The organism is Flavobacterium tagetis (genome assembly GCF_016735615.1).
Lineage (GTDB): Bacteria > Bacteroidota > Bacteroidia > Flavobacteriales > Flavobacteriaceae > Flavobacterium > Flavobacterium tagetis.
In genome coordinates, this window is the sequence record NZ_JAERSF010000001.1 from 1,568,997 (window position 1) to 1,626,667 (window position 57,671).

At 33.4% G+C, this 57,671-nt stretch carries 53 protein-coding genes and 1 tRNA gene; 21 read left to right on the forward strand and 33 right to left on the reverse strand.

The window, feature by feature from the left end; genetic code table 11:
• Positions 1-61 precede the first annotated feature (61 nt).
• Positions 62-134: transfer RNA gene (locus tag JI750_RS06805), tRNA-Phe, on the reverse strand.
• A gap of 104 nt (positions 135-238) precedes the next feature.
• On the opposite strand from JI750_RS06805, the gene JI750_RS06810 reads away from it, so the two are divergent.
• From JI750_RS06810 to JI750_RS06825, 4 genes are all read left to right on the forward strand, one after another.
• Positions 239-1,003, forward strand: a complete 765-nt coding sequence (locus JI750_RS06810) for an enoyl-CoA hydratase/isomerase family protein (RefSeq protein WP_201999532.1) — start codon at positions 239-241, stop codon at positions 1,001-1,003.
• A gap of 90 nt (positions 1,004-1,093) precedes the next feature.
• Positions 1,094-1,270 carry a hypothetical protein gene (locus JI750_RS06815; RefSeq protein ID WP_167511651.1) on the forward strand — a complete coding sequence of 59 codons (177 nt, stop codon included), beginning with the start codon at positions 1,094-1,096 and terminating at the stop codon, positions 1,268-1,270.
• Between the two features lie 32 nt (positions 1,271-1,302).
• Positions 1,303-1,755, forward strand: coding sequence for a 6-pyruvoyl trahydropterin synthase family protein (locus tag JI750_RS06820; RefSeq protein WP_201999534.1), 453 nt, complete (start codon positions 1,303-1,305; stop codon positions 1,753-1,755).
• A 90-nt stretch (positions 1,756-1,845) separates the two neighbouring features.
• Entirely contained in the window at positions 1,846-2,589 is a 744-nt protein-coding gene (locus JI750_RS06825; protein ID WP_201999536.1) for a UDP-2,3-diacylglucosamine diphosphatase, read from the forward strand.
• Positions 2,590-2,690: 101 nt separating this feature from the next.
• Here JI750_RS06825 and JI750_RS06830 read toward each other — a convergent pair whose 3' ends face one another.
• The 9 genes from JI750_RS06830 to JI750_RS06870 all read right to left on the reverse strand — a co-directional run bounded on the left by JI750_RS06830 (position 2,691) and on the right by JI750_RS06870 (position 11,384).
• Entirely contained in the window at positions 2,691-3,902 is a 1,212-nt protein-coding gene (locus JI750_RS06830) for a cytochrome c3 family protein (protein WP_201999538.1), read from the reverse strand.
• Between the two features lie 83 nt (positions 3,903-3,985).
• Positions 3,986-4,342 carry a hypothetical protein gene (locus JI750_RS06835; RefSeq protein ID WP_111425144.1) on the reverse strand — a complete coding sequence of 119 codons (357 nt, stop codon included), beginning with the start codon at positions 4,340-4,342 and terminating at the stop codon, positions 3,986-3,988.
• A 96-nt stretch (positions 4,343-4,438) separates the two neighbouring features.
• Positions 4,439-4,795, reverse strand: coding sequence for a hypothetical protein (locus JI750_RS06840; protein WP_201999540.1), 357 nt, complete (start codon positions 4,793-4,795; stop codon positions 4,439-4,441).
• A 141-nt stretch (positions 4,796-4,936) separates the two neighbouring features.
• Positions 4,937-5,851 (reverse strand): alpha/beta hydrolase, encoded by a 915-nt coding sequence (locus JI750_RS06845; protein ID WP_201999542.1) that lies wholly within the window; start codon positions 5,849-5,851, stop codon positions 4,937-4,939.
• Positions 5,852-7,135 carry an MFS transporter gene (locus JI750_RS06850; RefSeq protein ID WP_201999543.1) on the reverse strand — a complete coding sequence of 428 codons (1,284 nt, stop codon included), beginning with the start codon at positions 7,133-7,135 and terminating at the stop codon, positions 5,852-5,854.
• Positions 7,122-8,825, reverse strand: coding sequence for a single-stranded-DNA-specific exonuclease RecJ (recJ, locus tag JI750_RS06855; RefSeq protein ID WP_201999545.1), 1,704 nt, complete (start codon positions 8,823-8,825; stop codon positions 7,122-7,124). Before recJ ends, JI750_RS06850 begins: the two co-directional genes overlap by 14 nt.
• Before the next feature lie 260 nt (positions 8,826-9,085).
• Positions 9,086-9,430 (reverse strand): HopJ type III effector protein, encoded by a 345-nt coding sequence (locus tag JI750_RS06860; RefSeq protein ID WP_201999547.1) that lies wholly within the window; start codon positions 9,428-9,430, stop codon positions 9,086-9,088.
• A 118-nt stretch (positions 9,431-9,548) separates the two neighbouring features.
• Positions 9,549-10,268, reverse strand: coding sequence for a 16S rRNA (cytidine(1402)-2'-O)-methyltransferase (gene rsmI / locus JI750_RS06865; RefSeq protein ID WP_201999549.1), 720 nt, complete (start codon positions 10,266-10,268; stop codon positions 9,549-9,551).
• Positions 10,269-10,313: 45 nt separating this feature from the next.
• Positions 10,314-11,384 carry a DUF8457 domain-containing protein gene (locus JI750_RS06870; protein ID WP_201999550.1) on the reverse strand — a complete coding sequence of 357 codons (1,071 nt, stop codon included), beginning with the start codon at positions 11,382-11,384 and terminating at the stop codon, positions 10,314-10,316.
• A 236-nt stretch (positions 11,385-11,620) separates the two neighbouring features.
• Here JI750_RS06870 and JI750_RS06875 point away from each other — a divergent pair, with 236 nt between their 5' ends.
• Both JI750_RS06875 and JI750_RS06880 read left to right on the forward strand, forming a co-directional pair.
• On the forward strand, positions 11,621-12,211 hold the full coding sequence (locus JI750_RS06875) for a thymidine kinase (protein WP_066033411.1): 591 nt from the start codon (positions 11,621-11,623) through the stop codon (positions 12,209-12,211).
• Between the two features lie 43 nt (positions 12,212-12,254).
• Positions 12,255-12,674 carry a DUF8479 domain-containing protein gene (locus JI750_RS06880; protein ID WP_201999552.1) on the forward strand — a complete coding sequence of 140 codons (420 nt, stop codon included), beginning with the start codon at positions 12,255-12,257 and terminating at the stop codon, positions 12,672-12,674.
• Between the two features lie 60 nt (positions 12,675-12,734).
• Here JI750_RS06880 and rpoN read toward each other — a convergent pair whose 3' ends face one another.
• The 4 genes from rpoN to JI750_RS06900 form a co-directional block, all read right to left on the reverse strand.
• A complete protein-coding gene (gene rpoN, locus JI750_RS06885) occupies positions 12,735-14,195 on the reverse strand; it encodes an RNA polymerase factor sigma-54 (protein WP_111377432.1) in 1,461 nt (486 codons plus the stop codon).
• Positions 14,196-14,354: 159 nt separating this feature from the next.
• Complete coding sequence (locus JI750_RS06890; RefSeq protein WP_201999554.1) at positions 14,355-14,750, reverse strand: GxxExxY protein; 396 nt, start codon at positions 14,748-14,750, stop codon at positions 14,355-14,357.
• A 197-nt stretch (positions 14,751-14,947) separates the two neighbouring features.
• Positions 14,948-16,393 (reverse strand): asparagine--tRNA ligase, encoded by a 1,446-nt coding sequence (gene asnS, locus JI750_RS06895; RefSeq protein WP_073410629.1) that lies wholly within the window; start codon positions 16,391-16,393, stop codon positions 14,948-14,950.
• Between the two features lie 591 nt (positions 16,394-16,984).
• A complete protein-coding gene (locus tag JI750_RS06900) occupies positions 16,985-19,351 on the reverse strand; it encodes an efflux RND transporter permease subunit (protein ID WP_201999556.1) in 2,367 nt (788 codons plus the stop codon).
• A gap of 288 nt (positions 19,352-19,639) precedes the next feature.
• Here JI750_RS06900 and JI750_RS06905 point away from each other — a divergent pair, with 288 nt between their 5' ends.
• From JI750_RS06905 to JI750_RS06915, 3 genes are all read left to right on the forward strand, one after another.
• Positions 19,640-20,401, forward strand: coding sequence for a sensor histidine kinase (locus JI750_RS06905; protein WP_201999558.1), 762 nt, complete (start codon positions 19,640-19,642; stop codon positions 20,399-20,401).
• Positions 20,364-21,083: a LytR/AlgR family response regulator transcription factor gene (locus JI750_RS06910; RefSeq protein ID WP_201999560.1), complete on the forward strand. Its 720-nt coding sequence runs from the start codon at positions 20,364-20,366 to the stop codon at positions 21,081-21,083. Before JI750_RS06905 ends, JI750_RS06910 begins: the two co-directional genes overlap by 38 nt.
• A gap of 113 nt (positions 21,084-21,196) precedes the next feature.
• Positions 21,197-23,467 (forward strand): cation:proton antiporter, encoded by a 2,271-nt coding sequence (locus JI750_RS06915; protein ID WP_201999562.1) that lies wholly within the window; start codon positions 21,197-21,199, stop codon positions 23,465-23,467.
• A 237-nt stretch (positions 23,468-23,704) separates the two neighbouring features.
• On the opposite strand, the gene JI750_RS06920 is transcribed toward JI750_RS06915, so the two are convergent.
• From JI750_RS06920 to pyrH, 3 genes are all read right to left on the reverse strand, one after another.
• Entirely contained in the window at positions 23,705-26,200 is a 2,496-nt protein-coding gene (locus tag JI750_RS06920) for a DUF5686 family protein (protein WP_201999564.1), read from the reverse strand.
• Positions 26,201-26,319: 119 nt separating this feature from the next.
• Positions 26,320-26,883: a ribosome recycling factor gene (gene frr / locus JI750_RS06925; RefSeq protein ID WP_111425131.1), complete on the reverse strand. Its 564-nt coding sequence runs from the start codon at positions 26,881-26,883 to the stop codon at positions 26,320-26,322.
• A 160-nt stretch (positions 26,884-27,043) separates the two neighbouring features.
• A complete protein-coding gene (gene pyrH, locus JI750_RS06930) occupies positions 27,044-27,751 on the reverse strand; it encodes a UMP kinase (protein WP_111425130.1) in 708 nt (235 codons plus the stop codon).
• A gap of 192 nt (positions 27,752-27,943) precedes the next feature.
• On the opposite strand from pyrH, the gene JI750_RS06935 reads away from it, so the two are divergent.
• Complete coding sequence (locus JI750_RS06935; protein ID WP_201999566.1) at positions 27,944-28,561, forward strand: thioredoxin family protein; 618 nt, start codon at positions 27,944-27,946, stop codon at positions 28,559-28,561.
• A gap of 340 nt (positions 28,562-28,901) precedes the next feature.
• On the opposite strand, the gene JI750_RS06940 is transcribed toward JI750_RS06935, so the two are convergent.
• From JI750_RS06940 to JI750_RS06980, 9 genes are all read right to left on the reverse strand, one after another.
• Positions 28,902-29,468, reverse strand: coding sequence for a hypothetical protein (locus JI750_RS06940; protein ID WP_201999569.1), 567 nt, complete (start codon positions 29,466-29,468; stop codon positions 28,902-28,904).
• Positions 29,469-29,476: 8 nt separating this feature from the next.
• Positions 29,477-30,172 (reverse strand): tRNA pseudouridine(55) synthase TruB, encoded by a 696-nt coding sequence (gene truB / locus JI750_RS06945; RefSeq protein ID WP_201999571.1) that lies wholly within the window; start codon positions 30,170-30,172, stop codon positions 29,477-29,479.
• On the reverse strand, positions 30,172-30,969 hold the full coding sequence (locus JI750_RS06950; RefSeq protein WP_201999573.1) for an undecaprenyl-diphosphate phosphatase: 798 nt from the start codon (positions 30,967-30,969) through the stop codon (positions 30,172-30,174). Before JI750_RS06950 ends, truB begins: the two co-directional genes overlap by 1 nt.
• Positions 30,970-31,072: 103 nt before the next feature.
• A complete protein-coding gene (locus JI750_RS06955; RefSeq protein WP_095928298.1) occupies positions 31,073-31,330 on the reverse strand; it encodes a DUF3098 domain-containing protein in 258 nt (85 codons plus the stop codon).
• Between the two features lie 107 nt (positions 31,331-31,437).
• The gene (locus JI750_RS06960; RefSeq protein ID WP_201999575.1) at positions 31,438-32,313 is read right to left on the reverse strand and encodes a cell division protein FtsX; all 876 of its coding nucleotides are present in this window, start codon (positions 32,311-32,313) and stop codon (positions 31,438-31,440) included.
• Between the two features lie 577 nt (positions 32,314-32,890).
• Positions 32,891-33,487 (reverse strand): molybdopterin-dependent oxidoreductase, encoded by a 597-nt coding sequence (locus tag JI750_RS06965; RefSeq protein ID WP_201999577.1) that lies wholly within the window; start codon positions 33,485-33,487, stop codon positions 32,891-32,893.
• Positions 33,488-33,506: 19 nt separating this feature from the next.
• Positions 33,507-35,510 carry a TonB-dependent receptor plug domain-containing protein gene (locus JI750_RS06970; protein WP_201999579.1) on the reverse strand — a complete coding sequence of 668 codons (2,004 nt, stop codon included), beginning with the start codon at positions 35,508-35,510 and terminating at the stop codon, positions 33,507-33,509.
• A gap of 73 nt (positions 35,511-35,583) precedes the next feature.
• On the reverse strand, positions 35,584-38,139 hold the full coding sequence (locus tag JI750_RS06975) for a TonB-dependent receptor (RefSeq protein ID WP_201999581.1): 2,556 nt from the start codon (positions 38,137-38,139) through the stop codon (positions 35,584-35,586).
• 244 nt (positions 38,140-38,383) lie between these two features.
• Entirely contained in the window at positions 38,384-38,731 is a 348-nt protein-coding gene (locus tag JI750_RS06980) for a winged helix-turn-helix domain-containing protein (RefSeq protein WP_201999583.1), read from the reverse strand.
• A 276-nt stretch (positions 38,732-39,007) separates the two neighbouring features.
• Between JI750_RS06980 and leuS the strand changes: the two genes are divergently transcribed.
• From leuS to JI750_RS07000, 4 genes are all read left to right on the forward strand, one after another.
• Positions 39,008-41,872, forward strand: coding sequence for a leucine--tRNA ligase (leuS, locus tag JI750_RS06985; protein ID WP_201999585.1), 2,865 nt, complete (start codon positions 39,008-39,010; stop codon positions 41,870-41,872).
• 511 nt (positions 41,873-42,383) lie between these two features.
• On the forward strand, positions 42,384-43,232 hold the full coding sequence (locus JI750_RS06990) for an alpha/beta fold hydrolase (protein WP_201999586.1): 849 nt from the start codon (positions 42,384-42,386) through the stop codon (positions 43,230-43,232).
• Between the two features lies 1 nt (position 43,233).
• Entirely contained in the window at positions 43,234-43,707 is a 474-nt protein-coding gene (locus JI750_RS06995; RefSeq protein ID WP_201999588.1) for an RNA polymerase sigma factor, read from the forward strand.
• Positions 43,694-44,290 carry a hypothetical protein gene (locus tag JI750_RS07000; RefSeq protein WP_201999590.1) on the forward strand — a complete coding sequence of 199 codons (597 nt, stop codon included), beginning with the start codon at positions 43,694-43,696 and terminating at the stop codon, positions 44,288-44,290. The genes JI750_RS06995 and JI750_RS07000 overlap by 14 nt, the downstream gene beginning before the upstream one ends.
• A gap of 73 nt (positions 44,291-44,363) precedes the next feature.
• Here JI750_RS07000 and JI750_RS07005 read toward each other — a convergent pair whose 3' ends face one another.
• Positions 44,364-44,759 carry an MmpS family transport accessory protein gene (locus JI750_RS07005; RefSeq protein ID WP_111425114.1) on the reverse strand — a complete coding sequence of 132 codons (396 nt, stop codon included), beginning with the start codon at positions 44,757-44,759 and terminating at the stop codon, positions 44,364-44,366.
• Between the two features lie 168 nt (positions 44,760-44,927).
• Here JI750_RS07005 and JI750_RS07010 point away from each other — a divergent pair, with 168 nt between their 5' ends.
• From JI750_RS07010 to JI750_RS07020, 3 genes are all read left to right on the forward strand, one after another.
• Entirely contained in the window at positions 44,928-46,940 is a 2,013-nt protein-coding gene (locus tag JI750_RS07010) for a tetratricopeptide repeat-containing sensor histidine kinase (protein WP_201999592.1), read from the forward strand.
• Positions 46,930-47,559, forward strand: a complete 630-nt coding sequence (locus tag JI750_RS07015; protein ID WP_236672984.1) for a response regulator — start codon at positions 46,930-46,932, stop codon at positions 47,557-47,559. The genes JI750_RS07010 and JI750_RS07015 overlap by 11 nt, the downstream gene beginning before the upstream one ends.
• A gap of 102 nt (positions 47,560-47,661) precedes the next feature.
• Entirely contained in the window at positions 47,662-48,348 is a 687-nt protein-coding gene (locus JI750_RS07020; protein ID WP_095928287.1) for a zinc metallopeptidase, read from the forward strand.
• Positions 48,349-48,486: 138 nt separating this feature from the next.
• On the opposite strand, the gene JI750_RS07025 is transcribed toward JI750_RS07020, so the two are convergent.
• From JI750_RS07025 to JI750_RS07035, 3 genes are all read right to left on the reverse strand, one after another.
• Positions 48,487-48,957: an Lrp/AsnC family transcriptional regulator gene (locus JI750_RS07025; protein WP_111365821.1), complete on the reverse strand. Its 471-nt coding sequence runs from the start codon at positions 48,955-48,957 to the stop codon at positions 48,487-48,489.
• 246 nt (positions 48,958-49,203) lie between these two features.
• Complete coding sequence (locus JI750_RS07030) at positions 49,204-49,953, reverse strand: uroporphyrinogen-III synthase (RefSeq protein WP_110347507.1); 750 nt, start codon at positions 49,951-49,953, stop codon at positions 49,204-49,206.
• Between the two features lie 14 nt (positions 49,954-49,967).
• Positions 49,968-50,636: a DUF4271 domain-containing protein gene (locus tag JI750_RS07035; RefSeq protein ID WP_201999596.1), complete on the reverse strand. Its 669-nt coding sequence runs from the start codon at positions 50,634-50,636 to the stop codon at positions 49,968-49,970.
• A gap of 107 nt (positions 50,637-50,743) precedes the next feature.
• Between JI750_RS07035 and JI750_RS07040 the strand changes: the two genes are divergently transcribed.
• Genes JI750_RS07040 through JI750_RS07050 form a run of 3 tightly spaced genes read left to right on the forward strand, consistent with a single transcriptional unit; the run spans position 50,744 to position 53,318 of the window.
• Positions 50,744-51,469 (forward strand): polyprenol monophosphomannose synthase, encoded by a 726-nt coding sequence (locus tag JI750_RS07040; RefSeq protein WP_201999598.1) that lies wholly within the window; start codon positions 50,744-50,746, stop codon positions 51,467-51,469.
• A 10-nt stretch (positions 51,470-51,479) separates the two neighbouring features.
• Positions 51,480-52,820, forward strand: coding sequence for a dihydroorotase (locus JI750_RS07045; RefSeq protein ID WP_201999600.1), 1,341 nt, complete (start codon positions 51,480-51,482; stop codon positions 52,818-52,820).
• 9 nt (positions 52,821-52,829) lie between these two features.
• Positions 52,830-53,318: a DUF4296 domain-containing protein gene (locus JI750_RS07050; protein WP_201999602.1), complete on the forward strand. Its 489-nt coding sequence runs from the start codon at positions 52,830-52,832 to the stop codon at positions 53,316-53,318.
• Here JI750_RS07050 and JI750_RS07055 read toward each other — a convergent pair.
• Entirely contained in the window at positions 53,313-54,314 is a 1,002-nt protein-coding gene (locus JI750_RS07055) for an NAD-dependent epimerase/dehydratase family protein (protein ID WP_201999604.1), read from the reverse strand. The two genes, JI750_RS07050 and JI750_RS07055, sit on opposite strands and share 6 nt — an antisense overlap.
• A 230-nt stretch (positions 54,315-54,544) precedes the next feature.
• Between JI750_RS07055 and tyrS the strand changes: the two genes are divergently transcribed.
• Complete coding sequence (gene tyrS, locus JI750_RS07060; RefSeq protein WP_201999606.1) at positions 54,545-55,840, forward strand: tyrosine--tRNA ligase; 1,296 nt, start codon at positions 54,545-54,547, stop codon at positions 55,838-55,840.
• Between the two features lie 234 nt (positions 55,841-56,074).
• On the opposite strand, the gene JI750_RS07065 is transcribed toward tyrS, so the two are convergent.
• Positions 56,075-57,055: a LuxE/PaaK family acyltransferase gene (locus JI750_RS07065; RefSeq protein WP_201999799.1), complete on the reverse strand. Its 981-nt coding sequence runs from the start codon at positions 57,053-57,055 to the stop codon at positions 56,075-56,077.
• Positions 57,056-57,198: 143 nt separating this feature from the next.
• Positions 57,199-57,537 (reverse strand): T9SS type A sorting domain-containing protein, encoded by a 339-nt coding sequence (locus JI750_RS07070; RefSeq protein ID WP_095928275.1) that lies wholly within the window; start codon positions 57,535-57,537, stop codon positions 57,199-57,201.
• Between the last annotated feature and the right edge of the window lie 134 nt (positions 57,538-57,671).

Consider the following 57,671-nt stretch of genomic DNA (forward strand, 5'->3'; position numbering starts at 1 on the left):
TGTCACCTTCCCGATTTTTCATCGGGACGCTCTAGCCAAAATGAGCTAATCCCCCGTTTGTTGAGAAATAGAATTCGAACTGTCACCTTCCCGATTTTTCATCGGGACGCTCTAGCCAAATGAGCTAATCCCCCAAAGTGTTAACAAATAAAGTCAATTAATTCTCAAAAAACAAATTTCGAGAAGTTTCGGATGAATTATTTTCAAAAGCGTAACTTTACCTTTAAATGTAATTTTTATGAGCCTAGAAAATACAAACGGAAGCTTAGAAACTTCTTTTCAAAATACTGTTGCAATTGTGCAATTTGGTCATCCTGCAAGTAATTCTTTTCCGCGTGAATTGTTAAATAACCTTACTGCTGAAATTAATTCTTTAAGTAGAAATGAAAATGTTTCGGTTATTATCTTAAAAAGCGAAGGAGAAAAAACGTTTTGTTCAGGAGCTTCTTTTGATGAACTTTTGAAAGTCGAAAATGAAGAACAAGGTATAGAATTCTTTTCAGGGTTTGCACATTTGCTGAATGCGATGCGTAATTGCAATAAAATTATAATCGGACGTGTACAAGGAAAAGCTGTTGGTGGCGGTGTCGGAATTATTTCGGCTTGCGATTATGTTTTTGCAACTTCCAAAAGTGATATAAAATTATCTGAATTAGCTATCGGAATTGGACCATTTGTAATTGAACCAGCGGTTTCTCGAAAAATAGGAAAAACAGCAATGACTGAAATGACTTTAGCGGCTCATGAATGGAAATCGGCAGATTGGGCTTTTGAAAAAGGTCTTTTTTCTGTTTTATGCGAAGCTGAAAATTTGGATGCTGAGGTCGAAAGTTTTGCAAAAAAGCTAAGTTCATATAATCCTGAAGCGCTTTACGAAATGAAAAAGATTATTTGGGAAGGAACTGAACAATGGGAATCTCTTTTGTTTGAACGTGCTGCTATTACAGGCAAATTGGTTTTGTCTGATTTCACGAAAAATGCTTTGTTGCAGTTTAAAAAATAGGTATGATATAAGTCATTGATTTTGGAAAAATAGGAGCATAGCTTTGAAAAATGTTTTAAAATCAAATTTTCACTACATAAATTATTGAACATGACTATTATTTCGTTAATGCAAAAAGTTGACATTGCAGAGAAAATTAAAGATGCTCCAGACAGCGGTTATCAAATTGGCGTTGTCATTGGATCTTTTATTCCGTTTCTAGTTTTGGGCGGAATTGCTTTGTGGATGTATCTTAGAGCTAAAAAAAGAGCTAAAAACGGCAATTAATTTGTAAATTTGCAAGCTTAAAATAAAAATCGATGAGTAATATCAGAATTACAAAACAATTTAGTTTCGAAACCGGTCACGCTTTGTACGGTTACGACGGAAAATGCAAGAACGTTCACGGACACAGTTATAAATTATCGGTAACAGTTATTGGTTCGCCAATTACAGACCGATCGAATGTAAAGTTCGGAATGGTGATTGACTTTTCTGATCTAAAGAAAATTGTAAAAGAAGAAATCGTCGATCAATTTGATCATGCAACTGTTTTCAATCAGACAACTCCTCATATCGAATTGGCAAATGAATTGAAAAATCGTGGACATCACGTAATCTTAGTAGATTATCAGCCAACTAGCGAAAATATGGTGGTAGATTTTGCTGAAAGAATTAAAAATCGTCTACCTGCTGGAATTTCTCTTTTCTCACTAAAACTTCAGGAAACAGAATCTTCTTTTGCAGAATGGTACGCAAGCGACAATATTTAAAAATGTAAATTCCAAATTCCAAACTCTTCGACTTCGCTCAGAGAGACAAAAGTCTAAAATTCTAAGAAGTCTAGTAATCTAAAACTCTAAATGAAAAAAATATATTTTGCCTCAGATCAGCATTTTGGTGCGCCAACTCCAGAATTGAGTTTGCCGCGTGAAAAGAAATTCGTGGCTTGGCTTGATGAGGTTAAGGAAGATGCTGAAGCAATTTTTTTATTGGGAGATTTATTTGATTTTTGGTTTGAATATAAAACAGTTGTTCCAAAAGGTTTTGTACGCATTTTAGGCAAGCTGGCAGAAATTCGCGACAGCGGAATCCCTGTTTATTTTTTTGTCGGAAATCATGATCTTTGGATGAATGATTATTTTGAAACCGAATTGAATATTCCGGTTTATCACGATAACAAAGAATTTACTTTTAACGGAAAGACGTTCCTGATTGGTCACGGAGACGGAAAAGGTCCTGGTGATAAAGGCTATAAAAGAATGAAAAAGGTATTTACAAATCCGTTTTCAAAATGGCTTTTCCGTTGGTTGCATCCAGATGTAGGCGTTAGTTTAGCTCAATATTTATCAGTGAAAAATAAACTGATTTCTGGTGACGAAGATGTGAAGTTTTTAGGTGAAGAAAACGAATGGCTTGTTTTATATGCCAAACGAAAACTAGAAACCAAACATTACAATTATTTCATTTTTGGACACCGCCATTTACCCATGATTATTCCGGTTGGAGAAAACTCGGAATATGTCAATCTTGGCGATTGGATCGGATATTTTACCTATGGTGTTTTTGACGGTGAGAAATTCGAACTTAAAAAATTCGAGAAGTAGTTTAGTCGAAAGTCAAAAGTCGAAAGTCAAAAGTCGAAAGTCAAAAGGGTAAATTAATACGGAAAAAACTAATCAAAAGTCGGAGTCGAAAAACAAAATTTTTATTTTGTGCTCGTTGGGTAAATTCCGATTTTATGCGTTCGCAGAATATATTCTGAAAGCTGTTTACTATTTGAAAGCTGAAACTTAATTGCTCCAGATGCTTTTTTCGGCATGTGGCATTCTACACAATTGCTGGCCAATAACTTCTCAGGCATTATTTTTAAAGTAGTTTCTTTGTGTTTTAAACCTTGATGGCAACTCATACAGATTTTGGAATACGAAGCCATGTTTTTAGAGGCATTTTCATGCGGATTATGGCAAGTAATGCAATCCATTTTATCACTTTTTATAAAACATTTGCTTTGTGCCATTAAACGAAATTGATTGCCATGAACATCAAAGTTTGCGGTGTCTGTTATGCTTCTGGTTTCACGAAAGAATTCTGATAAATTATCTCCAGGTTTAAATTCAAAACGGGATTTTAGTTTCATTCCGTCATTTCCGGCGTGACATAAAGCACATGCATCTAATCTTTGCTGTCTCTTTAAAGTTTTAAAACTTGTGATGCTATTGCCAATTTTGACATTTGGATTTTTAAGATGAAAGTCAACATGTTTTTTGGCTGGACCGTGGCATCGTTCACAGTCAATTCCGTAAACAATTGTTTCTTTTCTAATGATATCTTCAACATCCATAGACATCATATTTCTTTCATCAGAATTTTGGTTCATGCTTCGACTACTGGCATTTGAGGCGTGGCAAGAGTAACAATCTTTTACCACCATACGGTCAAAATATGGTTTGTCTGCAGGAAAACCTGGACTTGTTGCCCAATTGTTTATGGAGTGATAAAAAGAAACTGGCAGTTCGTATGTATTATTGTCTTTCCAGTAAACTGAAGTTTGAGCGTGCTTGGTTCCAAAAACAATTTCAAATTTGTATTTAGCCGTTTCTTTACCGTTTTTATAAACAACTTGATACAAGCTGTCTCCACGTTTTTCCATGACCAATTTGGTCTCTTTATCATAAATGAAAGTATGATTTTTAGAATCGAAATCGCCTGATACATTTCCTAGAATTGCTGGAGAAGTTGCCTTAAAATGCGAACTTTTGAATGCCATGTCAGATTGCACTTTATGGCATTGTATACAGCTTTCTGACCCCGCATAATCGGTTCCGCGCGGATCAATATATTCCTCTGATTTGTTGTTGCAGCTGACAAAGAGAATTGCCAGAAGTAATAAGGTAAGTAGAAATGCAGCTTTTTTCATTGCTGTAAATATACTTTTTTTTGAATTGAATCAAAATATATTTCAATAATGAAAAAATGCTGTTAAAATATTTAGATTGCTTCTTAATTCATGCCAACTCCATAAACATATTCATCCAGTTCAATTTTAAATAAGGAACCTTCAACCAAATCTTTAATTGATTTTAATTCGGTCATGTTTACAGCCAGATCTATAGAATTGCAAGGTGTTTTCAATAAAAACTTATGGCAGGAATATTTCATTTCGCATGCTTCACAACAAGCATTTTCTATCATGCTGTCTTCAATCAAATCGCAAAAATGATTTAACTCTTGAACTGTAAAATAAAAGCCTGTTTCTTTAAAAACCAATTGTACCTTATCTGAAATCGTGGTATTGTGATCTTTCCAGTAAAAAGCTATTCCAAAGTTATTATGATATATCTGCTCAATTTCTCTCATCGTAAATCCTTTTATTTCAACAAATATAAATATTATTTATATTAATTCTAAATAAAAAAATCATAAAAATTTGAAAAAAATATTTTGTAGCACGCTTTAGTTCATACCCGAACCATAGATATATTCATTGAGATTAAGTCGAAATAATGAACCGTCAACCAAGTCTTTTATAGAATCTAATTCCATTGGTGATATTTCTAAATCTATAGCAACATATGGTGTTTTCAATAAAAATTTATCGAAGGCGCGTTTTACGCCACGCGCATCATAATCATTATGGTCTGTGACGCAGTCTTCAATTAAATCGTGAAATTCATTTAACTCTTGAACTGAAAAATAAAAGCCCATTTGTTTAAAAAGCAACTGGATTTTATCTGATATAATTTCGTTGCCTTCTTTCCAATAAAATGAAATTCCAAAATCGTTTCGGTATATCTGCTCGATGTCTTTCATGGCAAATTTTTTTAGGCCACAAAGATACGCTCTGTTTGTATTAATACTTGATTAATAAAAACATAAAAAAAAGCTAAAAAATATTGCTAATTATTGATTATTAGTTTGTTATGTTGTTTGATAAAGTTCGTTTTATAAAGATTATTGCAGCCAATATTGTAGTTTAGAAATAAATACTGCTTGCTGGTCAACAAATAAATAATGAGAGCAATTGTCAAGGAAAGCGAAGTGATTTTTTCCAGTTATAACTTTCATAGAATTGATTTGATCCGATGAAAAAATTCCATCATTTTTTCCGTAAATTCCATAAATAGGAACTCCAGCGGTTTTGATTTTCTTTAAAAAAGGTCTGCTATCAATGTTGTTTTGTTTTTCGTTTTGATAGAAGAGAAGCGGAGCATTTTTATTTCGAATATTAGTTTTATAAAATTCACCAGCTTCATAATCGGCATATAGTTTTTTAGATTCTGTAGTTGGATTTGGCATTTTAAAAAAGCCGTTTTCACCAGCAAGTTCATAACATCCTTTTCTGTATTCAGCTGAATTTTTATCTAAGTTTTCAACGATGCTTATTCTTTTCAACTGTTCAGAATCGTTACTGTATTTTTTCTTTAATGTATTTAGAATATGATCGTAAGTTTCCTGCTGCGAAAATAAAGCTCCAGCCAAAACCAAAGCGCTTACATTCTCTGGATATTTATGGGTATAAAGTGTCGCTACCAAACCGCCAAAACTGTGGCCAAGTAAAACAGCTTTCTTTAAATGATATTTTGCATAAATTGAATTCAGATCCTGAAAAGCTTCGTCATAAGTAAACTTTGCATTAGAATCTGTTGATCTTCCTTCGCCTCTTCGATCATAAGCAATAACATAAAAACCTTGTTCAGCTAGTTTTTGAGCTGTTGTTCCTTCAAATAATGTTGCGTTGCCGCTTGGTCCGCCGTGAATAAAAATAATGGGTTTATTCTTTTCGTTTCCGTAAGTTTTAATGTAAAGATTTTGTCCGTTTACGAAAAAGGAAAATAAAAGAAATACAGAAAGAAGAAATGGCTTCATTTACTCCAATTTATGATGTTCATCCATATCTCTTTTTAAATCTAAATTTCTAAAGGTTGGAGATTTCAATGCAGTAAAAACTACAGTTAAAAGCGTAACGCTTCCGCCAAAAACAACTGATGTTACAGCGCCCATCAACTTAGCAGTTGCACCACTTTCAAAAGCACCTAATTCGTTAGAAGATCCGACAAAAATTGAATTTACAGCACCAACACGCCCGCGCATGTGATCTGGAGTTTTAAGCTGTAAAATCGTCTGACGGATAACTACTGAAATTCCATCAGCCAACCCGCTTAGGAATAAAGCAAAAACAGAAAGCCAGAAATAAGTAGAAAGACCAAATAAAATGATCGACAATCCGAAAACGAATATGGCGATTAAAAGTTTTTTTCCTGCATTTTTGTATAAAGGCACATAAGCCGAAACAATCATTGTAATAAAAGCACCCACAGCAGGTGCAGCTCTTAAAATTCCGAAACCTTCAGAACCTACTTTCAAGATGTCTTGGGCGAAAACTGGCAATAATGCAACGGCCCCTCCGAAAAGTACTGCGATCATATCTAATGATAATGCGCCAAGAACAATTTTGTTTTTAAATACAAAAGTTAAACCTTCGGTAAGACTATCTTTAATTGATTCTCCAATTTTTGGATTGATGATTGGTTTTGCGCTGATCTGCGATAAGGCGATTAAGGAAAGAATTGAGAATCCGAAAACAAGACACATTGACCAGTGAACGCCAATCCAGTTGATTGAGAATCCTGCCAATGCAGGTCCCATTACAGCTCCAATTTGCCAAACCGAACTGCTCCAAGTTGCAGCATTTGGATATACTTTTTTAGGAATAATTAAAGATAAAAGCGAGAAGATAGTTGGTCCCATAAAAGCACGAACCAATCCGCCAAAAAATACCAAAGCATAAATAGAATATAGAATTACATTTGAAGACCAGCCGCCAACAACTTTTGGCCAAGTCAATAAAAATAATCCAAAACTGATTACAGAAAAACCTAAAATACATTTTACCAATAATCCTTTTTTCTCTTTTTGATCGACAATATGTCCGGCAAATAAAGCCATTCCTACTGCAGGAATAACTTCCATTAAACCAATAATTCCTAAAGAAAGCGGGTTTTTAGTTAAGCTGTAAACTTCCCATTCTATTACAATAAATTGCATTGACCAGGCAAAAACCATCGCAAAACGCAATAATAAAAACACGTTGAATTCTCTGTAACGAAGCGCCTGATACGGATCAGGTTTATTGGATTTAATTTCTTCCATCTGTTCTAATATCTTTCAGCATAAGCTGAGTTGAAATTGTACCGTTCCATTCATTTTCGGCAATTGTATAAGCCAGCTGAAACGGATTTTGATTTTTTGCTATGTTTAATTTTTTTCCGAGTCCAAAGCCAATTGCGGCAATTCCGTCGGAGTTATATTGTTTGACGAAAAGTCTTAAATGCTCTTCTTCTGCGCCTAAAGTTTTGGCATAACCAGTATCTTTTAGATCTCTAGTCATAAAAACTGGCGTCATATTTTGCGGACCAAACGGTTCGAATTGTTTTAAAATGCGAATTAGCTTTGGGGTGATGTCTGAAAAATCAATTTCAGCATCAATTTCTATTTCAGGAGTTCGCATTTCGGGTTGAATGGTTTCCTGCACGCATTTCTCAAAAGCTTCTTTAAAAAGCTGATAGTTTTCGGCTTTCAATGTCATTCCTGCTGCATACATATGTCCTCCAAATTGTTCCAAATGTTCTGAACACGCATCTAAAGCATTATATACATCGAAACCTTTTACAGATCGGGCAGAAGCTGCATATTTGTCTCCGCTTTTGGTGAAAACTAAAGTCGGGCGATAATAAGTTTCAATTAATCTTGATGCTACAATTCCGATAACACCTTTATGCCAATCTTCCTGAAAAACAACTGTTGAAAAACGTTCTTCTTCGTTATTTTGTAAAATTTGCTGAAAAGCTTCTTTGGTAATTTTTTTGTCTAAATCTTTTCGGTCAGCGTTGTATTGCTCAATTTCCGAAGCAAATTGCTGAGCTTGCTCAAAGTTGAATTCAGTCAATAATTCAACGGCATGATTTCCGTGTTTGATTCTTCCAGCGGCATTAATTCGAGGAGAAACAATAAAAACAACATCGGTAATATCTAAAACTTTCTTTTTTACCTGATGAACAAGTGCTTTAATTCCAGGTCTTGGTTCGCTGTTGATGACTTTCAAACCGAAGTAAGCCAATACTCGATTTTCTCCTGTTATCGGAACAATATCTGCGGCAATTGCAGTAGCAACTAAATCCAAATACGGAACTAAATCTTCAATAGTTTCATTTCGATTCTGACCCAAAGCCTGAATCAATTTAAAACCAACTCCGCAACCGCACAGTTCATCGTAAGGATAAGAACAGTCTTCTCTTTTTGGATCTAAAACAGCAACAGCATCAGGAAGAAATTCTCCTGGACGGTGGTGGTCGCAAACAATAAAGTCAATGTTTTTAGCTTTCGCGTAAGCGATATGATCAATAGATTTGATTCCGCAGTCGAGAGCAATAATTAAAGAAATTCCATTATCGTCTGCGTAGTCAATTCCTTTATATGAAATTCCGTAACCTTCGTCGTAACGATCGGGAATATAAGTGGCAATATTAGGATAATGTGATTTTAAATAGGATGAAACCAAAGAAACCGCTGTTGTTCCGTCTACATCATAATCGCCAAAAACTAGAATGTTTTCTTCGTTTTGAATGGCGCGTTCAATTCGCACAACGGCTTTATCCATATCTTTCATCAAATACGGATCGTGAAGATGTTCTAAAGACGGACGAAAGAAATTCTTTGCCTCTTCAAAAGTTTCAATACCACGCTGAATCAAAAGTGTTGCTACAAAATCTTCTACATTTAAGGCTTGTGCCAAATGTTTAATTTTTTCTTCAGAAGGTTTTGGTTTTAATGTCCAACGCATGGTTGAGTTTAGATTTTAGATTTTAGACTTCAGATTTTTGAAATCGTTTAATCTGATGGGTAATTTTTTTTTTGCCACAGATTAAAAGGATTTAAAAGATTATTTTTTTTGCCACGAATTACACAAATTTTCACTAATTAAATTCGTGCTAATTTGTGTAATTCGTGGCAACTTTCATATTAATCTGTGTTAATCTTTTTAATCAGTGGCGAAATATTTTGTACAAAAAAAGGCTTCGACTACGCTCAGCCTGACAAATGTTATTTTGCTTCTAAAGCATTTCCTTCGAACTTAATTCCGTCCCAACCTAAGTTGATGAAATTTCTAATATTTTGATGGTTAGTCCCGTTTGGATCTCCTAAAACTTCTTCAAAATAAAAAGCTCCAAAGCAGGCTAAAGTTTCTTCTTTACTTAAATTTTGCAGTTTTGCGAAAGAAAACAATTTGCAAGAACCTGAATTTTCGCCTACTGCATTATATTGTGTTCCGTTTTGAAAAGCAGTTGGAGTAAAATTGTAATTTTCTTCAATTACTGCAATAGTCTCAGGAAATGTGATTTGCGTTGGAGTTTGTTTTACTTTTTCTAAAAAGGCTTGAATGCTCATGATTTATTCTTTGAATTATATTTTTTGGTTCATACTGTCACATCGAGCGGAGTTGAGAACCAAACGTGCATCTCGACTCCGCTCGATGTGACAAATGAAATTGAACTAACATTATTTTTTATTCTTCTTCGTCCTTAGAAAATTTACTTTTCTTAGGTTCTTTTGTTATTGTTTTTCCAGCAACGACAACTACGATTTCTCCTCGCGGTGCTGTTTTTTCAAAATGTGCTAGAACTTCTTTTGCCGTTCCGCGTACATTTTCTTCGTGTAATTTTGATAATTCTCTCGAAACGCAAACTTGTCTGTCTTCTCCAAAATACTGAACAAATTCACTAAGAGTTTTAACGAGTTTGTGTGGAGAAACGTATAATATCATCGTTCGGATTTCTTCGGCTAAAGCCAAAAAGCGAGTCTGACGTCCTTTTTTATCAGGCAGAAAACCTTCAAAAACAAATTTGTCATTTGGAAGTCCGCTGTTTACAAGTGCGGGAACAAAAGCCGTTGCGCCTGGAAGACATTCGACTTCAATTTTATTTTCGACACAAGCACGAGTCAATAGAAACCCCGGATCTGAAATTGCTGGAGTTCCGGCGTCTGAAATTAAAGCGATGGTTTCACCAGCTTTCAAACGTGCAATTAAATTTTCGGTGGTTTTGTGCTCATTATGCATGTGATGGCTGTGCATGTGCGTGCCAATTTCAAAATGCTTTAGAAGTTTTCCGCTTGTGCGGGTGTCTTCCGCCAAAATCAAATCGACTTCTTTCAAAACCCGAATGGCTCTGAAAGTCATGTCTTCAAGATTGCCAATTGGCGTTGGAACGATATATAATTTTGACATAGTTGTTTATTCGTGAAATGTAAAATGTGAGATGTGAAAATTTCTTTACGAGAATTTCTTTTCAATAATTCCCATAAAACGTTCTGCGTAATCGTCTTTTCCTTCCCAGTTATTGTAGTCTGGTTTTACCATGTCTTCAATAAAATCTTTTGCTTCGCTATAAGAATCAAAAGTCATTAATTGATTTAAAACACGGCTGTAATCTTCTGTGCTATTTCCAAAAAGATTTTTAGTAAATGCAATTCTGTCATTCAAATCAATATGAAAACCTCTTGCCAACTTCTCATTCAAACTTACCGATTTTGGCTGTGCAGGAGTTTCAAGAATTGCAGTTTCAATTTTTTTCTCTTCTTTGAAATCATTAATAGAAGGAGTTTTTACAGGAGGAACAGCTTCAAAACTATCTACTTTTACAAACTGCGCGTCGGCATAATTAATTCCGAAATCTTCAAATTGAATAGTTGGTTGTGAAGGAGTATCTTTCTTAGGTTCTTCTTTAACCTCCTCGATAATTGGTTCAGTTTCCAATTCAAAAGCTGGTTTGAAATCAGGAATAGGTTTCAATTCATTTATCGTTGTGAAGGAAAGATCATCAGTAACTTTTTCTGTTTCTTCTACCTTTTCAGCAATTGGCTCAACAATTTCTTCAATAACTGGCTCTTCAATTTCTGCTGCGATTGGTTCAACAGTTTGCTCAATAATTGGCTCTTCAATTTCCGCAGTGATTGGTTCAGGAGTTTCTTCGATTACTGGTTCTTCAACTTCAACGATTGGTTCAACAGTTTCAACAACTTCTGCTGGTTTTTCTTCTGAAATTTCAGGTTCATAAGATTCTTCAAGTGCAATTACTTTTTCTTCAACAGGAGCTTCAAGTTCAATTATAGCAGGAATAGCCTCTTCTTCTTTTTCAAAAATCGTTTCCAATTCGGCTACAATATTATTTTGTCCAATTGTTGGTTTTGCAGTGTCGAAATTCTCTTCTACAAATTTTAATACCGCTAATTTCTCGTATAATTTCTGAGTTTCAAGGTACAATTGATTGATATCGGATTTATTTTTAAGTTTTAAAATTCGATGTGCAATGCTAATTAAATCAGCTTCCAATTTTTTTTTCATAACTATTGAAAATTATAGTGAATAAGGTATTTTAGTGTATTTAATGTTTGAATGTCTCTATTCTCAAGGAAATTCAAAAGATAATTTTTTATTTCTGTTAATACGCTTTCGCGAATCTAAGGTTTGGTAAAAATTTTCTACTTTTGAAAAAATGTAAAACAGTACATTTTTACATCAATTTATTGCCAGTACAAAGTAATAAAAACTATTCATTTTTAAAGGTAGAAAAATACAAAATGTTTCTCGAAAATACAGTAAATCACAAAGAACAATTTGGTTGGATTGAAGTTATTTGTGGATCAATGTTTTCGGGTAAAACCGAAGAGCTGATCCGAAGATTAAAACGTGCCCAATTTGCCAAACAAAGAGTTGAAATCTTTAAACCTGCTATTGATACCCGTTATCATGACGAAATGGTGGTGTCTCACGATGCCAACGAAATTCGTTCTACGCCTGTTCCTGCAGCAGCTAATATTTTGATTTTAGCTCAAGGATGTGATGTAATCGGTATTGATGAAGCACAGTTTTTTGATGATGAAATTATTACAGTTTGCAATGATTTAGCGAATCAAGGAATCCGCGTTATTGTTGCAGGATTAGATATGGATTTTAAAGGAAATCCGTTTGGGCCAATGCCAGGGCTTATGGCAACAGCAGAATATGTGACTAAAGTTCATGCCGTTTGCACCAGAACTGGAAATTTAGCAAATTATAGTTTTAGAAAAACTGATAACGATAAATTGGTTATGCTTGGGGAAACAGAAGAATATGAGCCACTTAGCCGTGCAGCGTATTTTAAAGCAATGAAAAAGAATCACGAAAAATAGATTGTTTTACTTATTATAAGCCATGACAAAAACATTACAAAATATGAGAAAATCGACTGTTTTATTGTTAGTATTAATTGGAATAGCTGTCGCTTTCGTAGCTTATTTTCAATTTTACTTAGGCGAAAAAGAAGATGAAGTAAATACTGAAGTAGTAGAATTAATTGCAAAATATAATAAAAGCTGTCCTTTAAATATTCAGGAAGGAATTCGTTTGGACAGTGTAAGTTTGCATGAAGAAAAAACAGTTCGATACAATTTAACATTGCTGAATGTAAGTAAAGAAACGGCTGAGGTTAGCGTAATTCAAGAAGAAATTAGAAAAAGTCTTTTAAGTACTGCAAAAGCAAATACAGGACTTCAGGTTTTTAGAGATAACGATTACACTTTGAATTATAGTTATAGCGATAAAAAGAAAGTGTTTTTGTTCGATGTAAAGATTTTACCAGATCAATACAAATAAAAATAAAACAAAAAGAAACCCGACAGATCTTAAATTTGTCGGGTTTTTTATTTTTGAAAATTAAATCTTCTTTCTCATTCTTGCTACCGGAATATCTAATTGTTCACGATATTTTGCAATTGTTCTTCTCGCAATTGGATAGCCTTTTTCTTTCAAGATTTCTGCAAGTTGATCGTCTGGAAGCGGTTTTCTTTTATCTTCTTCTTCAATCGTATTTTGAAGAATCTTTTTAATTTCTAAAGTTGAAACATCTTCTCCCTGATCATTTTTCATGGCTTCAGAGAAGAATTCCTTAATAAGTTTAGTTCCATATGGAGTTTCAACATATTTGCTGTTTGCCACACGCGAAATCGTCGAAATATCCAAACCAACCATATCTGCAATGTCTTTTAAGATCATTGGTTTTAGTTTGGTTTCGTCACCATCCAAGAAATATTCTTCCTGATAATGCATAATCGCATTCATCGTTACAAAAAGAGTTTCCTGACGCTGTCTGATTGCATCAATAAACCATTTAGCAGAATCTAGTTTTTGCTTGATAAATTGAACAGCATCTTTCTGCGCAGTCGATTTATCGCGAGATTCTTTATACGTCTGCATCATTTCCTGATAATCTTTAGAAACGTGCAGGGAAGGAGCATTTCTTCCGTTTAAGGTTAATTCTAATTCGCCATCTACAATTCTAATGGCAAAATCAGGAACAATGTTTTCTGTAACTTTATTGTTTCCAGCAAAAGAACCACCCGGTTTTGGGTTTAATCTTTCAATTTCATGAATTGCTTTTTTAAGCTGTTCGTTAGAAATGCTGTATTTCTGTAAAAGCTTATCGTAATGTTTCTTCGTAAAAGCATCAAACTGATTTTCGATAATGTCGATTGCTAAATCAACATATTCAGTTGGTGTTTTGTGTTTTAACTGAAGTAATAAACATTCCTGTAAATCACGTGCGCCAACTCCTGAAGGTTCAAGTTCGTGAATTACTGTCAACATTTTTTCAACCATTGCTTCATCAGTGTAAATTCCCTGAGTAAAAGCCATATCGTCTACAATGTCTGGAATACTTCTTCGGATGTAACCCATATCATCAATACTTCCAACAAGGAATTCTGCGATTTCGCGTTCCTCATCATTCAAAATAAAAGTATTCAACTGATTGATCAAATCCTGATGGAAACTTATAGGAGCCGCAAATGGCGTTTCGCGTTCCTCGTCATCACTATAATTATTTACCTGAGTTTTATAATCAGGTGTATCGTCGTCGCTTAGATATTCGTCAATATTAATGTCGTCTGCTTCGATTCTGTCAGATTCTGCATCATCATAATCGTCATAGTCTTCATTAGCGTATTCATCAGCTTCGTAATCGTCTTCTTTTCCAGCTTCCAGAGCCGGATTTTCGTTCATTTCTTCTAATAAACGCTGTTCAAAAGCTTGCGTAGGCAATTGAATTAACTTCATCAGCTGAATTTGCTGTGGAGATAATTTTTGGGATAATTTTAAATTTAAAAATTGCTTTAGCATAGTTAAGGCGCTATTTTTTTGCCACTAAGGCGCGAAGGCACAAAGTTTTTTATTTATACTTATGTTTTTTTGCCACAAAGGCGCTAAGACACAAAGTTTTTGTTTTAATATTTGAAATTAAGGCACAAATTTTTTGTTTGCCTATATTTTATTGAGAATTTAAAATACTCTTTTTGTATTTATAAATCTTCTGATGCCACTCTTTATTAACGGAACATTGAAATTGATTAAAAAGCCTAAATCTTTATTCAATAATTTTAACTGACTTATAATTTGTGCTTCCCAAACTGGATTTATTTGTTCAACTGCTTTTATTTCTATTATAATAGAATCTTCAATCAGTAAATCTAATCTTAAGCCTTCGCTAAATTCAATTCCGTCATAAACAATCGGGATATCAACTTGGCGTTTTACATCAAGACCGGCTTTTGTGATTTCATGAGCTAAACAAACTTCATAAACTCTTTCTAATAATCCAGGTCCAAGTTGCTTGTGAACTTTGAATGCTGCGTTTACAATTATTTTTCCAATTTCTTCCGTTCTTTCAGAGAGCATATTTTTTATGATTTTGCCACGAAGACGCTAAGGCACAAAGTTTTTTTTAAGTTTTTAAATCTTAACTAAAGAATTAAAATAATACTTCGAGGTTTTATGTCTTCGTGGTATTATTTTAGTTTTTTTTTGAGCCTTAACTCAGTTAGTTTAAAAATAAACTTCGCGTCTTTGTGTCTTTGTGGCAAAAACTATATTTCTTAAAACTCTGCACTTCCAGGAGTTCTTGGGAAAGGAATTACATCTCTAATGTTTGTCATTCCAGTTACAAACAATACCAAACGCTCAAAACCTAAACCGAAACCTGCGTGAGTTGCTGATCCAAATCTTCTGGTGTCTAAATACCAGTATAATTCTTCTTTGTCAATTCCAAGTTTTTCCATTTTCTCAACCAGAACGTCGTAACGCTCTTCTCTTTCAGAACCACCAACGATTTCTCCAATTCCAGGGAAAAGGATGTCCATTGCACGAACTGTTTCTCTTCCTGGCTCAGTGTTGTCGTTCAAACGCATGTAAAACGCTTTAATGTTTGCTGGGTAATCATATAAAATTACCGGACATTTAAAATGTTTTTCAACTAAGAAACGTTCATGTTCTGACTGTAAATCAGCTCCCCATTCGTTGATTAAATATTGGAATTTCTTCTTTTTATTTGGAGTTGAATCTCTTAAAATATCAATTGCTTCAGTATAAGAAACGCGTTTGAAGTTGTTTTCTAAAACAAAGTTCAATTTTTCTAACAAAGCCATTTCGCTTCTTTCTGCCTGCGGTTTTGATTTTTCTTCTTCAAGAAGTCTTCCTTCTAAGAAAGCTAAATCGTCTTTACAGTTGTCTAAAGCATATTTGATTACATACTGAATAAAATCTTCAGCCAAATCCATGTTGTCATCCAAATCGTTGAAAGCAACTTCAGGCTCGATCATCCAGAATTCTGCCAAGTGGCGAGAAGTGTTTGAATTCTCAGCTCTAAACGTTGGTCCAAAAGTATAAATTTGCCCCAAAGCCATTGCGAAAGTTTCACCTTCTAATTGTCCAGAAACCGTCAAGTTGGTATGTTTTCCAAAGAAATCTTTTTTGAAATCAATGTTTCCTTCTTCATTTTTTGGAAGATTATCCAATGGCAAAGAAGTAACTTGGAACATTTCTCCAGCACCTTCAGCGTCAGCTCCAGTAATAATTGGCGTGTTTACATATACGAAACCTTTTTGCTGAAAATAGCTGTGAACTGCGTAAGATAAAACCGAACGCACACGCATAATCGCACCAAAAGCATTTGTACGTACACGTAAGTGAGCGTTTTCACGTAAAAATTCTAAAGAGTGTTTTTTAGGCTGCATTGGGAATTTCTCAGCGTCAGAATCTCCAAGGATTTCAAGTTTGTTCACCTGAATTTCGTATTTCTGACCTGCACCTTTACTTTCAACCAAAGTTCCAATTACAGAAACTGCTGCTCCAGTTGTGATTCTTTTTAAAGTCTCTTCTGGTGTATTTTCAAAATCAACAACACATTGAATATTATTAATTGTAGAACCGTCATTTAAAGCGATGAACTGATTATTTCTAAAAGTTCTCACCCAACCTTTTGCATTCACTTCCTGTAACGTCGTCGTACTGTTTAATAAGTCTCTAACTTTTGTGTGTTTCATTTTTATATATAATTGATATTAAATAATATTCGTTTTGAACAACTGCAAATATAATCGATAATAATTAATTTTTGAAGCTGTTTAGTTTCATCCCTATAATCTTTAATGTTTAAGAGAAACAATAAAGAAAAGTTTCCTCAAAAAAAATTTAAGAGATTGATGCTATTTTGCAATTGCTTTTTGTAATGCGGGACTAATAATCATTAATGTTTGAAAAAGAGTCAGCATTATTGGCATAACCATCCTTTGTTGAAATTCAACAGATTTATTAAAAGATTCATATCTTCTAGAATTGTTTAAATCGGGATTTTTTTCAACCATTCTTTTAATCGATTTCATCACATCTTTATTCATAAAATACATTATGATGGGAGATAAGCTAAAAAAGATTAATAATATAAAGCAAAACAGATTCATCATTTCTTTAATGTAAAGATATTTATGGATTAGAAATAAAGGAATGAAACTTCCTGCAAAGTATAATATTTGCTTTCTGTTACCCATAAAACTTACATTCAAAAATTTATAAATAGTATAATTTAATGAAATAAAATAGGCTAAGTATAAAATTTTAAAAATGAATCCCATTTCTTATTTCTCCAAACTTTCCAATTCCTCTTTTCTTGTCTTTTTCTTCTCAAAAGTTAAAACCAGCGATGGCAATACAACCAAGTTAGCAAACATGGCAAAAACCAAAGTACAAGAAATTAATCCTCCTAAAGCGATTGTACCACTGAAACTTGATAAAGTGAAAGTCGCAAAACCTAAAATCAAAACTACAGAAGTATAGAATGTGCTTACTCCAGTTTCTCTTAAAGCACTGAAAACAGATTTTTTCACTTTTCCTTTATTTTGCATCAGATCATGTTTGTATTTCGCCATAAACTGAATCGCATTATCCACCGAGATTCCAAAAGCGATACTGAATACCAGAATCGTTGACGGTTTTAGTGGAATTCCGAAATAACCCATTAATCCAGAAGTAATGCAAAGCGGTAAAATATTTGTAATCAAAGAAGCTGCTACCATTTTGAACGAACGGAATAAATACAGCATCAAAATCGCAATAGTTGCAATCGCAAACAATAAGGATTCGATTAAGTTGTGCGCCAGATAAGTTGTTCCTTTTTGGAAAACTAATGCTTTTCCTGTAATCGTAACTTCATAACGGTCTTTAGGGAAAATCTCATCAATTTTTTTGCGCAATTTCCCTTCTACTTTTGCCATTTCGTCTGTCCCAATATCTTTCATGAAAGTGGTAATCCTGGCATATTGTCCAGTCGAATCCACATACGCTTTCATTAAGTTTTCTTTACTGTTTTTGGTTGCATTTTTAGCATAACCCAAAATAAAAGTCTGTTCCTGTGAAGTTGGCAATTGGTAATATTCAGGGTTTCCGTTGTAGAAAGCCTGTTTTGCATATTTAACCAAGTTTACAACCGAAACAGGTTTTGCCAATTCTGGAATTTCAGAAATAGTATTCTGCAATTCGTCCATTTTACGAATTGTCGAAGCCTTCATAACACCTTTTTTCTTTTTGGTGTCAATCATGATTTCAAGAGGCATTACACCATTGAATTCTTTTTCGTAAAATAAAATATCTTTAAAGAAAGAAGCACTTTTCGGCATTTCACCAATCAAACTTCCTGATACTTTCATTTGTCTTACTCCATTTAAACTTACTACAAAAAGTACCGCGTAAATGATATAAACGATTGTCTTTTTACCTTTTACTACAGTTGCAACCGTATTTAAAAGTGTCGAAATGTATGTTTTGTCTAAATGGTATAAGTGTTTTGCTTTTGGCAATGGCATAAAACTGTAAATAATTGGCACGATAAAAAGTGTCAATGTATAAACAGAAAGCACGTTGATTGAAGTTACCAAACCAAATTCAAAAAGCAATTCGTTTCCTGTAATCATCAAAGTTGCAAAACCAATTGCAGCTGTTAAATTGGTCATCAAAGTAGAAGAACCGATTTTTGAAATCACACGCTGTAAAGCTTTTGCCTGATTGTTATGAATTTTAATTTCCTGCTGGTACTTGTTAATCAAGAAAATACAGTTTGTAATTCCGATTACGATAATCAGCGGTGGAATAATTGCTGTTAAAATCGTGATTTTATAACCAAATAATCCAAGTGTACCAAACGACCAAGTTACACCAACAATTAAAATACAGATCGAAATAAATGTAGCTCTAAACGAACGGAAGAAGAAAAAGAAAATCAAAGAAACTGTCAATAAAGACGCTCCAATGAAAAGTCCAATTTCACCTTTCATATTATCCGCATTGATTGTACGGATGTATGGCATTCCCGAAACTTTAAGATCGATTCCAGTTGTTTTTTCGAATTTATCGATTTTCGGAACTAAATCATTTAAGATAAAAGTCTTTCTTTCAGCCGTGTTTACTAGGGCTTTGTTCATGTAAATAGCAGATCGAACGCTTCCGCTTTCTTTGTTAAACAAAAGACCTTCGTAAAAAGGAAGATTGTGAAACAAATCATATTGTACGCTTTTTAGATAATTCGCATCAAGCGCTTTACTTTCGTCAATAAATGGCGCTAGAACAAACTTTTGGTTTACAGTATCTTTTTCTAATTTCTTTAAATCATTCAAAGCAATAACCAAATCAACTTCTTTGGCTTTTTTCAAACCGTTCATCAATTCGGTCCAAGCGGCATAATTTTTTGGTGTAAAGAATTTAGGATCTTTAAAACCAATAACAATTAAGTTTCCTTCTTCGCCAAATTTGTCTAAGAATTTTTGATAATCTTTATTTGCAATATGATCTTTCGGAAGCAAGTTAGCTTCGGTATAAGTCATGGAAAGATTCTTCCACTGATAACCAAAGAAAAGAGTTAAAGCAGAAAGTATAACCAGAATCGTAATTCGGTTTTTAAGTATGATTCGGGCTAATTTTTCCCAAAATCCAACTTGGACAGCGTTTTTCATAAAATCTTTAAAAATGGATGCAAATGTAGTGAAAAGTGCTCGAAATCATAAATATTCCACTCTATTTTACTTAACGTTAACACAAATTTGATAGTGTTGTTTTGGCTATATTTTGCCTTGTTTTATCTGTAAACCGTAAGGTTTTCCCATATTTGCAAACAATTTAGATTTTAAGAAAATTTAAATTAAGTTGTTTTCTTAGTGAAAAAGCTTCACGTAGATTCAACAGATTGAAGCAGATTCAGTAATTTTATTCTTGAATTAGACTCAAAATATAAAACCACGTAAATGCAGCAAAACAACACAACCACTTTTATTTTCTTAGCAATTCTATTGCTTTTAATTGTCATTATTTGTTTTATGGTGTATCAATTGATGCAGGCAAAAAAAGCAAAAGAAGATGTAGAAAAAAGTTTTTATGCGTTGGAGGTAAAAGTGAACGATTTGCAATTGGAGAATTTAGAATCAAAACTAAATCCGCATTTGTTTAAGAATATTTTAAATTCTATCCAGTCGCATGCGTATCAGACTTATTTTGCTCTCGATAAATTGGCCAATGTTCTGGATTATATCTTGTACGAAAGCAAAAAGAAATTTGTAACGGCCAAAGAAGAAATTGATTTTGCGATGAATTTAATCGAAATCAATAAAATTAAGATCAGTCCACTTTTTGAATTGAAAGTCAAAACCAACATTCATCAGGAAGATAAGTTGTACGATCAGCCTTTATTGGCGCCTTTAATTTCGATTGATTTAATTGAAAATGCTTTTAAACATGCGGATCTTCAAAGTGCAGATGCTTTTATTTCGGTAGTTTTTGAGTTTAAAAATAATGCTTTTTTTATGACGGTTTCGAATAAAATCTCCGACAAAAAAGTACTGAAAAAGGAACGAAGCGGTTTTGGGCACGCTACGCTTGAACATCGTCTTCGCATTATTTATAAGAATAATTTTAAACTAGACAGGTTTATAGAAAACGATGTCTATATTGCTCATCTAAAAATTGATTTACTTGAATACAAAACTGAAATGCTTGCTTCTGGACGATGAGCTTCCGGGATTGACTTATCTTAAAATGCTTTGCGAACAAATTCCAGAATTGGAAATCGTGAAAACATTTAATAATCCTGAAAAACTTTTGTCTGATATTCCCGATTTAGATTTTGATCTGCTGATTTCGGATATTGAAATGCCAGGAATTGACGGATTGCATCTGGCTGAAAAATTGCAAGACAAATTGGTGATTTTCTGTACGGCTTATAAAGAATATGCAGCCGAAGCGTTTAATATTGATGCAGTAGATTATATTACAAAACCAGTAAAATTGGAACGTCTGCAAAAAGCAATTGCAAAAGCTTTTGAACGTTTTGAAAAATCAAATTCAGATAAAAAATTCATACAGCTTAATACAGACAGAGGAAAAACGCTGCTGTATTTTAACAAAATTCAATATATAACAACTGCTATAAGCGATAGTCGCGACAAAACAGTTTTGCTTGCTGATGGAAGTTTTCTGAATTTAAAAAACGTAAAATTTGATACGCTTTTGCAGGAATTGCCCGATGCCGATTTTTGTAGAATTAATAAAAAAGAAATTGTAGCAGTAAAGTCTATAAAATTTTTTAACCATAACGAAATTGTGCTTCATCATTTAGAAGAAAATAACAAAAATATAGCTTTAATCTTAAGCGAAACCTATCGTTCTGATTTTTTGAAAAAGGTAAAATTATAACTTATTACAAAGTTTTTCCGACTTGTTACATACATTGAAAATTAGCAGGAAGTTTGCTTTTTCACTTAAAACTCAGTTCTGATATTTGCTGCAATAAATTAAAAGAACGAGTTATGAATAACATTAAGAACTCTTTATTCTATGTAACAATTATTGGTGGTTTTACAGCACTGATATATTGGGTAATTTCAAAAGGTGTTTCATTAGAAGTGGGACGCAATATTGTAAAGAAAAGTGTTGAAAGCAATCATTGGAAAGACTTTCTTCATTCTATGGTTGATAATTTACAGCATCCGTTGGCCATTTTATTGGCACAGATTATTACCATAATTTTAGTCGCACGATTATTTGGCTGGTTTTTTAGAAAAATAGGACAGCCTTCTGTAATTGGTGAAATGATTGCTGGAATTGTGTTAGGACCATCTTTGGTCGGAATGTATTTTCCGGAATTTTCAGCTGCGTTATTTCCAAAAGAATCTTTAGGTAATCTACAGTTTTTAAGCCAAATCGGTTTAATTCTTTTTATGTTTGTTATTGGGATGGAATTGGATTTAAAAGTGCTGAAAAATAAAGCGCACGATGCCGTTGTTATCAGCCACGCGAGTATTGTAATTCCGTTTGCCTTAGGATTGTCATTGGCTTATTTTATTTATGAAATCTACGCTCCGATGGGAGTAGAATTTTCTTCTTTCGGATTGTTTATGGGTATTGCCATGAGTATTACTGCTTTCCCTGTTTTAGCCAGAATTGTTCAAGAACGTGGCATGCAGAAAACTAAACTCGGAACTATTGCCATTACTTGCGCTGCTGCAGACGATATTACGGCTTGGTGTATTTTGGCTGTTGTTATCGCGATTGTAAAAGCAGGTTCGCTTGCAAGTTCATTGTATGTAATAGGAATGGCGATTTTGTATGTAATTATCATGCTAAAAATTGTTCGCCCATTCTTGAAAAGAGTAGGAGACTTAAATGCTACTCGCGAAAGTTTAAATAAACCTGTCGTTGCGATTTTCTTTATTACGCTTTTAATTTCTGCTTATGCATCAGAATTAATCGGAATTCATGCTTTGTTTGGAGCTTTCTTGGCAGGAGCAATTATGCCTGAAAACAATAAATTTAGAAATATATTTATTGAAAAAGTTGAAGACGTTTCGATCATTGTATTATTACCGCTGTTCTTCGTTTTTACAGGTTTGCGTACGCAAATTGGTTTATTGAATGATCCTGAATTATGGAAAATTACAGGTTTGATCATTTTGGTAGCCGTAGTGGGTAAATTCTTCGGAAGTGCTTTGGCGGCGAAATTTATGGGGCAGAACTGGAAAGACAGCTTGTCTATTGGAGCCTTGATGAATACTAGAGGTCTAATGGAATTGGTGGTTTTAAATATTGGATATGATTTGGGAGTACTATCTACAGAGATTTTTACTATGATGGTCATTATGGCTTTGATAACTACTTTTATGACAGGTCCAGCACTAGATTTTATTGGATTTATTTTTAAAGATAAAGCGACAGCCGTTCCGGAAGAAATTGGAACCAAAAGCAAGTATAAGATTCTGCTTTCATTTGCCACTCCTGAAAGAGGTAAAAAATTGCTTCAAATTGCAAATAGTTTGGTTAAAAAACAAGGAGACAATTCTATTGTGACAGCAATGCATTTGTCTTTAAGTACAGAAGTGCATTCTTTTGATATTAAAGAACACGAACGCAAAATGTTGGTTCCTGTAATTGAAGAATCACAACGTTTGAATCAGAATGTGGTGAGTTTGTTTAAAGTTTCTAATGATATTGATTCGGATATTATTGATACTGCAAATCAAGGCGAATATGATTTACTGCTAATTGGTTTAGGACAGTCTATTTTTGACGGAACATTGCTTGGGAAAATTCTTGGCTTTACAACCCGAATTGTAAACCCAGACCGTTTGATTGATAAGTTTACAGGAAAAGAAGGTTTGTTTGAAAACAATCCATTTGATGAAAGAACGCGACACATTATTGCTAAAGCTAAAATGCCAGTTGGAATTTTTATCGAAAAAAATATAGAAGAAGTCAATCAGGTTTTTATACCTGTTTTTAATAAAGAAGATGCTTTTTTAATTGATTATGCTAAAAAATTAATCAATAATAACGGTTCTCAGATTACAGTTTTAGATGCTGGTGGAGAAGTGAAAAATACAAGGGAAATTCAAGAAACCATTCGTTCTATTGAACAGATTGCCCCAAATCACATCATGGTTATGAATGACAGAACCTTGAAGAAAGAGTTTTTAGAAAGCCAAGATTTGATGATTATCAGTTTAGAAAGCTGGAAAAAACTAATAGAATCTCAAAGTATTTGGCTAAATAATTCTCCATCAGTTTTGATTCTTAAACCATAAGGTTTTTGAAACGCCAAAATTTTAAATCCCAAATTCCAATTTTACTTATTGGGGTTTGGGATTTTTTTTAGCCACGAATTCACGAATTTTAATGAACTTCTTTACGTAATACTTGTCGATGAATTTCACGAATTTGCGCTTATTATTAGCGGAAATTCGTGAAATTCATCGGTGAAATTTTCGCAAAGTTTAAGTACATAAATTTGTGAATTCGTGGCGAAAAAATGAATTTAAAAATTAAAGCCCAAGATCAAGAACATACGAAATCTTAACCGCGATATTATCTTCAAATCTTAATAACTGATTTGGTCCATATCTGTAGAATCCGCCTAAACCAAAACCTTTAAAAATTCTGTTCAATTCTAATCCCGATTCAAAATAACCTTTATCCAACGTTTTGTAAGCTGGACCAACGTGCTGTTCTGGATTTTCCATGCTTCCCCAAGCCATTCTTGTAACTAAAACCAATGATGGACGAACTTTCTTCATTATTCTAATTCGGTCGAAGCCATGTTTAATTTGAAACATCAGATATTGACTCGAGAAAAATTCGTTAAAAAACATCGTTTCAAAAGAATTTCTCCCTGCAAAAGTAATACGCTGAATAACCGTTTCCTTTGTTAAGTTGTTAGGAGCTGTGTTGTATAAATGTGTAATAGGAACGTCTCCCATTGCTAGACCTCCTTGTAAAAGCAAACTTGTTTTCTGACGGTTTAAGTATTGTTTTTCGTATTCAGCTTTAAAATCTATTTTGCTAAAAGTAAAATCATTTTCAAACACATCTGGCAGAGATTGTGTATACTGAAAAGTAAATCGCGGAAATCTTTTATCGCTTTCATTTCTTCCGGTCGGAGTCTGCATATAATTACTGAATGGCGCCCAAACAATAGAAAGCATTGCTGTGGTCATAATATAATTAGAATACAATTTTCCGTTCAAATTAAAAAGATAATCAAATTTCGGTTCGATGTAATTTCTTGAAAGTTCTAAAACAGCTTCAGTTTTTGGAATAAATTTGGTTTGAACATTGGCGCGCCATCCTATGTATTCATAAAAAGTGCTAATGTTAATTGGTCGTGGATCGTAAATTTTAAAAACGCGTTTGTCAACGCTAAAAACAGTACTTGCAATTTCTCGTACGTCATCGGTATAATAACCGTTAAACCATGTATTAGTATGTTTGTCTAATAAAACGCCTCCTCCAATGCTGTATTTAAAAACACCATCTTTTGTTCCATAAGCGCCATAGCCTTCAACGCGGAAATATTTAGACAAACGGTCATTTGTAATACCACCTACACCAAGACGAAAACCTTCATAATTGTTGTAGCTGATGATTTTTTTTAAATCCAAATCGATTGGGCCAATAGGGTAGAAGCCATTGATGATTTTTCGGCCAATTCCTAGACGTTTTTCAATTCTATTTCTAACAGAAAGACTATCGAGCAATAAATATGTTTTTTGACTTTTTAAGTCAAGATTTTCTTTGCGGTAAGCTTCCCAGAAACTTTCTGGTTTCTTGGCTGCATCGTCTTTAATTTCGATATAAAGAGAAGGATTTTTTATAGGAGTTTCGGTGTTGACGCGAATATCGAAACTGTTACTTTCTGAAAGGAGATAAGTGAAGTCTGAAGCTACCTTTTTTCGTGTTTCAAAATTATCTTCAACATCTCCGTCAAATTGAATTGTACCTCCTAAAATTCTAATATCGTCGTCATTTTTTCCTTTTACAATTTTAAAAGTGGTATTGCTCTGAAACCAGATTTTCTCTTTTGGAATATATTCGAATTCATGAATTCCGCTGATGTCTAAAACACCTTTTATTCGCATTACCGCTTTCGCGACAGCGTAATTTTCTTTATCTATGTATAAAACACCTTCTAGACCAGATGTTTTTCGGTGTGACTTATTTTTAAAATAAATCATATAAGTATCACGACCTCGAACGCTTACCGTATCTAATAATTTGTAATTATAGCTTGAAGGAGCATTTTTCGAAATCGGATTTTCATATTTGGTTTCAAATAATTCATAATTAGAATCATAAATCGAAATAGATTGAAGATTGAAAGCCAGAACTTCATAAATAGGCTGTTTAAAACCAGCGATTTTTGTTCCTAAAACAGTTTCTTTTAATTTGCTATTTCCGAACTGATATTGAGAAACTTTCTCTGTTTGAAACAAATGTTGTTTGCTTACAATCTCTTTAAACTTATAATCGGAAGAATCGATGTTAATGATTTTTTTATTTAAATCCTTATACGCTGCTGAAGTATCAATTCGTCCATCTATCGAATCGGGGTTGGCGGTTACAATAAGTTTGTTGTAGGTTTTGTATTCAAAATTATTAAGTTTCTTTTGCGGATCGTTTTCCGATTTATTGGCAATAACTTTTTTAATTATGGTTAATGCAGGATTTTCATTAGAAACAACAACTTCTTTTAAATCATCTGTCTGCTGCAAAAGCGCTACCGAATAAAATGTTTTGCTGTTAATTAAGGCAATAGTTTTGGTTTTGAAACCTATGTATGAAACTGTAAGCGATGTAGCGGAATTACTAATTTTAAAAATAAATTTTCCATCAACATCTGTAATTGTGTTATTGTTTTCTGAGGTGGTAATGGTGGCAAACGGAAGAGGTTTGTTATTTGAATCAGTTACGATTCCGTTTATTTGAATTTGCGCTTGAAGAGTAAGCGTGAAAAACAAAGTCAAAAAACAAAATAGCTTCATACAGAATGATATAGTTTCAAAAACGAAAAGAAATTAATTTTCGTATGCAAAAATAGCAATAAAAAAATCCGTCTGGTACAATAAACCAGACGGATTTTTATTTTATAATCAAATCTTACTTATACTTTCATGATTTCAGCTTCTTTTGCAGCCAATAACTCATCAATTTTTTTAATGTAAGCATTTGTTAAGTTTTGAACCTCTTCTTCTGCAGACTTACAGATATCTTCAGAAGTTCCTTCTTTTTCTAATTTTTTGATGTCAGTATTAGCATCTTTACGAGAGTTACGAATACCAATTTTAGCATCTTCAGCTTCAGATTTTGCTTGTTTAGCCAAATCACGACGACGCTCTTCAGTTAATGGCGGTACGCTAATGATTACCATATCTCCATTATTCATTGGGTTGAAACCAATGTTAGCGATTAAGATTGCTTTTTCAATTGCTTGTAGCATATTTTTTTCAAAAGGCTGTAATGTAATTGTTCTAGCATCTGGAACACTAATTTTAGATACTTGAGAAAGCGGTGTTGCAGATCCGTAATAATCTACAAAAACACCTCCAAGCATAGCTGGAGAAGCTTTCCCTGCACGAATATTAAGAAATTCTTTCTCTAAGTGTGCAATAGTACCATTCATTGATTCTTCAGTACTTTCTAAAATAAAGTCTATTTCTTCAGTCATTTTGTTTAGATTTTTAGTCCCGATAGCTATCGGGATAGAAGATTATATTCTCAGACTCTAAAATTGTATCTTCTAAATTACTAACTAATATTATTTGTTTTTTGATTGCTATTGGTTGTCACGAATTTAGAAATTCTAAAATTCTAACAATCTAAGCAGTCTAGATATTTACTACAGTTCCGATGTTTTCGCCTTCGCAGATTTTCAAAAGGTTTCCGATTTTATTCATATCAAAAACAACGATTGGCAATTTGTTTTCCTGGCTTAATGTAAATGCAGTAGTGTCCATTACATTTAATCCTTTTTTAAGAACATCATCAAACGAGATGAAATCAAATTTTACTGCAGAAGCATTTTTTTCTGGATCAGAATCGTAAACACCATCAACACGAGTTCCTTTTAAAATTACATCAGCATTGATTTCGATACCTCTTAAAACTGCAGCAGTATCAGTTGTAAAATATGGATTTCCAGTTCCTGCACCAAAAATTACAATTCTGCCTTTTTCAAGGTGGCGGTCAGCTCTTCTTTTGATATATGGTTCTGCAATAGATTCCATTTTCAAAGCAGTTTGCAGACGAGTTTTCATTCCTTTATCTTCAAGAGCGCCTTGCAAAGCCATTCCGTTTATTACAGTTGCAAGCATTCCCATATAATCTCCTTGCACTCTGTCCATTCCTGAGCTTGCTCCGGCAACGCCTCTAAAAATATTTCCTCCTCCAATAACAATAGCAATTTCTACTCCTTTGTCGTGAATCTGCTTGATTTCATCTGCATATTCGCCTAATCTTTTCGGGTCAATACCGTATTGTAAATCACCCATTAGGGCTTCGCCGCTAAGTTTAAGAAGAATTCTTTTATATTTCATGTGTGTGTTGCGTTAATTTGTGCAAATATAGACATATTCTGATTTTTAAAAATAATGTTTGCAAAAAATTAATTCCTGTTGCAATTTTAGATTTAAAACGGCTTTGCACTTATTTAATTTAAATGTGACAAATGTCATTTTCTCCGTCTTCCTAAATTTTGTATTTTTATTGTATCCTAAAATGAAACAAATATGAAAAGCATCGTAGCCAAAGCATTATTCAATAGTCATTCTTATGCTGAATACAGAAAAATAGTAACAGATTTATTAACCGAAGGAAAATCAACGGGAAACGAACAATCTGAAAGTCTTACCAATTATTCTAAACTGAATGAAGCCAGAATGAACAGGCTGGAAAAAACGATAACCATTTCAGATTCTATCGCAGAAAAACTTCAAAACTTGGATAATCATTATATCTGGTTGGTGCTTTCTGAAGGTTGGTGCGGAGATGCTGCTCAAATACTTCCGATTTTAAATAAAATGGCTTTGGCTTCTCATAAAAAAATCGATTTGAGAATTGCATTTCGTGATGAGAATGATGATTTGATGAGCCATTATTTAACAAATGGAGGAAGGGCAATTCCAAAAGTAATCGTGATTTGTAAAGAAGCAGGAATAGTTCGTGCCGATTGGGGACCAAGACCAAAAGGAGCGACCGAATTAATGGAAAAACATAAAAGAGAAGTTGGCGCGATTGACGAAAAAATAAAAACCGATTTACAGTTATGGTATCTGGCAGATAAAGGAATTTCGGTTCAGGAAGAACTGGTAGAGATTATGGAAAATATTAAATATAATCGCCTTTAATCGGATTAATGTGTTGATAAACAGATTATTTGTTAATAAAATTATCTTAAAGTCTTTTTGACTTCAATAGATTTTCGTAACTTAGTAAAAGTAAACCCACATCTATTATAGCTTTCAGATTTACTCTTTTTATTGGTGTTTATTTAATAATAATTAAAAAGTACACTATTATGAAAAAGTTATTCGAAAGATTTTATGATTTCTTTTCTACATTTTTATTTGGAGGAAAGAATGTGCCTCACTATTAATTTGAGATGAGTATGGAACAACATTACTTGTTTTAGGAGCTTGGCACATTACTTTCAAATATGTAATGTGCTTTTTTTTCACACCAAAATATTTAGTTTGTTTCTGATGATGAGTAATAAAAGAAATCCTGAAGAGTTATTCCGAAAGAAATGCTGCCAACGCTTTTTTGATTGTGAAGTGGAAAATCATAATCACAGATTTCTGCAAAAATTATAAAATCGTCTGAGCCAATTCCGAGTTTTAATTTTTTGTATTCTCCATTCAAATCGCCTCGTCCTATGGCGAAACCTTTTCCGTAACCAGCCTGTAGCATAATTCGTGTTTCTGGTCCTACTTTTGGATTTATACCAAGATTTAAAAATACTGGAACAGCTACAAGTTTATCATCCCATTTATAGTCAATACCACTGTGAAGACCTAATGTGAGCCATTTTTTATAGTGAACTCCGTACCCAATTTTTGAACCTAAACCATTTGGGACAAGAAAAGCATTTGTGGATATTGATCCTGTACCGTAATATGAATCGTCTGTGTTATTTGGGTTTCCTGTTATAGAAACAGCAAAGTCAAATTGTGCGTATGTGAATTTAGTTGCCTGACTATGTATAAATGAATTAAAAAAGGTAATAAATGCGATAGTCAGTAAAATTCTCTTCATATACGGTTTTATTTTTTCAGGAGTTCTTCTTCAAATAAAGTAATATCGATTGCATTTTTTACATCGTAATCGCCAATTTTTGTTCGGCGTAAAACAGTTAAATGCGAACCAGAATTCATGGCTTTTCCAAAATCGTAAGCAAGAGAACGAATGTAAGTTCCTTTGGAACAAACTACTCTAAAATCTACTTCTGGCAATGCAATTCTAGTAATTTCAAATTCGTGAATAGTAGTTTTTCTGCTTTCAATTTCGATAGATTCTCCAGCACGCGCATGCTCGTACAAACGAACTCCGTCTTTTTTAATGGCAGAAAAGATAGGCGGTTTTTGGTCAATTTCTCCTAAGAACTGTTTTACCGTTTCATGAATTAAAGTTTCATCAATATGATCTGTTGGAAAAGTTTGATCGATTTCTGTTTCTAGATCATAAGATGGAGTAGTAGCTCCAATATAAAATGTGCCCGTATATTCTTTTGCCTGACCTTGAAGTTCAGCGATTCTTTTAGTGAATTTTCCTGTGCAGATTAATAAAAGTCCAGTTGCCAAAGGATCTAAAGTTCCTGCATGGCCAATTTTGAACTTTTTTGGAAGTCCAACTTTATTAATTAAAAGGTATTTTAATTTATTGACAGCTTGAAATGAACTCCATTTTAAAGGTTTGTCAATCAATAAAACTTGTCCTTCTAAATATTCTTCAGGTGTCATTATATAATGGTAAGCGGATGAATGAAAAAGTGAATCAATAACAAAATGATTCCGGCAATGATTCGGTAATAACCAAAAACTTTGAATCCGTTTTTAGTCAAAAATCCGATGAAAGTTTTAATAGCTAACAATGCGACAGCAAAAGCGACAATATTACCAATAACCAACATGTTTACTTGATCGTGAGACAATTCAAAACCTGCTTTGTAATAATCATAGCATTTTTTTGCAGTTGCTCCTAACATAGTTGGAACAGCTAAAAAAAATGAAAATTCTGCAGCAGAAGTTCTAGTCAATTTTTGCGCCATACCTCCAACGATACTTGCACCGCTTCGAGAAACTCCAGGAATCATGGCAAGACACTGGAATAAGCCAATCTTGAAAGCTTTGGCATAAGTAATTTCAGCAGAAACTTCTGGATCGTTTGGTTTGTTGAACCATTCGTCTACTTTTAATAGAATAATACCTCCAATTAAAAGGGAAATGGCAACTGTAACGGGATTTTCTAATAAGCCATCGATAAAATCACTTAATAATAATCCTAAAACAGCTGCAGGAATAAAAGCAACAAGAAGTTTAAAGTAAAAATCAAAAGTTTGAAAGAAACGTTTGAAGTATAAAATAACAACTGAAAGTATCGCGCCAAGCTGAATTACAATAGTAAAAAGTTTAGTGAAATCGTCATGAGCGATTCCGAAAAAAGAAGAAGCAATAATCATGTGTCCTGTAGAAGAAACAGGCAAAAACTCTGTAATTCCTTCAATAATGGCAAGAACAATAGCTTGTAATGTATTCATTTAATTTAGATTATTAGATTTTTAGACTTTTCAGACTCCTTAGATTTAAAAAGATTAATTTAATAATCTAAAGATCTAAGAAGTCTAAACTGTCTAAAAAAGTCTATTTAGATTTTTTGAATATAGAATAAATCGTGATTCCAAAACCGATTAAAACAGTTGTTGGCGCTAAACGAATACGTCTAAAGTTGAAAATGTCTTCATTAAAAACATTTGGATCTTTGCTTCCTCCACCAGACATTAAAATAAATCCTAATGCAATTACAGCGATACCAATCAATAAAATTTTATAATTGATGCTGTCAAAAAGGAATTCCTGTTTTTGAACTTGTTGTTCTTCTTTATTATTGTTGTTTTTCATTTTTATCTTTTGTTAAACTCAGCAAAGCTAAGGTTGTTTATTTGTTAGCCTGAGCGGAGTCGAAGGCATTTGTTACTGAGAGGTTAAAACTGAGACTGAATCTTATATTAGTAAAGATCGTCAGTTCTTAAATTCAAGAAACGTTGCGTTGCAAAATGCGTACTTACCCAAGTAATTAGAACTCCTAATCCGAAAACGGCAACTAAAACTAAACCAGTCAAAGCTTTGTCTTCAAGAATTCCTAAACCAGGAAAATTAGTGTCTACATATAGTAAAAGTGCGATTAAAGCAATAATAGCTAAACCTGCACCAAGCATTCCAAGTTTTACGCTTCGCATTACAAATGGTTTACGGATAAATGCTTTTGTAGCTCCAACCATCTGCATGGTTTTGATAATAAAACGATTTGAATGTATCGATAAACGTAGCGAACTGTTGATTAATAAGACAGCAATTACAGTCAAGAAACCGCTGATAATCAAAATCCACATACTTACTTTTCTAATGTTATCATTTACAAGATTTACCAATTGTTTGTCATAAACAATATCAGAAATCATCGTGTTTTTACGAAAGTTACTTTCAATTTTAACGATGCTGTCTCTTTCTACGTAATCTGCTTTTAAGTGAATATCGTATGAATTCAATAACGGATTTTCTCCTAAAAAGGTTAAAAAGTCTTCTCCGATGATGTCAGTGTGGTCTTTTGCAGCTTTTTCTTTGGTTACATAAACAAAAGATCTTGCAAAAGGAGCTCTTTTAAGTTCTGTATTAAATGCTTTGATAATACTATCATTCGCTTCATTTTTGAAGAAAACTGTCATGGCGATTTTTTCTTTAAAATCGTCAGCCAATTGTTTAGAATTAATGATGAATAATCCCAGTACTCCCAAAAGGAATAAAACCAAGAATACACTTAATACTACCGAAAAATAAGAGGAAATTAACCTGCGCTTTTGAAATTTATCAAAGTTAGAACTCATAGATACTTAAATTATGTGGTAAAAATAATAAAGAATTTCTTTATTTAAAGTTAATAACAAACTTTTATACTTAAAAGTACGATTTAAATCTCGAATAAAAGTTTATTTAATCCCAAAGTGTGCAAGGTTTTATGTAAAGTTTCTAAACAAAGCTTATTTAATCTCGCAAAGTAGCAGAGTCGCAAAGTAAAAAGTATAGCCACAGATTAAAAGGATTAAAATGATTTTTTAAATCTGTGTAAACCCTTTAATCTGTGGCAGAAAAACGCAAAACCTTTCGCAAGGTTCGCAAAGTATAAAGTATAGCCACAGATTAAAAAGATTAAAATGATTTTTTAAAATCTGTGTAAATCCTTTAATCTGTGGCAAAAAATAAAGCTTAGAGTATGTATTGTATTTTAAATATAGCCCGTGGTTTCAACCACGGGTACACAACCATAGCACGCAGAATATGCAAATACGTTTCCCGTGGTTGAAACCACGGGCTATGTTTGACAAGAAGATAAAACTAACTTGAAAGTTTTAAAATTGGTTGAACAAAAACTTAGCAACTTAGTATCTCAGAACCTTAGAATCTTTATTTAACCTTATAAACTTCAATGCTTTTTAGCCAATAAACATGACGCGGTCCAGTTTTAATATCGTTTTTGCAAATCGCGATCATCTCGCCATTTTTAACCGGTTTTCCATTTTCTTCAAAAAGGATATAGGCATTTTCTCCTGTTGGATTATTGAAAAGTTCTGCCCATGAAAAAGTAGCTTTATAATCATCTGAAGCTCTTGCAACAATATAGAAGTTTCTGTCTTTATGCCCGTTTTGTTTGATTTTGGCTTTTTCTAAAATATCTTTCAAAAGAACACCTTTGCATATTTTATTGTCTTTTTTTACTTCACCGCTTTGACAGACTACTTTAAAATCATCAAGCGTAACAACTTTCATCTTTTTTAAAGAATCAACCGTTAAGTTTAAAGGAAACTCGACATCACCTTTTACTTCTATAGAATGATTTACCATTTTTAAACTGTCTTCGGGAGTTAAAACAGGATGTTTGTCATTGTCTGTTTTTGCGATTTTTTCTGTAGTAACAGTTTCTTCTCTGTCTTTCTTAGAAGAATTGCACATGGCGCATGAAAATGCAATCAGTAAAACGAGAATATAATTTTGTGTTTTCATAATAAATATAATTTTTGAATTAGTTGAAATTGAAAAAACGAAGGGTTACAAAAAAATTGCGTCCTTCTTCTGGATAGCCTTCTACAAGACTGTAATTTTTATCGAATATGTTGTTAACTCCGGCATCTAAACTGAAATTTTTAGAGATTTTTGTGGAGCCATATAAATTTAAAATCGTATAATCTGGAACTCGCGCACCATAACTTGTACTGAAACGAGGCGAATTGAATTCGGCATTGGCAATTAATCGAAGAATTTTAATTGGGCTATATTCTAAAGTTCCCATTACTTTCGTGTTCGGAACATCTGTAAAATGAATATTTGGGTTGGTTATGTTTTTTCTTTCGATATACGTATAATTCAAATTTAGAGACCAGTTTTCTAAAATAGCATAATTTAATTGCGCTTCAATCCCTTTATAATCGGCTTCGCCAAAATTCTGCATTTGCGATTTTCCTGGTTCAACATTACTTACACTCAATATCGCATCTGAAAGCGAACTATAGAAAAGTGCTGTTTGGAAAGTGATTTTCTCGAAAAGATTGGCCGTATAATTCAATTCGTAATTGATTGCTTTTTCAGGTTTTAAATCTGGATTCGGAATCGCAGTTCCCATTCTATACGAATATCGGTCCTTAATAGTTGCAAATCTGGTTTTTTGAGAAACGGTCGCGCCTAGTTTTTGCTGATTATTTAATTGATAGAAAAATCCAACTTGCGCATTAAAAGCATCACTTGCTCCTGCATCTGGATAATCTGAAATTACTTTTGTAGTGCTATTATAATCTTCGGCTTCATTGTTTTTTCGAATGTTATAACTAATACCCGGAATTACGGTAAACTTTGAACTGACTTTATAAACATCTTCAATTCCAATTAAAACCGTATTGTCTATAAAATGACGAACGGGTTCGCCCAGATTGTTCTCACGGTGAACGTCTTCTTTAAAATGAAAAGCAATTTTTAAATCATTTTTCGGAATTATTTTGGTGTTATATTCTAAGTTTCCTCCGAAGGTATAATCGTTGTAAATACTTTCAAAAGCATAAGGTTTTGTTTGTGTCGAATAAGTAGCATCGTCGTAACTATCGAGAGTATTCTTAAATCGATCAAAATATAATCTGGTTTTGAAACTATTTTTATCATCAAAAGCAGAATTCGAAATAAAATAAAAACTTTCTTTATCCCAGTTGGGCCATTGCCAATAACGAGGTTTTAGCAAAAGCGAATTTTGTGTGTCGTAACCCGTATAAACAGGATTTCCTTTTTCACCTTGCTGATTGATGTATCCAATGGCGTATTCGTTTTTTTCAGTTGGAGTCCACCCGACTTTAAAACTAATTTTTTGATCTGTTCGATATGAATTGTCTCGTTGTCCGCCATTTTCATTTGCTGTCGGAATAAAATTAGAAGACATTCTATAGGAGTTCCTGTCCAAATAAGAGAAACCTCCTTGAAAATAGAATTTTCCTAAATTCGAGCCAATATTTACATTTCCTCTGTATCCGTTCTCGTTAATCATTCCTAAAGAGCCATCATATTCCAACTTTTTAGAAGGTTTTCTAGAAACCAGATTGATTGCGCCTCCAAGCGAGTTTGGTCCATAAAGAACAGATGAAAATCCTTTTGAAACATCGACCGCAGCCAAATCAAAAGTGGTAAATCTAGCCAAATCGACATAACCGTCATATGGAACATAAACTGGAATTCCGTCCATGTAAACAGGAACTTGTCTTAAATCGAAACCTCGAACAGAAACCATAGATTCGTTTCTTGGTCCAGAAGCGGATAAGCTGACTCCAGGCAGCATATTTAAAGCTTTTGAAACCTCCATTTTATTTTGAGATTCCATTGCTTTCGAAGTTATTCTATTTAAAGTGTCTTTGTTTTGATGATTGGTAATAACGACTTCTCCAAGATTAAAGACGTTTGAAATTTTGAGTGAATCTGGGGTTTTCGGATTGTTTTGCTGTGCAAATCCGATAAGCGGAAATAGCAGAAAGATTAATAATTTTGGTTTCATAAAAATAGTTTTTTCAGTATGTTTTAAAATGAATACTGCTGATTAAAAATAGTTTTTTTGGTTAATTTTCTTTTTAAATTTTGCTGCTTTCCCAAACGAGCGACAAATAATATAATCCGCCAATTGATGGTCCGCCGAGAATTGAAGTGTAGGGTTTGTTAAGGATATTTGTTCCTCCCAATTTTGCCGAAATTCCTTTTTTGAAAGCATAATTTAACTGAGCATCCATTGACCAATATGCAGGAACGGTTCCGCTAACTAAGAATGAAACATAATCAAAATTGTTTTGATAGCGTGCTGTAACACTTGCGCCGAGACTTTTCCAGATATTTTGAACGATTAGAGTTCCGTTCACATTAAATTCTGGCGTGTTGAAACCATCTTCTAAACCATCTTTATCATCTGTTCTGTCGAGTTTGGTATAAGTTAAATTGGTAAGTGCGCTAAACGTGTTGTCAAAACGATATTTCAAACCTAAACTTCCGCCATAATTGTAAATTTTACTTTTAGAATTCGTCCAAAGTCTGTAGCGATTTTGAGTGTTTTTAGAATATAAAGCAGTCGGAATCAAGTTTGGATCTGCAGTATTCGGAATGCTGGCTTCGACTTGTGCGATGAAATTTTTATAAGAGTTATAATAGTAATCGACATCAATAAAAAGATTTCTGTTTAAAGTAATTCCTCTAAAACCAACTTCAAACGATTTTACAAATTCAGGTTCTAAATACGTGTACGGATTTTTCTGAATCGTATTTTTATTTTTTTCGATTGCCTGCGCTTGAGTCAAACCATTTGTGTTCACATCGGTATTTACCTGCGCTTGAAATTTATCAATTGAAGCTTTGGTATAAGAGTTTTCGAAAATTCCATCAGACATAATTCGCAATCCGCCAACACGTTTTACACCACCTGAATTTACATTCGAAAATCCTTCAAAAATACTCGGAAAACGATAACCGTTTTGGTAAGATGCTCTAAAGTTTAAACTTTGTTTTGGTGAATAAACAGCTGTAAATTGAGGTGTAAATTTCGCATCAAAATAATCGGCTTTATCCATTCTAATAGTTGCGCCCAAACGTAATTTGTCTGAAAAAAAATCTTTTGTCACTTGTGTGAAAGCACCAGTTTTTTGATACGTCAGATTTTCATCAGCATGAACAGGATTGATGAAATAATTTCCGTCGGGAACAATAATGTAATTTCTATAATCGACACCGCTCAAAAGTTTTGCATCAATTTTTTCGAAAAAAGAAACAAAAGCTTTATCCCAATTAATCAATCCCTCGCCATGAACCAAAGTCGATTTTACCATCAAAGCCGCTCCAATATCCCAATTATTAATATCGATCAATTCCTTTTTCTTCTCTTCGTAAGCTTCGGTTCCGGGTAAAAATCTTCCGGCATCAGATTGTGTTCTGGCAATTCTGTGCGCATCGGCAACGCTTGCTCCGCCAGCAACAGCATTTTTATAAGCAGTGCTATAATCGGCAAACCATTTATCATCCGATTTATAAGCGCGATCCATATTTTCTGCCAACGAACGCATATTGTACGAATCGCCAGTATTTTCGGTAGTAGCGTATGCTTTTACCTGAAAAATAGGAGTATGATAATCAGCAGAAAATTGATTTAAAGTATAATTGTCTAATCGAAATCTATTTGAACGCTGATAAATCGTATTGATTAAAGCTGTTTTGTAAGTCACAGAAAGCTCATGATCTTTTTTTGGTCGAAAATACAATCCGAAATCAGCTTTGTAATTTTTGATTTCATAATCAGAAATATCCGTTTCGCGATAACCCGTTCTGGCCACAACATAATTTTTGCCATTTAAGTTTAGAGTTTTTCGGTTTGCCGATTCATTTCCGTAACCGTTTACTTCGTCATAAGCTGGATTATCTGCGCCAAACAAACCTGTAGAAGCATTGGCATTTGGAGCCAAATCGGTTCTGTCATCGGCAACCCAGTCTGTCCCGCCTGTAGTTGAAGCATTTATTTTAAGCGCCAATTTTTCATTGAAAGCTTTTGCAATTCTTAAATTAAACTGCGAATACACTTTCGGTGAAAATCGATCAACATTGCCAATATGATTTACTCCGGTTAATTGTTGAATGGCGATACCCTGATATTCGAAAGGATTTTTGGTCTGAATATTTGCCAAACCATTAATAGCGTTCATTCCGTACAAAGCGGCGGCTGTTCCAGGAATAATTTCTATTTTATCAATATCCAAATCATTTGCGCCTAAAGCGTTTGCAATTGGCGCACCCAAATGTGGTGCCTGATTATCGATTCCATCCACCAATTGAGCAAATCTTACATTGGTAGAATTGGCAAAACCTCTCGTATTTATAACTTTAAAGCCTAAACTAGGCGTAATAATCTGAACGCCTTTTACATTTTCAAGCGCTTCATAAATACTTGGCGATCCCATTATTTTGGCTTCCGCCGATTTTAACTGTTCTATGCTTATTGGCGAATGCATTAATTTTTCGGAACGTCGCGAAGCTGTTATCACAATCTCATTCAGTTCTTCTTTTTTAATGCTGTCTTGTGTTTTCGAATTTTGGACTTGAGAAAAAGTTTTCAGGCTTATAAAAACAAAGAATAAATATAGTTTTTGGTTCATGGTTTTTGGCTGTTAAATTCAGTATGTTTTAAAATGAATACTGAAGGTTTAAAAAATGATTATGCTTAATTCGTTTTGATGCTGAAACGTCAGTATGTTTTAAAATAAATACTGATATGTGCTCTTAATATTCTTGATCAACAAGTATTAATTGTTGCGATTTTTCGCTTTGACAAAAAAAACTATATTTTTTAACCTAAAATGTGACTTGAATCATACTTTTAGGATTTAAATGAGATAGAGATTAGAATTTTAGGTTTTGCATTTCTTTTTGGGCAAAATCTTTAATGCGTTTTTCTACTTCATAAAAAACAGTTATGGCTTTTTCACCTGCTTCAGTCAGTTTTGCGCCGCCGCCGCCTTTTCCTCCTAATAATTTTTCAACCAAAGGAGATTCAGCTCGCTGATTCATTTCTTCAACTAATTGCCAAGCCTGACGATACGCCATTTTCATTTCTTTTGCAGCGTTGGTAATTGATCCCGTTTTCTTGATATTTTCTAAAAGCCAGATTTTACCAATTCCTAAAAAAGGTCCAGCAGCCTCTTCGATCCACACACGAACTTCTACTGAATATTTTTTGTCCTTACTCATTTTTGTTCCTTTTTGACTTTTGTAAAAATAATGATTAATTAGTAAAAATATTCTTTCTCTTTGTTTTAGAAATTGATTTATGAAGAATATTATATTCTACGTATTCATGACGCAAACATAAGTATTTTTACTTAATTAAAAATAAGTAATTTGTTATTTTATTTGTTTGTCAATGAAATAGCTTTGTAACAATGCACAATAAATGTAAATTTGCGGCTAAATTAATTTAGTGAAAAGCTTAGAACCTTAGTAACTTAGAATCTTAGTCGCTTAGAAATGAAGTACAATCCAAACGAAATTGAAGCCAAATGGCAAAAATATTGGGCAGAAAATCAAACTTTTGCAGCAAAAAATAACTCCGAAAAACCGAAACATTATGTTCTCGACATGTTTCCTTATCCGTCTGGAGCAGGATTACACGTAGGACATCCGCTGGGTTATATAGCTTCAGATGTGTATTCTCGTTTCAAAAGACATCAAGGTTTCAATGTTTTGCATCCAATGGGTTACGATAGTTTCGGATTGCCTGCAGAACAATATGCGATTCAGACAGGACAGCGTCCGGAAGATACTACACGTGTAAACATTGACGGTGGAGTAGACAAGGAAGGAAAACAAATTGCAGGTTACAGAAAACAATTAGATAAAATCGGATTTTCATTTGATTGGGCGCGTGAAGTGCGTACATCAAATCCAGATTATTACAAACACACACAATGGATTTTTATTCAATTGTTCAATTCTTGGTATTGCAGAAAACAAGGAAAAGCATTTGATATTTCAGAGCTTGTAACTGTTTTTGAAGAAAGCGGAAATGCATTGGTTGAAGCAGTCTGCGATGACAATGTAGCAATTTTTACTGCTGACGAATGGAATTCTTATTCTGAAAATCAAAAAGAGAAAATCTTGTTGCAATACAGAATGACGTATTTGGCAGAAACAGAGGTAAACTGGTGTCCAGGCTTAGGAACTGTTTTAGCAAATGACGAAATTGTAAACGGAGTTTCGGAGCGTGGAGGCTTTCCTGTTATAAGAAAAAAAATGACACAATGGAGTATGCGAATTTCTGCTTATGCTGAACGCTTGCTCGAAGGTTTAAATGATATTGATTGGAGTGAGTCAATTAAAGAATCTCAAAGAAACTGGATCGGGAAATCGGTTGGGGCTTTGGTAACCTTTAATGTGAAAAATCACGATGAAGTAATCGAGGTTTTCACTACTCGTCCTGATACTATTTTTGGAGTTACTTTTATGACTTTGGCGCCAGAGCATGATTTGGTTGCTAAAATTACAACTCCAGAACAAAAAGCAGAAGTTGAAGCATATATCGAAAAAACAGCAAAACGTTCAGAGCGCGAGCGTATGGCCGATGTAAAAACTATTTCTGGTGCATTTACAGGAGCTTATGCAGAACATCCTTTTACAAAAGAACCAATTCCGGTTTGGATTGGTGATTATGTTTTGGCTGGTTACGGAACAGGTGCTGTAATGGCGGTTCCTTGCGGAGACGAAAGAGATTACGCTTTTGCTAATTTCTTTAAAGATCAAAACGGTATGCAGGAAATCAAAAATATTTTCGCTAATGTTGATATTTCTGAAGCAGCTTACGGATCAAAAGATAACGTTGAAATCGCAAATTCTGATTTCTTAAACGGATTAAATTATAAAGAAGGAACTAAAAAAGCAATCGAGAAATTAGAAGAAATCGGTCAAGGAAAAGGAAAAACAAATTACCGTTTGCGTGATGCTGTTTTCTCTCGTCAGCGTTATTGGGGTGAGCCATTCCCAGTTTATTATGTGAATGGATTGCCTAAAATGATTGAGACGCAGCATTTGCCAATTATTTTGCCTGAAGTAGAGAAATATTTACCAACTGAAGACGGTTTGCCGCCATTAGGAAACGCAGCAGTTTGGGCTTGGGATACAAAACAAAATAAAGTTGTTGCAACTGATTTAGTTGATAATGTTTCAATTTTTCCTTTAGAATTAAACACTATGCCAGGTTGGGCAGGAAGTTCATGGTATTGGATGCGTTATATGGATGCACACAATGAAAATGAATTTGCAAGCAAAGAAGCATTAGCTTACTGGGAAAATGTGGATTTATATATTGGCGGAAGTGAACACGCAACAGGTCACTTATTGTATTCTCGTTTCTGGAACAAATTCTTAAAAGATAAAGGTTTTGCTCCGACTGAAGAACCATTCAAAAAACTGATTAATCAGGGAATGATTTTGGGAACGACGGCTTATGTTTACAGATTGGAAGGAACGAATACTTTTGTTTCTAAAAATAAAATTGATGGTCAAAATGTACAGCCAATTCGTGTTGATGTTCATTTCGTTAATTCTTCAGATGAATTAAATATCGAAAAGTTCAAAGCTTGGAGAGAAGATTTCAATACAGCAGAATTTATTTTTGATGAAAACGGAAAATATATTGTTGGTCGTGAAGTCGAAAAAATGTCTAAATCATATTACAATGTGGTAACGCCAGATGATATTTGTGCAGAATATGGTGCTGATACATTACGTTTATATGAAATGTTCTTAGGTCCATTAGAACAGGCAAAACCGTGGAATACTGCTGGAATTTCTGGTGTATTTGGTTTCTTGAAAAAATTATGGAGATTGTATTTTGATGATAATGGTTTAATCGTAAACAACGACGAACCAACAAAAGACAACTTAAAATCATTGCATAAAACCATCAAAAAAGTAGCAGAAGATATCGAGAATTTCTCTTTCAACACTTCGGTTTCTCAGTTTATGATTTGTGTAAACGAATTGTCTTCTCAAAACTGCCATTCAAGAGCAATTTTAGAGCCATTGGCTATTTTAGTTTCTCCTTATGCACCGCATATCGCAGAAGAATTATGGTCGCAGTTAGGGCATACAACTTCGATTTCTGAAGTTGCTTTCCCGATTTTTGATGAGAAACATTTAATTGAAACCAATAAAGAATATCCAGTTTCTTTCAACGGAAAAATGCGTTTCACAATCGAATTGCCTTTGGATTTAACCAAAGAACAAATCGAAGAAATCGTAATGAAAGACGAAAGAACTCAAAAACACTTAGACGGAAGAACGCCAAATAAAGTGATTATTGTTCCTGGAAAAATCATTAACCTAGTCGGTTAATTATTTTAAAATTTCAATATTTAAAATTCCAAATTCCAATTTTACGATTGGGGTTTGGAATTTTTTTTATGCTTATTTTTTTCGCCACGAATTGCACGAATTTCCACGAATTTCACCCCAAATACGCATAGTTTGTCATTTCGACGAAGGAGAAATCTTCGTAAGTAACTCTACAAAGATTGGCGATTTTGATTGCGGAGCTTCTTGGGAGGTCTTCGACTTCGCTCAGACTGACAATGCGTAGAGTTCCTAAGGATGACAAGATTGCGAAAAAAACTTTGCGCACTTTCCCGATAATTATCGGAATCGCAAGAAAAAAACTTCCAAACTTTGCGAAAAATCTCCGCGTACTTTGCGTTATAAACCCGCACCAGCATTGGAATTTGTAATTTTTTCATTAAAAATTTAAAAACTTTTGTAACATTTTAATAGTTGCCGTATCAAAAGCATGGATCCGATTTAATTAACAATTTATTGCTATTAGAATTTTAACAACTTAAAACTATTAAAAATGAAAAAGTATATCATCTTAATTATCGCATTCTTATTCTCAGCATTATGTCTAAATGTTTTTGCACAAACAAAACAATATCCTTTCGAAGTAATTAAAACAGGAAAAGGAAAACAATCTATAATCTTCATTCCAGGATTTGCTTCTTCTGGAGAAGTTTGGAATGAAACAAAAGCGACATTCGAAAAAGACTTCACTTGCTACACGCTTACCATGTCAGGTTTTGCAGGAGTAAAACCACAACCAAATCCTTCATTTGAAAATTGGAAAAATGAAATTGCAGCTTATATCAAAGACAATAAAATCGAAAAACCAATTGTAATTGGCCACAGTATGGGCGGAGGATTGGCACTTGCCATTGCGGCAGATTATCCAGAATTGATTGGGAAAATTGTGGTTGTGGATGCACTTCCTTGTCTGGCCGCTTTAAGTGATCCTTCTTTTAAATCAAAAGAAAATAATGACTGTTCGGCAACTATAAAGCAAATGACGGGAATGAACGAAACTCAATTCTACGATATGCAGAAACAAATGATGCCGAGGCTTTTGCAAGATCAATCTAAATTGGAAACGGTCGTGAGCTGGAGCGTAAAGTCAGACCGAAACACTTTTGGGCAAATGTATTGTGATTTTTATAATACAGATTTAAGAGCGAAAATCTCACAGATAAAATGTCCGTCTTTAGTTTTATTAGAATCTTATTTTATAAATTTAAAACCTGCAATCGACGAACAATATAAAAATTTGAAAACAGCCGATTTTAAATATGCTAATAAAGGTCTTCATTTTATTATGTACGATGACAAAGATTGGTATTTGGCACAATTGAATAATTTTTTAAAATCTTAAAATGGAATTCGAACAGATATATAAAACTTATTGGGACAGAATTTTCAGGCTTTGTATGGGTTTTGTAAACGATTATGATGCCGCTCAGGATTTGACTCAGGAAACTTTTATAATTGTCTGGCAGAAATTGGAAACCTTTAGAAATGAATCTTCTATTGGAACGTGGATTTTCAGAATTGCTTCCAATAATTGTCTTAGGCAGATAGAAAAACAAAAGCGTTTCCCGAAATCTGAACTTCCTGTTCATCTTTCAGAAGAAAAACAAACATCATTAGAACCTCAGATTCAATTCTTGTATAAATGTATTGCTGAGCTTCCAGAAACCGATCGTATTATTATTTCGTTAGAGTTAGAGGATATCAAACAAAATGAAATTGCTAAAATCGTCGGACTTTCTGAAGCCAATGTTAGAGTGAAAATTCACAGAATTAAAGAAAAACTGACTCAAAAATTTAAAGAAAATGGACAACGATAATAATATAGATTTTAAAGATTTATGGAAAAAGCAATCCGTAAGTCAGCCAGATATGACCGATTTGCTGGCAAGAGTTGGTAAATTCAAAAAAGCGGCTTTACGCAGTTTGTGGATGACCAATATTATGCTTTTGGCAACGAGTGCTTTTATAATTTTTATCTGGATATACTATCAGCCACAGTTTATTTCAACTAAAATCGGAATATTGCTTACTATTCTTGCTATGATGGTTTATGTATTTGTATACAATAAATTATCGAACGATTATAAAAGCATCGATTCTACACAAACCAATCAGGAATATTTGCAGAAACTGATTTCGATAAAAAAGAAACAACAGTTTCTGCAGACCAAAATGATGAATTTTTACTTTATAGGGCTGACACTAGGGATTTGTTTGTATATGTACGAATACGCAAGCAGAATGAGTGTTTTAGGAGTAAGTTTAACGTACGGAATTACATTGCTTTGGATGTTGTTCAATTGGTTTTACATTCGTCCAAAACAAATTAAAAAGCAGCAAGATAAAATAAATGGTCTTATTGAAAAATTTGAAGAAGTTAATCATCAATTAGAGTTATAAAAAAAGAAAGCTTCGCAATTGCGAAGCTTTCTTTTACCAAAAACAAAAATCTAAAATTTTAAATTTCTATAAACTATTGTCCGAAAACGTATGGTGTAAGTGGCAATACAATTATACCATCATTTGTAGCTGTTGCAGTTAATTCATTTTGTAATTTTCCTCCAACATAAATTTTTCCAGTCAATGTTTGACCTGGAGTTCCGCCATATCCGCTAGCGCTTAATGATGCACCGATAGATTTTGCATCGGCGGTAAATTCTTTAGTCCAAGGAAGTTTAGTGATATCTTCGTTTAGAGCATTTCCTCCTTTTTCAAAATAAGTAGTAGAAAGAGTTCCAGTATAATTTCCAGTTATTTCGTATTTAACGTCTCTTGAGTTGTTTCCGCCCTTATCATCATCGCTGCTGCAAGAAACTGCTGTAAAAGCAAGAGTCATTACAATTGCTAAGGTTTTCAAAATTGATTTCATAATATATTCTTTTAATTAATAATCTGATTCATAACAAAATTAGACCCTTACTTACGGGGCGGCAATACCTGATAAAATGTATTTTTTATTACCTGATATCAGGTAAAAGCGCTTAATTTCTTTTTGAAAGTCATTAAGCTTTAATAACTTTGAGTAAATGCCACATTTATGAAGAAACTCTACGCCTTTTTATTTTTTGTATTTTTTGCTGCAATTTCCCATTCACAAGTAATTCTTTCGTTAGATGATGATACTGTTTACATTGACAGTATTGTTAAAATCACAAAAAACACAAAATCAGATAGTGTCAAAAGTTTGAACAGTTTTAGATTGTCAAAACTGTTTTTGATGGCGCAGGATGCAAAAAAATCCAAAGAATATCTTGAACAGGCGAATAAGCTTAAAGTCAAATTTCCTTTTCTAAAAGATGCTTCGATTTTTTATAATGCCTATAGTTTTATAGAAAAGGGCGATTTGGAAGGTTTTGAAAAAGCTTTATTAGATGCAAATTCCAAACTTAAAAAATACCGAAATAAAGAAGCTTATAAACTTCGTGCTGTCATACTTCAGAATTATGGCATTATGCAGCAGCGCAAGAATAATGAAAACGCTTATATGAAATTGCTGGTAAATGAAGCAATTCCTATTGCTAAAAGAAGTGGCGATTATGAATTAATTAGTGCATTAAATAAAGCAGTTGCCATTATTTTTATGAATAATGATGAACGTGAAAAAGCGGCGGAATATCTAGATCAAGCGCAGAAATATATAGAAAGTGCCACCAAAAAATCTGCGACTTTAGCAGAGTCTAAGATGGAAACGTATATTATAAACGCAGAAAATTTAGTTGAGCTTAAACATTTTTATGATGCTAAAGAAATTCTAGACAAAGCTTACGCGACTTTAGAAAAATATCCAGAATCAAATTTAAATGATTCTTATTTTTATTCGGAAGGGCTTTATTATTCTAAACAGAATAAACACAATGATGCATTAGTAAGTTTTGAAAAAGGAATTAAATCGGCAGAAAGCCATCAAAATGCCATTGCAGTAAACCGATTAAAATTTGCAGAATATGAAGTGCTTTTTAAATTGAAAAATTACGATAAAGCCAAAAGCAATTTAGAATTTCTAATCGCAAAAACGCCTTTTATTGTAGATAAAAAGAATTATTATAAAGAACTGTCTAAAGTTTATAATGCGACAAAAGAGTATCCGAAAGCATATTATTATTCGAATAAATACAATGTAATAAACGATAGTCTTAATGATGCTAAACTGAAAAGTGAAATTGTTGAGCTTGAAGCAAAATACAAAAAAGCAGAAAGTGAAAAGAAAATTGGTTTGTTGCAATCTGAAAATGAAAAAGCAGTTTTGCAGGTTAATAATAATCGCTTGAATATGATGCTTTTTGCAGTGCTTTCGTTTGTATTGTTTTTGACTGTTTTGTTTTTGTGGAGTTGGAATAATTATCAGAAAAAGATCAGTTTTCAAAAAGAAGTCAATCATAAACAAGAACTTGAAGCATTAGAGAATCAGCAGAAATTATCTGTTTCAAATGCTTTGATTGAAGGGGAAGAAATTGAACGTAAAAGAATTGCCAGAGATCTTCACGACGGGCTTGGAAGTATGCTTTCTGGTCTTAAAATGCATTTGAATCTTGCTGATCGCGAGAATAAAGAAAATGCGCCCAACATTAATGGTTTATTAAATGATTCGATTAAGGAACTTCGAAATATTTCTCAGAATTTAATGCCAGAAAGTTTAATGAAACTTGGACTCGAGCATGCACTGAGAGATTTATGTGCTTCGCATTCTACTGCAGAAACGACAATCGAATTTCAGTATTTGATTAAAAAGACAACTTTGCCACAGCATTTTAAAATCATGATTTTCAGAATTATTCAGGAACTTTTAAATAATTCTTTAAAATATGCCAAAGCATCGAAGATTTTGGTCTCCTGCTCGCAAAATAAAGATGTGTTTTTTATTACTGTAGAAGATAACGGAATTGGCTTTAATGTGGAATATGCAGAAAAAAGAGACGGAATGGGCTTGCGTAATATTAAAAACCGTGTGGCTTTTTTGAATGGAAAAATAGAAATTGACTCGGTTCTTGATAAAGGAACGTCGACTTATATTGAATTAAAATATAACCCAAATCATGATTATGAAGTATAAAACAGTAATAGTAGATGATCATCCGATTGTGATTTCTGGAATTTCAGGTTTGCTGTCGGATTTAGATAATATAGAAATTGTAGAAAAATTCGAATCAGGAATTGCACTTTTAGATTATATAGAAGACAATAAAGTCGATTTGATTTTGATGGATATTTTTCTGCCTGTGATAAATGGCGTTGATTTGTGCAAAACAATCAAACAGAAGCATCCTAGAATTGTAATTATAGGCATGAGCAGCCAGTCTGAAAGAAGTTTGGTGATGCAGTTTATCCAGAACGGAGGAAACGGATATATTCTTAAAAATGCTTCTTTTGATGAGTTTAAAGAATGCATTTACAAAGCTATTGATGGGGAAATTGTTTTTAGCGAAGAAGTGAAGACTATAATTAGTCAGCCCTTGTCTGAAGATTTAGAAAGAATTCCAGGATTGAGTCGAAGAGAACGTGATATTGCATTATTGCTTTCGCAAGGAAAATCTACTCAGGAAATTGCCGACGATTTGTTTTTGAGTTTTTTAACTGTTCAAACGCATCGACGCAATATTCTTCAGAAATATAAAATGAAAAATGTGGCAGAATTGATTGCTTTCCTGCTCAAAAACAATATGCTGAATTAAGTCAAAAGTGGTAAAAAAATGTCAAAATGGCATTTTGTTAAAATGGTTCGCATTTTGCAGTTTGTTTTGTAAATTTAAAAATCAATCTAAAAACAGAAAAAAATGGGATCAGGATATTTAATTATTGCTGGAGCTATAATGTTGTTCAGCTGGCTAGTAAGTTCGCAGCTGAAGAGTAAATTTGAATTATATTCGAAATTGCAACTAAGAAACGGAATGAGCGGACGAGAAATAGCTGAAAAAATGCTTGCAGATAACGGAATCACAGATGTTCGTGTTATCTCAACGCCAGGCCAGTTAACAGATCATTATAATCCATCAGATAAAACAGTAAATTTAAGCGAAGCAGTTTATAACCATCGTAATGCGGCTGCGGCGGCTGTTGCAGCGCACGAATGCGGTCACGCCGTTCAACATGCAATTGGTTACGAATGGTTAACAATGCGTTCTAAGCTAGTGCCAATCGTGAGTGTTGCGTCAAATTATGTTCAATGGATTTTAATTGCAGGAATTCTGATGATTAAAGTTTTTCCTGGATTATTATTAATCGGAATTATCATTTTCGCGGCAACAACTTTGTTCTCTGTAATTACACTTCCGGTAGAGTATGATGCTAGTAATCGTGCTTTGGCTTGGCTAGAAAACAAACACATGCTAACGCAAGAAGAACAAGCAGGAGCAAAAGATGCTTTAAAATGGGCAGCAAGAACTTATGTAGTAGCAGCAATTGGTTCGATTGCAACGTTGCTGTACTATATATCGATTTATTCTGGAAGCAGAAGGAACTAAATAGTTTAAATTTTCAATATCTAAAAATTCCAAATTCCAAATCTGTTGGGTTTGGAATTTTTTTTATGCATTTCTAATGCGAAATTAAACCCGACAGATTTGGAATTTGGAATTTTTAAAATTTGGAATTTATCTTTTTTAAAGCTGTATCTGCCTATCAATCTGTTGATCAAGAGAAATAAAAGTTTCAGTTCTTGAAACCCCTTCAATTGCTTGGATTTTGTTGTTTAAAAGCTGCATTAAATGTTCGTTATCACGACAGATAATTTTAATCAAAACCGACCAATTTCCTGTAGTATAATGGCATTCTAAAACTTCTGGGATTTTTCTAAGTTCTTTTACGGCTTCAGAGTTTCTTGAAGCTTTATCCAGATAAACTCCAACAAATGCCATTGTATTATATCCCAAAACTTTTGGGTTTACAGTAAATTTAGATCCGGAAATAACTCCAGATTGCTCTAGTTTTTTTAATCTTTGGTGAATTGCAGCTCCAGAAATTCCTATTTTATTAGCGATTTGTAAGATTGGTTTTCGAGCGTCATCCATTAGATAACGAAGAATTTCTTTGTCGATTCCGTCAATTTCAATTAAAAGGGAGTTGATTTTCATAACTTATAATTTGAAACTATTTTTGAGATTTGGGTTATCAATAGAAATCAAATGTAGTTAAAATGCTCAACAAAAGAAAATTCCAATATTGAAATTCCAAATTCCAAAAAAATGACACTCCAATATTAAAATCCCAAATTCCAAACTTTAATTTTGAAAAACTGAGATTATTGTAAAAAGAAAAATTCCAAACTCCAAGTGATTAGTTTGGAATTTGGAATTTTAAAAATTCTATATTTTAAAAGGTTATTTTCCTTTGTTTGCTTCTGCTACGTATTTTTCTAAAGCCATTGTCATAGAAGGCGTTTCTGGAGTTGGAGCAAGAATATCAATTCTTAAACCATGATCTAAAGCCTCTTTTTGCGTTGTGCTTCCGAATACTGCGATTCTGGTGTTGTTTTGTTTAAAATCTGGGAAATTCTTAAACAATGATTTAATTCCTGTCGGACTGAAAAAAGCTAAAACGTCATAATAAACATCTGCTAAATCAGATAAATCACTCATTACAGTTCTGTAGAAAATTGCTTGTGCCCAATCTACTTTTAGACCGTTTAATGTAACAGGAGCATCTGCATTTAATTGGTCAGATGCAGGAAGTAAAAACTTCTCGTCTTTGTACTTCTTAATTAACGGAGATAAATCTGCAAAATCTTTTGCTCCAACGTAAATCTTACGTTTTCTGTACACAACATACTTTTGAAGGTAAAACGCAACAGCCTCAGATTGACAAAAATACTTCAACCCTTCAGGAACTTTGTAACGCATTTCATCAGCCACTCTAAAAAAATGATCTACAGCATTTCTACTTGTTAAAATGATCGCAGTGTAATGATTAAGATCGATTTTTTGTAATCGAATCTCTTTTGCGCTAACCCCTTCTACATGAATAAATGGTCTGAAATCAATTTTTATTTTGTGTTTTTGTTGGAGCTCAAAGTAAGGAGAATTCTCCACTTTAGGTTCAGGCTGTGACACCAAAATTGTTTTCACTTTCATATTATAAATATTTACTAAGCACTCCCTTTTGTTATCCAATAATAGAGAAAATAATAAGGGGCTATTTCAAGAGCGCAAAGATACAAAATAAAATAAAATAACTTACCGATAATTACGTTTTGATACGTTTTAATTGAAATAAAGTAAGAGTATACGCTAATACACAGCGAAATGCCTATGATTGCTAGGGGTATAATCTGTGGAATATTATTGTAATAGAACAAAACGGCATTGATTGGAAGGATTAAAACGCCTATATAAGTCCTGTATGTTACTTTTTGTAAGTTAAATAGTTCTACAAAATCGTCAATATTGAATGAAGCGGCTACAATTTTCTCTATTAAATACTTTCCTAAAATGAAATAAAGCAGAAAAGTTGCAATACGGATAAATAAAAGCCAGTCGGTTTTTGAAGCATAGCCAAAAATATTCATCGTAAGTAGAATAAAAAAAGCAAACGATACAACCTGTACAAAAAATAAACCAACCGTAAAGCTATTTTTCATGTGGCTGTTGTCTCGATAAATTTTGGCGTATTTATCAGAAAAAATAAGTTTACTAAATTCACTAAATCTAGTTTCGTAAGCCGATTTTGTCATGGCAACAACAGCAAAGGTCACAACAAACAAAAGCGTTGCCCAGTCTTTGTTTTCAATTATTCGAGGATGTAATTGTTCAATCATAGCGATACAAAATTAGTAATTTTTTGATGCAATACTTTTATTATATATTTATTATGAATCAAATGCTATAAAAAGTTTACTTTTGCGGTGAAATTACCGAGAAAAAAATGAATGATAGTATTGTCATAATTCCCACTTATAACGAAATTGAAAACATAGAAAGTATAGTTAGAGCTGTACTTTCGCAGCATAAACCTTTTCATTTGCTGATTATCGATGATAATTCTCCAGATCACACTGCAAAAAAAGTAATTGCATTGCAGGAAGAATTTCCAGGAAAACTTTTTTTAGAACAGAGAACCAAAAAATCTGGATTAGGAACTGCATATGTTCATGGATTTAAATGGGCTTTGGAACGCGATTATCAATTTATTTTTGAGATGGACGCCGATTTTTCGCATAACCCAAATGATTTAGAAAAATTATATGATGCTTGTCATTTTGGTGGAGCAGATCTTGCAATCGGTTCTCGTTATGTAAAAGGTGTAAATGTGGTCAACTGGCCTTTAAGCCGAGTTCTGATGTCTTACTTTGCATCTGTTTATGTGAAATTCATTACCGGAATGAAAATTCATGATGCAACTGCTGGTTTCGTATGTTACAAAAGAGAAGTTCTGGAGAAAATCAATTTAAATAAAATAAAGTTTGTTGGATACGCGTTTCAAATTGAAATGAAGTACAGAACTTACTGCGCCAAATTTCAAATTACCGAAGTCCCAATTATTTTTACAGATAGAACAAAAGGAGTTTCTAAAATGAGCAATGCTATTATTAAGGAAGCTATTCTTGGAGTGATTTCGCTTAGATTAAGAAAATTAGTCAATTCATTATAAACCAACCGAAATGAACAGGATTTTAATAAAAAATGCCAAAATTGTAAACGAAGGGACAATTTTTGAAGGTGATGTTTTAATTGAAAACGATCTGATTGTTGAAATTGCAGACAGCATTTCATTAAAAACATCAGATTGTATCGTAATCGATGCTGAAGGAAATTATTTAATGCCTGGTGCGATAGACGATCAAGTGCATTTTAGAGAACCAGGTTTAACGCATAAAGGAGACATTGAATCAGAATCTCGTGCAGCTGTTGCGGGCGGAATTACTTCTTTTATCGAACAGCCAAATACAGTTCCGAATGCGGTTACTCAAGAAATTTTAGAAGATAAATATCAAATTGCGTCAAAAAAATCATTTGCGAATTACTCGTTTATGATGGGCGCAACAAATGATAATTTGGAAGAAGTTTTAAAAACGAATCCAAAAAATGTTGCTGGAATCAAGATTTTCTTAGGTTCATCAACTGGAAATATGTTGGTTGATAATGAAGCGGTTTTAGAAAAGATTTTTTCTAGCACTCCAATGCTAATTGCAGTTCACTGCGAAGACGAAACTACAATTAAAAATAATCTTGCAGCTTTTAAAGAGCAATACGGAGACGATGTTCCGGTTACGGCACATAATTTAATTAGAAGTGCTGAAGCGTGTTATATTTCTTCTTCAAAAGCGGTAGCTTTAGCAAAAAGAACAGGAGCAAGATTGCATATTTTCCATCTTTCAACTGCGAAAGAAATGGAATTGTTTACGAACAAGATTCCGTTGGAAGAGAAAAAAATCACTGCTGAGGTTTGCGTGCACCATCTTTGGTTTACAGACGAAGATTATAAAACAAAAGGGAATTTCATTAAATGGAATCCTGCAGTTAAAACAGCCGATGACCGTGCAGAACTTTGGAAAGCTTTGAATGACGGACGAATTGATGTAATTGCGACAGATCACGCTCCGCATACTAAAGAAGAAAAACAGCAATCTTATCTAAATGCGCCTTCTGGAGGCCCGTTGGTTCAGCATGCAGTTGTGGCGATGTTTGAAGCGCATCATCAAGGAAAAATTAGTGTGGAGAAAATTGTGGAGAAAATGTGCCACAATCCAGCTAAGCTTTTCAAAATAGAAAAAAGAGGTTTTATTAAAGAAGGTTACCATGCCGATTTAGTAATCGTAAATCCGAGTCTGCCTTGGAGTGTGAAACCAGAAAATATTTTATACAAATGCGGATGGTCTCCGTTTGAAGGTTATACTTTCAAATCTAGAATTACACATACTTTTGTAAACGGTGAATTGGTTTACAATAATTTCAAAGTAAAAGATACCAGAGCGGGTAAAAGATTATTGTTTGATAGATAAAAAGCAACTATGAAGAATTTTATAGTAATAATATTGGTTTTGTTTCTTTCTATAAGCTGTAAAAAGGATGTGGTAAAACAGCCTGCAAAGCTTATTGAGAAAGATAAAATGATTGATATTATGTATGATTTGTCTCTTTTGGAAGCAATGAGATATCAGAAACCGTTGTCTTTGGATTCGATAGAAAATGATCCGACAAAGTTTGTTTTGAAAAAATACAAAGTGGATAGTCTTCAATTTGCGCAGAACAACATGTACTACGCTTCAGATTATGAAAGCTATAAAGATATGTTTGATGAGGTCAATAAAAGAATTTCTGTAAATCAAAGAGCAGCAGATTCTTTGGTTAAAATTGATGAAAAGAAAGAGGCTAAAGCAAATAAAAATAAGCTCAAAGAAGTGAAAGAGGTTTCAAAAGATTCAGTTCAAAAAAGAATTCCGAAAATTAATATAGATTCAATTAGACTGGCGCAAAGAAAGCACAGAAGAGAATTATAATTTAGAGCTTTCTAAAATATATTTATGAATATCAGTAAAAACCGTTCCTAGAGCGGTTTTTATTTTTTCGTTACTATACAGATTTTTTGAGTACGAAGCTTTTGCTGTTGCTTTTGTAATGCTTCTTTTTCTGAAAAATATTGTCGAAAATAGTCCATCAGTCATCCACAACAAATTCATTAAAAAAGGTGTAGCATGAATATGAGGTCTTTTTATTTTTAAAGCATCAGCAACGGTGTTTAAAAGATCTTTGAAAATAATATTGTCTGCGATTAGTGTAAAACGTTCGTTTTTAATTTCGTTTTTCATCAGTTCGTAACTGGTTTTTACCACATCATCAACATTAACAAAACCAGTGCTTCCTAATGTATAGAATGGGAGTCCTTTTGAAACTTTACGATAAATCTCGCTGCTGCCTTCATTGAAAATATCCATCATTTTTGGTGGGCCTAAGATTACTCCTGGATTTACAATAATAACATTTAAACCTTCTTGGTGTCCGCGCCAAACTTCCATTTCGGCACCATATTTAGAAATGGCATAATCGCTGTGCGGTTTTTCGGGATTCCAGTCTGTTTCTTCAGTAATGTATGTTTCGTGAGGAGCAATGTCACCTAAAGCGGCAATCGAACTGATATAGCAAAACTTTTCTACGTCTTTTGCAATAGCAAAATTGACGATGTTTGCAGTTCCTTCAATATTGGTTTTTCTAAGAATTTCTTCGTCTTTTGGATCAAACGAAATAAATGCTGCGCAGTGATATACTTGTTTGATGTCGATAAAAGCAGTTTCAAGAGAAGGTATGTCCAAAATATCGGCTTCAAGCCAATTGATTTTTTCAAACAAATCTGATTTTTTATAAAAATCAAAAACCGACTTTGTTTTCTGAATGCTATTTTCGGTTCTGTAAATTGCCCGAACATTTTCTCCATTTTCAATTAAATGAAGCAATAAATGTGCGCCTACCAAGCCTGTTCCGCCAGTTACTAATATCATGTTGTAAATATAAGTTTTTGTTGCAAAGGAGCAAAGTTACAGAGGGACAAAGTTGCAAAGGATTTTTGCTTTTTGCCACAAAGGCGCTAAGACACAAAGTTTTTTATTTCAATAAATTTTATTCAATATTTCCATCGTAAAAACAAAAACTTTGCGTCTTAGTGTCTTCGTGACAGACTTTTTTGTCATTACCATTGACATTGATTACATTTGCGCAAATTATTTAAAAAATGAAGAATCTAGTTGAAGAATTAAAATGGCGCGGGTTATACCATGATAGTATGCCTGGAACGGAAGAACAATTGCTAAAAGAAGCAACCACTGCCTATATCGGTTTTGATCCAACGGCAGATTCACTGCACATCGGAAGTATGGTTCAGATTATTTTATTGGTTCACTTAAAGAATTTTGGTCACAGACCAATCTCTTTAGTAGGTGGAGCAACAGGAATGATTGGTGATCCTTCTGGTAAATCTGATGAAAGAAACTTGCTTGATGAAGAAGCTCTAGCTAAAAACGTAGCTGGAATCAAAAGCGTTTTGTCTCGTTTCTTAGATTTTAATTCAACCGAAGCAAATGCACCTGTAATGGTGAATAACTACGATTGGATGAAAGAATTCTCTTTTATCGATTTTGCACGTGAAGTTGGAAAAAGAATTACCGTAAACTATATGATGGCTAAAGATTCTGTAAAAAAGAGATTTAGCGGTGAAGGTGAGGGAATGTCTTTTACAGAATTTACATATCAGTTAATTCAAGGTTACGATTTCTATCATTTATATAAAAACAATAATTGTATCCTGCAAATGGGTGGTTCTGACCAATGGGGTAATATTACCACAGGAACGGAATTAGTGCGCAGAATGGGAGGTGAGAATGCTAAAGCTTACGCCTTAACAACTCCTTTGATTACAAAAGCAGATGGATCTAAATTTGGTAAATCTGAAGGTGGAAACGTTTGGTTGGATGCTGATAAAACTTCTGTTTATAAATTCTACCAATTTTGGGTAAATACAACAGATGTAGATGCTGAGAAATATATTAAGATTTTTACTTTCTTAGATAAAGATACAATTGATGCCTTAATCGAAGAGCATAAAACAGCTCCGCATTTAAGAGTTTTACAAAAGAAATTGGCAGAAGAAATTACTGTTTTTGTTCATAATAGAGAAGAGTTAGAAAAAGCGATTCAGGCTTCAAATATCTTGTTCGGAAATTCAACTGCCGAAGATTTGAAAAAACTGGATGAAGCTACTTTTTTAGAAGTTTTTGACGGAGTTCCACAAGCTGAAATCGCAAAAGCTGATTTAGAAAACGGATTGGAAATTATTACTGTTTTAAACGAAAAAACAGGTTTCTTTAAATCAAACGGAGAGGCTAGAAGAGCTTTAACAGCAAATTCTATTTCTGTAAACAGAGAAAAAATCAAAGAAGATTTTGTTTTGACATCCAATGATTTAATCAATAATCAATTCGTTTTATTGCAAAGTGGTAAAAAGAATTATTTTGTAATAAGAGTTGTTTAACTGTTTAATCGGTTAATTGTTTAATCGATTTAACACAAATCTTTTACAATAAATATATAAATCCCAATGTTCGAAAGAATATTGGGATTTTTTTATTGAAAAAAAACATTCCGTAGAATGTCTCATCGGTAGAATTAAAATTTGGTTTGCAATTATACGTTCTATAAGAACGTTTGATTAATACAGTGAATTATCGATTAAACGATTAACCAATTAACCAAATCAACGATTAAACTATAAAACCATCAAATTACATCCACGAATATCAGAATTATCAAAACGCCCTAATACCTCGAAAGAATTGGTTGAATATTTTTTGCCTAAATCCTGCGTAGCAATAAAAGAGCATGAATTGATATTGGCTAAATCTATCACATTGATTCCTCCAGTTTTTCCGTAATTCACGTAAGTGAGAGCATCTTCTGGATCGCGAACTAAAATATGCATCCAAGACGGACATTCAAAAATACCTTCGCCCAAAGAATAAGCTTGCGCTAAAAGTTCAGTCATACCATATTCTGAATGAATGGATGAAACACCAAATCCTTTGCAGAGTATTTCATGCAATTCTTCACGAATCATTTCTTTGCGTTTTCCCTTCATTCCTCCAGTTTCCATAATAATGGTATTTTGAAGATTGAATTGGTGTTTTTCGATTAAATCCAGCAAAGCATACGTAACCCCAATTAAGATTACATTTTGACCTGCTTCGTCCAATTCAAGAAGTTTTTTGATAAGGTCGTCATGATTGTGCAAATAAAATCCGCTTTCAGGCTGATTGGAGAGTTTTATAAGATCTTCTACCATATAAATTAACGAAGAGCCTTCACGTTCTAAATAAGACGGCAAAAGGGCTAAAACAACGTAATCTTCTATATTGCCATAAAATTGAGAAAATCCTTTGCGGTAACTTTCCTCATATAGGGAAACATCGGTCACTAAATGTCTGCTGGTAATCATTCCGGTTGTACCGCTGCTGGTAAAAGTTACTTGTGCAGGATCTGTATTAGAAACTACATCATGACTTTTGAAAAATTGAATGGGTAAAAAAGGAATTTGCTGCAGAGATTTTACTTGCTGCGGATTTACTTTTAAAAAATCACAGAAATCGCGATAGACTTTATTGTTTTCGTGCTGAAAACGAAACACTTTTAGTGCTATTTTTTCAAATTGTTTTTGACTTGAAATGGTAAAGATATCGCTGGCTGTGATCAAAACTTTTTTTTGCAAAGATATTGTTTTTTAGTTTTCAGTGCTCAGTTTTTGTATTGTCATTAAGAGCTCGGTCAAAAAAGAAATATCCATATTGAAATAATCTGAATACTAAAAAAGCTCCTGATGAGAGGAGCTTTTTCTATTTATCTTATAATGAGTTTTCGTGTTGCTGATGCGTTTTGTTCGCTTATTTTGATGATGTAAACACCTGGTGGTAATTCTGCAACACTTAATTCTCTTGAGACTAAATGTGCCTGCAATACTTTTTTCCCTAAGATGTCAAACACAATAATTTCTTTCTCTAAATCGTTTTTAGATGAGATATAGACTTTTCCATTTGTCACTGGATTAGGATACAAGCTTAGACCCTCGATAGAAGTAGATTCTTGAGTTTTTGGTAGTTGCTTGCTGTCCTGGGCTGAAACGCTTACAGTGAAGAAAAATGCCAATAAGAAAGTAATATAAAAGTAGTTTTTTGCCATCGCATGTATTTGATTACTGTAAATATACAAAAAAAATTACAAAAATGACGCCAAAAAAAAACATCCTAAATATTTAGGATGTTTTTAACATTTTGTTTTCGAAGTGATTAGGGAAAAGTGTGATTTTACGGGCG

What these genes read in the sequence shown, in the direction of transcription:
- JI750_RS06810 (WP_201999532.1), top strand. Translation starts at nt 239, where the DNA reads ATGAGCCTAGAAAATACAAACGGAAGCTTAGAAACTTCTTTTCAAAAT.
- JI750_RS06815 (WP_167511651.1), top strand. Translation starts at nt 1,094, where the DNA reads ATGACTATTATTTCGTTAATGCAAAAAGTTGACATTGCAGAGAAAATT.
- JI750_RS06820 (WP_201999534.1), top strand. Translation starts at nt 1,303, where the DNA reads ATGAGTAATATCAGAATTACAAAACAATTTAGTTTCGAAACCGGTCAC.
- JI750_RS06825 (WP_201999536.1), top strand. Translation starts at nt 1,846, where the DNA reads ATGAAAAAAATATATTTTGCCTCAGATCAGCATTTTGGTGCGCCAACT.
- JI750_RS06830 (WP_201999538.1), bottom strand. Translation starts at nt 3,902, where the DNA reads ATGAAAAAAGCTGCATTTCTACTTACCTTATTACTTCTGGCAATTCTC.
- JI750_RS06835 (WP_111425144.1), bottom strand. Translation starts at nt 4,342, where the DNA reads ATGAGAGAAATTGAGCAGATATATCATAATAACTTTGGAATAGCTTTT.
- JI750_RS06840 (WP_201999540.1), bottom strand. Translation starts at nt 4,795, where the DNA reads ATGAAAGACATCGAGCAGATATACCGAAACGATTTTGGAATTTCATTT.
- JI750_RS06845 (WP_201999542.1), bottom strand. Translation starts at nt 5,851, where the DNA reads ATGAAGCCATTTCTTCTTTCTGTATTTCTTTTATTTTCCTTTTTCGTA.
- JI750_RS06850 (WP_201999543.1), bottom strand. Translation starts at nt 7,135, where the DNA reads ATGGAAGAAATTAAATCCAATAAACCTGATCCGTATCAGGCGCTTCGT.
- recJ (WP_201999545.1), bottom strand. Translation starts at nt 8,825, where the DNA reads ATGCGTTGGACATTAAAACCAAAACCTTCTGAAGAAAAAATTAAACAT.
- JI750_RS06860 (WP_201999547.1), bottom strand. Translation starts at nt 9,430, where the DNA reads ATGAGCATTCAAGCCTTTTTAGAAAAAGTAAAACAAACTCCAACGCAA.
- rsmI (WP_201999549.1), bottom strand. Translation starts at nt 10,268, where the DNA reads ATGTCAAAATTATATATCGTTCCAACGCCAATTGGCAATCTTGAAGAC.
- JI750_RS06870 (WP_201999550.1), bottom strand. Translation starts at nt 11,384, where the DNA reads ATGAAAAAAAAATTGGAAGCTGATTTAATTAGCATTGCACATCGAATT.
- JI750_RS06875 (WP_066033411.1), top strand. Translation starts at nt 11,621, where the DNA reads ATGTTTCTCGAAAATACAGTAAATCACAAAGAACAATTTGGTTGGATT.
- JI750_RS06880 (WP_201999552.1), top strand. Translation starts at nt 12,255, where the DNA reads ATGAGAAAATCGACTGTTTTATTGTTAGTATTAATTGGAATAGCTGTC.
- rpoN (WP_111377432.1), bottom strand. Translation starts at nt 14,195, where the DNA reads ATGCTAAAGCAATTTTTAAATTTAAAATTATCCCAAAAATTATCTCCA.
- JI750_RS06890 (WP_201999554.1), bottom strand. Translation starts at nt 14,750, where the DNA reads ATGCTCTCTGAAAGAACGGAAGAAATTGGAAAAATAATTGTAAACGCA.
- asnS (WP_073410629.1), bottom strand. Translation starts at nt 16,393, where the DNA reads ATGAAACACACAAAAGTTAGAGACTTATTAAACAGTACGACGACGTTA.
- JI750_RS06900 (WP_201999556.1), bottom strand. Translation starts at nt 19,351, where the DNA reads ATGAAAAACGCTGTCCAAGTTGGATTTTGGGAAAAATTAGCCCGAATC.
- JI750_RS06905 (WP_201999558.1), top strand. Translation starts at nt 19,640, where the DNA reads ATGCAGCAAAACAACACAACCACTTTTATTTTCTTAGCAATTCTATTG.
- JI750_RS06915 (WP_201999562.1), top strand. Translation starts at nt 21,197, where the DNA reads ATGAATAACATTAAGAACTCTTTATTCTATGTAACAATTATTGGTGGT.
- JI750_RS06920 (WP_201999564.1), bottom strand. Translation starts at nt 26,200, where the DNA reads ATGAAGCTATTTTGTTTTTTGACTTTGTTTTTCACGCTTACTCTTCAA.
- frr (WP_111425131.1), bottom strand. Translation starts at nt 26,883, where the DNA reads ATGACTGAAGAAATAGACTTTATTTTAGAAAGTACTGAAGAATCAATG.
- pyrH (WP_111425130.1), bottom strand. Translation starts at nt 27,751, where the DNA reads ATGAAATATAAAAGAATTCTTCTTAAACTTAGCGGCGAAGCCCTAATG.
- JI750_RS06935 (WP_201999566.1), top strand. Translation starts at nt 27,944, where the DNA reads ATGAAAAGCATCGTAGCCAAAGCATTATTCAATAGTCATTCTTATGCT.
- JI750_RS06940 (WP_201999569.1), bottom strand. Translation starts at nt 29,468, where the DNA reads ATGAAGAGAATTTTACTGACTATCGCATTTATTACCTTTTTTAATTCA.
- truB (WP_201999571.1), bottom strand. Translation starts at nt 30,172, where the DNA reads ATGACACCTGAAGAATATTTAGAAGGACAAGTTTTATTGATTGACAAA.
- JI750_RS06950 (WP_201999573.1), bottom strand. Translation starts at nt 30,969, where the DNA reads ATGAATACATTACAAGCTATTGTTCTTGCCATTATTGAAGGAATTACA.
- JI750_RS06955 (WP_095928298.1), bottom strand. Translation starts at nt 31,330, where the DNA reads ATGAAAAACAACAATAATAAAGAAGAACAACAAGTTCAAAAACAGGAA.
- JI750_RS06960 (WP_201999575.1), bottom strand. Translation starts at nt 32,313, where the DNA reads ATGAGTTCTAACTTTGATAAATTTCAAAAGCGCAGGTTAATTTCCTCT.
- JI750_RS06965 (WP_201999577.1), bottom strand. Translation starts at nt 33,487, where the DNA reads ATGAAAACACAAAATTATATTCTCGTTTTACTGATTGCATTTTCATGC.
- JI750_RS06970 (WP_201999579.1), bottom strand. Translation starts at nt 35,510, where the DNA reads ATGAAACCAAAATTATTAATCTTTCTGCTATTTCCGCTTATCGGATTT.
- JI750_RS06975 (WP_201999581.1), bottom strand. Translation starts at nt 38,139, where the DNA reads ATGAACCAAAAACTATATTTATTCTTTGTTTTTATAAGCCTGAAAACT.
- JI750_RS06980 (WP_201999583.1), bottom strand. Translation starts at nt 38,731, where the DNA reads ATGAGTAAGGACAAAAAATATTCAGTAGAAGTTCGTGTGTGGATCGAA.
- leuS (WP_201999585.1), top strand. Translation starts at nt 39,008, where the DNA reads ATGAAGTACAATCCAAACGAAATTGAAGCCAAATGGCAAAAATATTGG.
- JI750_RS06990 (WP_201999586.1), top strand. Translation starts at nt 42,384, where the DNA reads ATGAAAAAGTATATCATCTTAATTATCGCATTCTTATTCTCAGCATTA.
- JI750_RS06995 (WP_201999588.1), top strand. Translation starts at nt 43,234, where the DNA reads ATGGAATTCGAACAGATATATAAAACTTATTGGGACAGAATTTTCAGG.
- JI750_RS07000 (WP_201999590.1), top strand. Translation starts at nt 43,694, where the DNA reads ATGGACAACGATAATAATATAGATTTTAAAGATTTATGGAAAAAGCAA.
- JI750_RS07005 (WP_111425114.1), bottom strand. Translation starts at nt 44,759, where the DNA reads ATGAAATCAATTTTGAAAACCTTAGCAATTGTAATGACTCTTGCTTTT.
- JI750_RS07010 (WP_201999592.1), top strand. Translation starts at nt 44,928, where the DNA reads ATGAAGAAACTCTACGCCTTTTTATTTTTTGTATTTTTTGCTGCAATT.
- JI750_RS07015 (WP_236672984.1), top strand. Translation starts at nt 46,930, where the DNA reads ATGAAGTATAAAACAGTAATAGTAGATGATCATCCGATTGTGATTTCT.
- JI750_RS07020 (WP_095928287.1), top strand. Translation starts at nt 47,662, where the DNA reads ATGGGATCAGGATATTTAATTATTGCTGGAGCTATAATGTTGTTCAGC.
- JI750_RS07025 (WP_111365821.1), bottom strand. Translation starts at nt 48,957, where the DNA reads ATGAAAATCAACTCCCTTTTAATTGAAATTGACGGAATCGACAAAGAA.
- JI750_RS07030 (WP_110347507.1), bottom strand. Translation starts at nt 49,953, where the DNA reads ATGAAAGTGAAAACAATTTTGGTGTCACAGCCTGAACCTAAAGTGGAG.
- JI750_RS07035 (WP_201999596.1), bottom strand. Translation starts at nt 50,636, where the DNA reads ATGATTGAACAATTACATCCTCGAATAATTGAAAACAAAGACTGGGCA.
- JI750_RS07040 (WP_201999598.1), top strand. Translation starts at nt 50,744, where the DNA reads ATGAATGATAGTATTGTCATAATTCCCACTTATAACGAAATTGAAAAC.
- JI750_RS07045 (WP_201999600.1), top strand. Translation starts at nt 51,480, where the DNA reads ATGAACAGGATTTTAATAAAAAATGCCAAAATTGTAAACGAAGGGACA.
- JI750_RS07050 (WP_201999602.1), top strand. Translation starts at nt 52,830, where the DNA reads ATGAAGAATTTTATAGTAATAATATTGGTTTTGTTTCTTTCTATAAGC.
- JI750_RS07055 (WP_201999604.1), bottom strand. Translation starts at nt 54,314, where the DNA reads ATGATATTAGTAACTGGCGGAACAGGCTTGGTAGGCGCACATTTATTG.
- tyrS (WP_201999606.1), top strand. Translation starts at nt 54,545, where the DNA reads ATGAAGAATCTAGTTGAAGAATTAAAATGGCGCGGGTTATACCATGAT.
- JI750_RS07070 (WP_095928275.1), bottom strand. Translation starts at nt 57,537, where the DNA reads ATGGCAAAAAACTACTTTTATATTACTTTCTTATTGGCATTTTTCTTC.